At 53.7% G+C, this 55,143-nt stretch carries 42 protein-coding genes; 24 read left to right on the plus strand and 18 right to left on the minus strand.

The window, feature by feature from the left end:
• Positions 1-274: 274 nt before the first annotated feature.
• The 4 genes from K0B01_09425 to ppcB form a co-directional block, all read right to left on the minus strand.
• Positions 275-841, minus strand: a complete 567-nt coding sequence (locus tag K0B01_09425; GenBank protein MBW6486355.1) for a UbiX family flavin prenyltransferase — start codon at positions 839-841, stop codon at positions 275-277.
• Positions 838-1,215, minus strand: coding sequence for a hypothetical protein (locus K0B01_09430; GenBank protein MBW6486356.1), 378 nt, complete (start codon positions 1,213-1,215; stop codon positions 838-840). Before K0B01_09430 ends, K0B01_09425 begins: the two co-directional genes overlap by 4 nt.
• A gap of 11 nt (positions 1,216-1,226) precedes the next feature.
• Positions 1,227-2,498, minus strand: coding sequence for a Tm-1-like ATP-binding domain-containing protein (locus K0B01_09435; GenBank protein MBW6486357.1), 1,272 nt, complete (start codon positions 2,496-2,498; stop codon positions 1,227-1,229).
• A 129-nt stretch (positions 2,499-2,627) separates the two neighbouring features.
• A complete protein-coding gene (gene ppcB / locus K0B01_09440) occupies positions 2,628-4,031 on the minus strand; it encodes a phenylphosphate carboxylase subunit beta (protein ID MBW6486358.1) in 1,404 nt (467 codons plus the stop codon).
• A 424-nt stretch (positions 4,032-4,455) separates the two neighbouring features.
• Between ppcB and K0B01_09445 the strand changes: the two genes are divergently transcribed.
• Positions 4,456-5,424, plus strand: coding sequence for a LysR family transcriptional regulator (locus tag K0B01_09445; GenBank protein MBW6486359.1), 969 nt, complete (start codon positions 4,456-4,458; stop codon positions 5,422-5,424).
• An 11-nt stretch (positions 5,425-5,435) separates the two neighbouring features.
• Here K0B01_09445 and K0B01_09450 read toward each other — a convergent pair whose 3' ends face one another.
• The 3 genes from K0B01_09450 to K0B01_09460 form a co-directional block, all read right to left on the minus strand.
• The gene (locus K0B01_09450) at positions 5,436-6,650 is read right to left on the minus strand and encodes a Tm-1-like ATP-binding domain-containing protein (GenBank protein MBW6486360.1); all 1,215 of its coding nucleotides are present in this window, start codon (positions 6,648-6,650) and stop codon (positions 5,436-5,438) included.
• Positions 6,651-6,683: 33 nt separating this feature from the next.
• Complete coding sequence (locus K0B01_09455; GenBank protein ID MBW6486361.1) at positions 6,684-7,766, minus strand: PEP/pyruvate-binding domain-containing protein; 1,083 nt, start codon at positions 7,764-7,766, stop codon at positions 6,684-6,686.
• A 100-nt stretch (positions 7,767-7,866) separates the two neighbouring features.
• Positions 7,867-9,711, minus strand: a complete 1,845-nt coding sequence (locus tag K0B01_09460; GenBank protein MBW6486362.1) for a PEP-utilizing enzyme, mobile region — start codon at positions 9,709-9,711, stop codon at positions 7,867-7,869.
• An 862-nt stretch (positions 9,712-10,573) separates the two neighbouring features.
• Here K0B01_09460 and iorA point away from each other — a divergent pair.
• From iorA to K0B01_09495, 7 genes are all read left to right on the plus strand, one after another.
• On the plus strand, positions 10,574-12,424 hold the full coding sequence (gene iorA, locus K0B01_09465; GenBank protein MBW6486363.1) for an indolepyruvate ferredoxin oxidoreductase subunit alpha: 1,851 nt from the start codon (positions 10,574-10,576) through the stop codon (positions 12,422-12,424).
• A gap of 2 nt (positions 12,425-12,426) precedes the next feature.
• Complete coding sequence (locus K0B01_09470; GenBank protein MBW6486364.1) at positions 12,427-13,026, plus strand: indolepyruvate oxidoreductase subunit beta; 600 nt, start codon at positions 12,427-12,429, stop codon at positions 13,024-13,026.
• Positions 13,027-13,090: 64 nt separating this feature from the next.
• A complete protein-coding gene (locus tag K0B01_09475; protein ID MBW6486365.1) occupies positions 13,091-14,689 on the plus strand; it encodes an acyl--CoA ligase in 1,599 nt (532 codons plus the stop codon).
• 109 nt (positions 14,690-14,798) lie between these two features.
• Complete coding sequence (locus K0B01_09480) at positions 14,799-15,290, plus strand: hypothetical protein (GenBank protein ID MBW6486366.1); 492 nt, start codon at positions 14,799-14,801, stop codon at positions 15,288-15,290.
• Entirely contained in the window at positions 15,247-15,702 is a 456-nt protein-coding gene (locus K0B01_09485) for a hypothetical protein (GenBank protein ID MBW6486367.1), read from the plus strand. Before K0B01_09480 ends, K0B01_09485 begins: the two co-directional genes overlap by 44 nt.
• Before the next feature lie 73 nt (positions 15,703-15,775).
• Positions 15,776-16,237 carry a hypothetical protein gene (locus tag K0B01_09490; protein MBW6486368.1) on the plus strand — a complete coding sequence of 154 codons (462 nt, stop codon included), beginning with the start codon at positions 15,776-15,778 and terminating at the stop codon, positions 16,235-16,237.
• Between the two features lie 133 nt (positions 16,238-16,370).
• A complete protein-coding gene (locus K0B01_09495; GenBank protein ID MBW6486369.1) occupies positions 16,371-16,565 on the plus strand; it encodes a hypothetical protein in 195 nt (64 codons plus the stop codon).
• Between the two features lie 63 nt (positions 16,566-16,628).
• On the opposite strand, the gene K0B01_09500 is transcribed toward K0B01_09495, so the two are convergent.
• Positions 16,629-16,787, minus strand: a complete 159-nt coding sequence (locus K0B01_09500; GenBank protein MBW6486370.1) for a hypothetical protein — start codon at positions 16,785-16,787, stop codon at positions 16,629-16,631.
• 294 nt (positions 16,788-17,081) lie between these two features.
• On the opposite strand from K0B01_09500, the gene K0B01_09505 reads away from it, so the two are divergent.
• The 7 genes from K0B01_09505 (at position 17,082) to K0B01_09535 (ending at position 34,303) form a co-directional block, all read left to right on the plus strand.
• Positions 17,082-17,255, plus strand: a complete 174-nt coding sequence (locus tag K0B01_09505; protein MBW6486371.1) for a hypothetical protein — start codon at positions 17,082-17,084, stop codon at positions 17,253-17,255.
• A gap of 37 nt (positions 17,256-17,292) precedes the next feature.
• Positions 17,293-20,154 (plus strand): DEAD/DEAH box helicase, encoded by a 2,862-nt coding sequence (locus tag K0B01_09510; protein ID MBW6486372.1) that lies wholly within the window; start codon positions 17,293-17,295, stop codon positions 20,152-20,154.
• Positions 20,154-24,884, plus strand: a complete 4,731-nt coding sequence (locus K0B01_09515; GenBank protein MBW6486373.1) for a hypothetical protein — start codon at positions 20,154-20,156, stop codon at positions 24,882-24,884. Before K0B01_09510 ends, K0B01_09515 begins: the two co-directional genes overlap by 1 nt.
• A gap of 160 nt (positions 24,885-25,044) precedes the next feature.
• Entirely contained in the window at positions 25,045-25,344 is a 300-nt protein-coding gene (locus K0B01_09520) for a type II toxin-antitoxin system HigB family toxin (protein ID MBW6486374.1), read from the plus strand.
• Positions 25,344-25,766: a hypothetical protein gene (locus K0B01_09525; GenBank protein ID MBW6486375.1), complete on the plus strand. Its 423-nt coding sequence runs from the start codon at positions 25,344-25,346 to the stop codon at positions 25,764-25,766. Before K0B01_09520 ends, K0B01_09525 begins: the two co-directional genes overlap by 1 nt.
• Positions 25,767-25,845: 79 nt before the next feature.
• Positions 25,846-32,148, plus strand: a complete 6,303-nt coding sequence (locus K0B01_09530) for a DEAD/DEAH box helicase (GenBank protein MBW6486376.1) — start codon at positions 25,846-25,848, stop codon at positions 32,146-32,148.
• A 10-nt stretch (positions 32,149-32,158) separates the two neighbouring features.
• Positions 32,159-34,303 carry a UvrD-helicase domain-containing protein gene (locus K0B01_09535; GenBank protein ID MBW6486377.1) on the plus strand — a complete coding sequence of 715 codons (2,145 nt, stop codon included), beginning with the start codon at positions 32,159-32,161 and terminating at the stop codon, positions 34,301-34,303.
• 481 nt (positions 34,304-34,784) lie between these two features.
• Here the strand turns inward: K0B01_09535 and K0B01_09540 are convergent, their stop codons facing one another.
• From K0B01_09540 to K0B01_09585, 10 genes are all read right to left on the minus strand, one after another.
• The gene (locus tag K0B01_09540; protein MBW6486378.1) at positions 34,785-36,842 is read right to left on the minus strand and encodes a KUP/HAK/KT family potassium transporter; all 2,058 of its coding nucleotides are present in this window, start codon (positions 36,840-36,842) and stop codon (positions 34,785-34,787) included.
• An 84-nt stretch (positions 36,843-36,926) separates the two neighbouring features.
• A complete protein-coding gene (mtnA, locus tag K0B01_09545; protein ID MBW6486379.1) occupies positions 36,927-38,060 on the minus strand; it encodes an S-methyl-5-thioribose-1-phosphate isomerase in 1,134 nt (377 codons plus the stop codon).
• Between the two features lie 8 nt (positions 38,061-38,068).
• On the minus strand, positions 38,069-39,502 hold the full coding sequence (gene gatB / locus K0B01_09550) for an Asp-tRNA(Asn)/Glu-tRNA(Gln) amidotransferase subunit GatB (protein MBW6486380.1): 1,434 nt from the start codon (positions 39,500-39,502) through the stop codon (positions 38,069-38,071).
• The gene (gene gatA, locus K0B01_09555) at positions 39,502-40,959 is read right to left on the minus strand and encodes an Asp-tRNA(Asn)/Glu-tRNA(Gln) amidotransferase subunit GatA (GenBank protein ID MBW6486381.1); all 1,458 of its coding nucleotides are present in this window, start codon (positions 40,957-40,959) and stop codon (positions 39,502-39,504) included. Before gatA ends, gatB begins: the two co-directional genes overlap by 1 nt.
• Before the next feature lie 97 nt (positions 40,960-41,056).
• Positions 41,057-41,344, minus strand: a complete 288-nt coding sequence (gatC, locus tag K0B01_09560) for an Asp-tRNA(Asn)/Glu-tRNA(Gln) amidotransferase subunit GatC (GenBank protein ID MBW6486382.1) — start codon at positions 41,342-41,344, stop codon at positions 41,057-41,059.
• Positions 41,345-41,592: 248 nt separating this feature from the next.
• Positions 41,593-42,021, minus strand: a complete 429-nt coding sequence (locus K0B01_09565) for a type II toxin-antitoxin system VapC family toxin (GenBank protein ID MBW6486383.1) — start codon at positions 42,019-42,021, stop codon at positions 41,593-41,595.
• Entirely contained in the window at positions 42,018-42,290 is a 273-nt protein-coding gene (locus tag K0B01_09570) for a type II toxin-antitoxin system Phd/YefM family antitoxin (GenBank protein ID MBW6486384.1), read from the minus strand. Before K0B01_09570 ends, K0B01_09565 begins: the two co-directional genes overlap by 4 nt.
• Positions 42,291-42,520: 230 nt before the next feature.
• Positions 42,521-43,741: a cytochrome b N-terminal domain-containing protein gene (locus K0B01_09575; protein ID MBW6486385.1), complete on the minus strand. Its 1,221-nt coding sequence runs from the start codon at positions 43,739-43,741 to the stop codon at positions 42,521-42,523.
• Between the two features lie 40 nt (positions 43,742-43,781).
• Positions 43,782-44,099, minus strand: a complete 318-nt coding sequence (locus K0B01_09580) for a metalloregulator ArsR/SmtB family transcription factor (GenBank protein ID MBW6486386.1) — start codon at positions 44,097-44,099, stop codon at positions 43,782-43,784.
• Between the two features lie 181 nt (positions 44,100-44,280).
• On the minus strand, positions 44,281-45,342 hold the full coding sequence (locus K0B01_09585) for a histone deacetylase (GenBank protein ID MBW6486387.1): 1,062 nt from the start codon (positions 45,340-45,342) through the stop codon (positions 44,281-44,283).
• Between the two features lie 400 nt (positions 45,343-45,742).
• On the opposite strand from K0B01_09585, the gene tatB reads away from it, so the two are divergent.
• The 9 genes from tatB to K0B01_09630 all read left to right on the plus strand — a co-directional run.
• Positions 45,743-46,057, plus strand: a complete 315-nt coding sequence (tatB, locus tag K0B01_09590) for a Sec-independent protein translocase protein TatB (GenBank protein MBW6486388.1) — start codon at positions 45,743-45,745, stop codon at positions 46,055-46,057.
• 42 nt (positions 46,058-46,099) lie between these two features.
• A complete protein-coding gene (tatC, locus tag K0B01_09595) occupies positions 46,100-46,882 on the plus strand; it encodes a twin-arginine translocase subunit TatC (protein ID MBW6486389.1) in 783 nt (260 codons plus the stop codon).
• Positions 46,879-48,933 (plus strand): PBP1A family penicillin-binding protein, encoded by a 2,055-nt coding sequence (locus tag K0B01_09600; protein MBW6486390.1) that lies wholly within the window; start codon positions 46,879-46,881, stop codon positions 48,931-48,933. Before tatC ends, K0B01_09600 begins: the two co-directional genes overlap by 4 nt.
• A 48-nt stretch (positions 48,934-48,981) precedes the next feature.
• A complete protein-coding gene (gene dapF / locus K0B01_09605) occupies positions 48,982-49,809 on the plus strand; it encodes a diaminopimelate epimerase (GenBank protein MBW6486391.1) in 828 nt (275 codons plus the stop codon).
• A gap of 2 nt (positions 49,810-49,811) precedes the next feature.
• On the plus strand, positions 49,812-50,975 hold the full coding sequence (locus K0B01_09610) for an LL-diaminopimelate aminotransferase (protein MBW6486392.1): 1,164 nt from the start codon (positions 49,812-49,814) through the stop codon (positions 50,973-50,975).
• Positions 50,976-51,010: 35 nt separating this feature from the next.
• A complete protein-coding gene (locus K0B01_09615) occupies positions 51,011-52,042 on the plus strand; it encodes a YchF family ATPase (protein MBW6486393.1) in 1,032 nt (343 codons plus the stop codon).
• Positions 52,043-52,412: 370 nt separating this feature from the next.
• A complete protein-coding gene (locus tag K0B01_09620; GenBank protein MBW6486394.1) occupies positions 52,413-54,362 on the plus strand; it encodes an aldehyde dehydrogenase in 1,950 nt (649 codons plus the stop codon).
• Positions 54,363-54,385: 23 nt separating this feature from the next.
• The gene (locus tag K0B01_09625; GenBank protein ID MBW6486395.1) at positions 54,386-54,958 is read left to right on the plus strand and encodes a (4Fe-4S)-binding protein; all 573 of its coding nucleotides are present in this window, start codon (positions 54,386-54,388) and stop codon (positions 54,956-54,958) included.
• Between the two features lie 28 nt (positions 54,959-54,986).
• The coding region (locus tag K0B01_09630) for a 4Fe-4S dicluster domain-containing protein (protein MBW6486396.1) at positions 54,987-55,143 on the plus strand (157 nt) is incomplete at its 3' end.

Consider the following 55,143-nt stretch of genomic DNA (forward strand, 5'->3'; position numbering starts at 1 on the left):
ATTTGGAGGCATGTTCTGCGTTTGGCCAGACTCCTGACAAGGCTCTTCAAGAGGTTCAAAAAGCCAAAGAGCTTTGGTTGCAGGCTGCCCGGGCTGAGAAAAAACCGATTCCTCCTCCAAAGTACCGGCCGGTTATCTATCAAGCCGCATGCGCCTGAGAATGGTCCGGACGCTCAATATCTATGCCGAACCAGGTGCTTCACCTGACGCCGACAAACTGCTGAGCTTTCGCCGATATCCGGGCGGCGCAGGTGAGCTTCGCGTTCCGCTACCGTTATTCGTCGCGCCCCTGCCATCTCGCAAAGAGGGAGTTGTCTATTTCGAGGATATCGAGGATCTTTCCCAGCGTGTGATTGATTAAATCGTCGATTGTCTTCGGCAGGTGGTAAAATGCGGGGACTGGGGGCAGAAGGATGCCGCCGAGATCGGCGACCCGGGCCATCAGCTCGAGGTGGCCCTTATGCAGCGGGGTTTCCCGGACAACCAGGATTAATTTGCGGCGTTCCTTCAAAATGACGTCGGCGGCGCGGATCACCAAATTGTCGTTAAAGGAATTGGCGATGCCGGACAGAGTCTTGATGGTGCAGGGAACGACGACCATCCCGTCTGTCTTGAAAGAGCCGCTGGAGATCGAGGCGGCCATGTTTTTTTCATCATGAACCTTATAAGCCAGCCGCTCCACATCCTCGACGGCAAAATCCGTTTCGATCAGGATATTCTTTTTCGCCGCCTCGGAAATAACCGCATGCGTTTCAACCTGCGCATCCTTGAGAACCTGCAGGAGCCGTATCCCGTAAATCACCCCGGACGCGCCGGTAATTCCTACTATAATCCGTTTCACCGCTTGGCCGCCTCCCCAATAATCCTTTTCCCAATCGCCGCGCACATCTCAATGACAACAACAATGTCTGCTTGCGACAAGCTGTCCCAATGAATCCCTGCAACAACCGACACCACCCGGTTGAGCTTTCGGGAAAGCTCTTCCGACATGGACTTGGCAATCACATCTTCCTTATGGCCCACAAGGGTAAAAACCGAACTGGTCGAGCCTATCCTGTTGGGGTCGCTGATGCCCGGCCGCGGCTGGGCAATCGCCACGGCGCCGATATGGGCGCGGCCGCCCGTGAGGACAACCAGCACGTCCGCACCCACAAACATCGTGCGCGCAGAAACCTCAAGGGCGCCATGTTTTTCTGAAATATCAAAACTATCCATATTGCTGCCGATTATGCCTCCATATCCCGGATGGCCTGATCCAGGGCGGCAACAACTGCCCGGGCAAACTCAGGCGTATTGAAATGGGTATCTACCTCAATCACCTCTATTTGGGAAGAGAGATTCTTTTTCAGCTCGTCAATGAATGTCTGGTCGGATGCGGGGTCGAATAACGCGCCGCCTGCGACGCTCAGGGACGAAAATCCCCTCTTCGGAATCACAAATTTTACGAGTTTCGGGTTGGGGCACCGGTTGAGCTTTTCGGCAACAGCTTCGGCAATCAGCTTCATTTCTTCCGGGTTTGTTCGGGCCTGCACCCGGATGGAATCCTGAAGCAGCAGCTTTCTTTCCGCCAACTTCCGGGAGACCCAGAGCGGATCCTTTTCGTCCCTTCTTTGGATGGGTCCGCAACTGATCATGTCAAAACCGCACGGAGAGAGGATGTAGGGCTTTCCCTGACGGCAGCCCGCATCTAAGCGATCCGGTCCCGCCGCCCTGTTTCCGCCCAGCAGATATTCGCTGAATCCGCCCGGCACCAAATCGATAAAGGCCTCGAAAAGCCCCTGCCCGACCAGGTCGCCTGCCGCCTTTTCTCCCATCCCGGTTGCGTGGAAGGAGATTATATCGAAATGATCCTCGAGTAATTCACGTACATAGTGGGCGCCCTTGTCGGCAAAGCCAAATTCGGTGATGGCAATCGCCGGTCTTCCTTCCTTCAGACGAGGCTCATACGATTCCACCATGCCGCAGATCGCGCCGGCGCCGTTGATCATCAGGTTTCGCACCAGCGGGTTGAGGCCGACCGTATCAACCACGCTGTGCATGACAGTAATGTCCCGGACGCCGAAAAATTCGGCAAGTTTTTTGGCATAGGCAGGCATGGCCGCCACACTGGAGATCATCAGTTTGGGCAATCCAAATGGCAGCATTTTCATCGCCGAAAGACTAATAAATGTACCCGTCATGCCGCCCACGGCAATAACGCCTTGGAGATCGCCCGCCGCCAGCATCCCCATGAGTTTTTTCCCCAGCGCCGCGGCAACAGTGGAAGTGGCTTTATCCCGCTCCTTGGCCAGCATGCCGGCAATTGCCTCAACCGTTGTTCCACCGAGCCGGGCCAGCTCTTCATTGGCGACATCGGCTTTCAGGGCGGACTTGATGGCCCCGGTGCCGATGCTGATATCGATCAGCGCAATTTTGTGGCCCCTTTTTTCAATGGTTTTCTTGATCAGGGCCAGGCCCGCTTCCCTTTCATCCAGCATGCCGATTACTGCAATAGTCATCTTCCGCCTCCGCTGCAAGTCGTCCGGCCGGGATGGAAAGTGAGGCCGGATGCCAAAAATCAGGCCCCTCGCCGGGGGATATTAGTTCTTCCGAAGGGAGGGGGCATGCGTTTAACTTAACACCATGAACTACGCCAAACCCAACTCCGACCATCGCTCCTTTACCTTTTTGAGGACGTCGGGATCAAGCTCGACCGGGATCGGCTTTTCCTTCCATTCATACGGGATCGTCGCGTCAATGAGCAAGCGCCCCGTGATCCACCGGGCGTCAATCGGCAGCGAGGGGTCAAGCGGCGTCGAGCGGCCGCGCTTGATAACCTGCGAGCGGTTGGGCTGGAAGCGGAAAGCCAATGCATAAAGGACCCTGGGGATGTCCCAGGGATCGATATCGTCATCGACCACAATGACGGTTTTAAGACCATAGGCGCCCATTTCCGTAGAGATGGCCGCCGTGGCAACCTGATCGGCATGTCCGGGGTACATCTGCTTGACGGAGATTATAGCTATGAACCTCCCCGCGGCTTCCGGAGGGCAGTAAACGGCCTTGAGACCGGGAATCCTCATGGCTACGAGCTGCTGCCACAGAGTGGCCCCGTATGTCAAGGACAGGGTCATGTGGGTATCGGTTACAGCCTTGCCGACGGTAGTTCCCCAGAAAATGGGATTGTTCCGGTGGGTAATGCAGTTGACCTTGATAAAATTACGGGGGTCTGTTCCCACCCCGGAATAATAGCCGGTATATTCGCCGAAAGGCCCTTCTTCCATAAACGCCTCGGGATCCACCTCGCCCTCGACAACGATTTCCGCATGCGCGGGGATAGGCAAATCAACCGTTTCGCCCTTGATAACCTCCACCGGCTCCTCGCGCAAGGCGCCGGCCAAATCATATTCGGAATCGAATGCCGACAAACGGGCCCCGCCCATCAGAAAGAGCAGCGGATCGCTCCCAATGATCGAGGCAACCGGCATGGATTGTTTTCTCGCCGCATACTTTTTCAGCATGATGTCCGCATGCTTGCCTTTGATAAACTGGACGCCCAGGTGATTCTTGTTGAGAAGCTGCGCCCGGTATGTCCCGAGGTTGACCCACCCCGTATCCGGGTCTTTAGAAACAATATAGTGGGCTGTGCCGTAATAGCGGCCGCCATCCAGCGGATAAAACTTGGGAACCGGGAACTTGAACAGATCAATATCATCGCCCTTGAGGATATTCTCTTTACAGGGCGCCTTATCCACCCACCTGGGGGGGATCTTGATTCCCCCTTTTTCCACCCATTTCCGCATCAGATCGACCAAGGTCGAGCCGATAGGCATTCCCATGACCAGGGACAAGCGCTCGGTCGTGCCAAAGGCGCTCATCAGAACCGGGGTATTGTAACCTTTGACGTTTTCAAAAAGGAGCGCCGGGCCGCCCTGCTCTTCGTTGACCTTCGCGATCGTCGAAAGCTCCAGATTCCAATCAACCTCGGCTGTAATCCGCTTCAAGATTCCTTCTTTTTCGCATAACGCTATAAAATCTCTCATGTCTTTCATCGCAATCAATACCTCCTTTGAATGGGTTCAATCTGCCAATATGCGCACAAAACCTCTTGTCGCCGGGACCGACATCATTAATTCGGGTGCAAATAATCGTTACAGAAAAGCATACATTGGTGTTGATCTTTGCCGCTTATTCAGTTTTTTCCATGTGGCTGACAGATTACCGATTTAAAAAAAATTGTCAATTTCGATTTTTTTATGCTATCCATAAGCATAAATTATAAATAAGGAGCCAATTGCAAAACTATTTGTCATTCCCGAAAGCGGAGCTTAATGTACACAATGCTTCTATCGGGAATACGGTTTTTCAAGCAGTTAGAACCAGATTATGAACATTAAACTTCGTTTTCCCGCTTAAAATCATTGCGGGAATGACAGAATTGGGAGTTTTGCAATTGGCTCTAAGGACTGATCAATTATGCTTAATTTTAATCAGCTCCGGGTATTCTATCACGCTGCCAGAACTTTGAGTTTTACCCTCGCGGCCAAGGAACTTTTTATTACCCAGCCGGCCGTGACTGCCCAGGTAAAATCCCTTGAAGACTGTTGCGGCATAAAATTATTCAAGAGAAAAGGCCGGGGGCTGTGCCTGACCGATGAAGGAAAAACCCTTTATGTGTGCGCCCTCCGGGTTTTCGAGTATGAAAAGGAGATTGAAAATGTCATCCAGGACATGCGGCAATTAAAGAGGGGCGTCCTGAGGGTGGGGGCGTCAAAGGCATACACTCTATATGCCATGCCCTTTCTTATCCATGCCTTTCATCTGCAGCACCCCCTGATCAAGATCAATGTAAACGAAGGGAACTCAACCGATCTTATCCAGAGCCTGCACGACCTGCAGATCGAAGTTGGTTTGATTGCCACGCCTGAAAACAGAACTGATCTGACATTAATCCCCTTTGCCCGTGAAGAAATAATGCTCATCATGGCCCCCGACCACCATCTGGCGAAAAAAGAATGCATAACCCTGAACGACATCAGCCAGGAGCCAATAATCATGAAGCATGGCGGTTCCGGCACAAGGCGCGTGCTCGACAGGTTTTTCTCTGAACATCAATTCAGTCCCAATATTCTTATGGAGACAAGCAATGATGGGCTAATAATCGAGATGGTAAAAAGGGGCGAAGGGATTTCTTTTTTGGTAAAACCCTTGCTCGCCGCGGAACTTGAGAATGGCCAAATTGTTACAGCCCCGATAGGCGGTACCAAACTTTGGATGAATATCAGCATTGCCTATCTCCGAGACCAATCCCTTTCCAAGGCGGCTCAGGCGTTCATCGACATGCTGGTTGACATGACCCCCGCGAACACGGCATCCACTGATATCACCGATATTATGAGCAGACTCCGCGCGCAGCCAAGATATTATCCAACAACCAGGGATTAACTCACAGAAGCTCAGATGCGGACGGACTGCTGAACCATGCCGTGCATTACTTCCGCCGCCTGCCTGCCAAAGGAGGGATCGTTAATATGGCGGTCAGACTCAATCAAGCTGATATCGGAACGCAGCCCCTGCCTGATTGCGCCCACAAAGGATTGGCTGACCTCGGGATCCCATAAGGGGCAGGCTTCGCCGTCAGCTTCGGACCAGCCTCGACTGGGAATAAGCACCTTGACTAAAGACTTGCCGGCATTCAGTTTTTCGATCAGTTGGGCGGCTATCTGCCCGGTCTCCTGATAGTCCAAGCGAATTGCGGAACGAAAATCGTAAAAAAACAGCTTCCGCCCGGCAAATTCAGCGGGGATCGTCTCGCGGGTAAACTCGAAGACCGCGCAATCCAACCCCCCGGGAATCACCAGGCGCGGGATGCCTTTACCATTGTTTGACATCAGCCTGTTCGGTTTGATTCCCTTGCAGTATCCGCCCATCAGCTCGTCGGCCAGCTCGTGCGTGGCGAGATCCAGGATACCCGCAAAGCAGCCCTCGGCGGCCAGCTCTTCCATTGCCGTTCCACCTGTGCCATTGGCATGAAACGGGATAACCTCATATCCCTGCGACTCCAGATGACCCCGGATATTCTCGGCGGCACGCGTGACAAATCCAAAAAAAGACATGGCAATGCGAGGCTTTGCACAAGCGGGGCGCCACGTCCTTGCGGCCATCCCGCAGACGGCGCCGGCTGCCATATCCAGAATCATGCCCGAAATGCTGTTGACGCCCAAAATATCCACCACGCTGTGAATCATCGTGATGTCCTTGGTGCCGACAGTCTTCGCCATATCGCGGGATGCCACGGTAGAAACCATCACCTTGGGGACTCCTATGGGGAGCTGACGCATCAGGGCAGTGCTGATATACGTTCCGGTGCCTCCGCCGGCCGATATCAGTCCGCAAATGCGTCCCTGAGAGTGCAGCTTGCTGATTAGCGGCCCGGCATGGTCAATGACCAGTTCAATTGCCTCATCCCGGCTGATATTTTTTCGCGGATTCGGGGCGATAACGTCCGCGTACAGGTCATAGTCGGCCTTAAAGGACGACGGCCCCTTTGTCCCCAGGTGGACCATTGCTGTTTTAAAACCCCGCCCTTGAATGGCGTCCCTCAGAAACAGATGTTCTTCCGCCTTGGAATCAAATGTTCCGATGACGGCAATTACCCGCTCCTCTTCCATCGCCTCTCCTGATCAAATACCCTTGTTAAAGCTCTAAATGCCTACATTATTAACTTTAGTCGGGGTGACAGCCTTTTCCAGCAGCAACTCCAACCCGGTCTTTTTACCAAGCACGGAACCCCTCTTTTTCTTGCCCCACACGCTCTCCGGACGAGCCTGCACCAGAAAGATATTATCCGGGAAGGGAAGGCTTCTCGAGATAGACCACTCTGTATCCTGGGGGCAGCCGAAATGCGCTTCAACCCTTTTGGCTATCCTCGTAAGCTCGATAACTTCTCTATCTTCCAAACACTGAGCCTTCCTTTGCTCCAGAGGCAGCTCCGCATATTCCATTTCTCTGGTCTCCGGGTTATAGACAAATTCACTTCCCTTATCGGAAATTATCTTTTCTTCAATCTCCAAACTAACTTTATCAACCAGATACCTGTCAGGCGTTACATTCCCGGAAACCACAGCTTCGCCGAAACCGAAGCTCCCCTCTATCGCTACCTTCAATACATCGCCATTAACAGGGTTGATCGTAAACATAACCCCTGCCGCCTTTGCATCAACCATTGTCAATACCGCCACTCCTATCGGGTCATAATGCAACGGCAAATTGAGCCTTGCCCTTGCTATTATGGAGCGTGCATTGAACGTGCTCGACCAGACGCGCACCACATTGGCAACAACATCATCTGCCCCGCTTACATTCAAATATGTCTCATACTGACCGGGATGGCTTGCCGGCCCTGCAGAACGGGTAGCTACATATATATTTTCACATCCCGCAATTTTGCACAATTCCCCGTAGTAGCTTTTTACGGTCTCCTCCATATCAGGAGGCATTTTTATCCCTTCCACAATTTCCCTTATATCCTGGGCCGCCTTTTCGTATTTCAGGGTCTCGGCCAAATCGTTGGGATCGGCCTTAAAGTCCTCTAAATACTTCAATACAAGTTTTGAGGCGTCCGTCTCTTTCATAAACCTGCTGTACGCGTCCACGCTCAGAGCATAGCCAGGAGGGACGTTAAACCCCGCCCTCGTCAACTCTCCCAGGTTGGCGCATTTTTTACCAATAATATCGTTGTGGTCCTGGCAAACATCTTTTAGCCAGTAACTCCATTTTTCCGCCATCTTAATTCCCCCTTTATTTTGTTGAGTACAGTAGGGAAGTGCGGCCGCACGGCGACCGCACTTCCGGGTTGTTTTGATTTCAGGGCGCAAGCCCCTTTAATTATCCGCAAGCCCTTTTCACGATTGTGACAATCCCATTGCCGCCATCAACCCTTAGTATGTCGCCTGTCTTGATTATCGAGGTTGCAACTCCAGTGCCCGTGACAGAGGGCAAGCCATACTCGCGCGAGACTATGGAAGCGTGACAGGTAAGTCCGCCAATGTCGGTCACGGCAGCCTTTATCTTTGTAAAGACCGGCGCCCATGATGGATTGGTGGATGGACAAACCAGAATCTCGCCGGGTTTGAGTTCGACAATATTTTGAGAAAGTTTGATTACCCGGGCCGGTCCTTCAACAACCCCTGACGATGATGCAAATCCTTTTATTTCGTTTGCCGATAAATCAGCGCCTTTGAGCCACTCTTCCACCTTGTCGCTGGTTATGCCCCAAAGCATTACGGTAAATGGCTCCGACACCTCTTCCGGCGGCACTCCCAGTCCGGGAACAGGCGCCCATTCTCTTGCAGCGGCAAGTATCTTTTCTCTCTTTTCTGCCTTCTCCATCCAGTATTTGCTTCTCGTAGGGGCGCCCACGCCCAATGCCCAGGCGGTCACCATATCCTCCAGCAGCATTGGCACTTCAAATCTATTGAAGAGAAAGATATCGTCCGTCTTCTTCAATACATTATACTTTACCAGCAGATTTCCAAACTTCCTTACCTTATCGAACCATATCGTATGGAACCAGTTCTCTACCCAGAAGATGTGGTTTTCGGTGAACTGATATATTGTTCTGACCGCATTATAGGCATCTTCAAAGGACTTCCTGTCATCCTCAGCCATTATGAGCTTTTTGTACTCTTCAACAAGGCCTTCCCTCTCTTTTTCGATGGCCTTAAGCGACCGCTCGATCTTTTCCCCTTTCTCAAGCCTTTCAACGTAGCTCTGCATATAGCTGAACGGCACATCCGGCTTGTTTACCCAACTGCCTTCATAGTGAAACCAGCCGCTTGCACAGGATACAAAGAACCATGGATCCTTTATCTTCTCAAGCTCCTCCAGCCAGGCCCGGCCCTCCTGCGTGCCCTGCAATTCTTTCATCTTCTCGTCAGCCGATATATTCTTTTTAAGAATGTCGCCAACCGGCCGCTGCGCCACAGCCAATCTGCTCAATCTGCACAACTCTTCATCCGGACGGAACATGGCTGCATCAACGCCGGCAACCATTTTCATAACCGCGCCGTCTTTTATACCCGGGAATAATTTTTTGGCCGTATCCACAAACATCAGGTAGGCAAGGTAAGCGAGGTTCAGATACTCAAAGTGGTATTGCCACCCTAAAAATATCTGATTTACCAATGTATTGAACGCCGCCATCACTTCATACGCCGGGGTATATCCCTTTGTCACAGGGAAAATATCCTCATCCGGCACATACTTGGGCAGTTCTTCCGGCACCTTGACATTTTGCATATCCCTTCCGAGAGTCTGGAACTTCTCAAGCCATTTTTGCCATAACATATCGTAATTCTGCAGGACGTAGGGCAGCCTTTTCCCGAAAACCTCCGCCTTTTCTCCAATAACCTCGGGCGGCGGCGGTTCAACAGCCGATATATACATATAGCAGCCTAACATCCGCTGCTGCACCCCCTGGGCAGGAGGAATGCAGAAAACCCTCGTGGTATATTGGGAAAGAGAAATCTGCCATGCCTCATTGAAGATATCATCGAGCGGATACAGCGCTTCCGGATCATGGATCTTATCCTGATACCAGAAATGCCGCTTCTCCCAATCATCCCTATCCTTGCTGAATAAACGATGCGGCGGGTACATTTCCTCCCAACCTGCCATTGCCGGCGGGAACTTTACCTCTTCTGCATAAGGAAACTTTTTTTCTTCTGCCATAATAAACCCCTCCTTTTTATAAAAAATCGTTCCGGTCTCCTGAATTACACGCTACGCGGCCAGCATAATTGCCCCGTCTTCCCCCTCCTTCCCCGACTAATGGTCAGATAATTGTAATTTCCAATCATCAACATGCTGAAATGCTTATTCAACATCATCCATTGCGAAAAGGCCACGCATGCTTTATGACCCGTAAATGGCATCCGCGGAAAATCATCTTCTGTTGTTGTAAAGTGGCAGTTCTTGAGATGTGAGGATATCCCTCTATGGCCGGGCTTATATTATAGGGAAAATCCCCTTGTCAACGCTATTATTTTTATAATATCCATAAGATAAACTTATGAAATATGCACACCCGAACTGGACTTCCGGCAGGCCGTAACAGTTGCGCTGATATGCGTCTGCAAATTCCCGTCATCGGGCTCAGTGGGAGTCAACATCCTGAACGAAAAAAGCTCTTGACAAGGAGGAAAAATTTATCCATAAGTTTCGGCGTTGAGCTTATCCATGGCTATAAAATGATCATGCATTCAGCACCTACCAGGGAGAAAGCATTAGCGATTTCATCTGAGAACGCACCTCTCCACTTACCCGGAATTTACGGGAAATTGTTCACTGAATTATGCATGTTCTCATCATTCGTTGTCCAATATTGAAAATGTCATTAGTAATCAAGCGAAGCGACAGGAAAAGACAACCTATGTCAGAGCGGGGCTAAAGATGCAGGTCTAATCAATGCCATACAGTAGATAGCGGGCATGAATTTATCGTCCCCCTTGAACCTCAAATCATGGCGGCTTATGGAGCGGCCATCATAGCTGAAGAGAACGTTGCTTAAAATATAAAAAAGGAGAAAGCTAACATGAACGAGTTATTGCTGGATAGTCCAGGGGAAAAAATGCTGATGCTCGGCAATGAAGCCATTGTCCGGGGCGCAATCGAGGCGGGCGCGGCGGTTGCAACCTGCTACCCCGGAACCCCCTCTTCGGAGATCGGGGACACCTTTTTCAAAATCCAGAAGGAGTCCGGCATCTATTTCGAATACGCCATCAACGAAATGGTCGCCCTGGAGGTTGCCGCTGCGGCGGCCATCGCAGGGGTACGGGCGATGTGCAGCATGAAGCATGTCGGCGTGAATGTTGCCGCCGATTTTCTGATGTCGCTTGCCTACGAGGGGGTGAAGGGCGGCTTTGTCCTTGTCTCGGCAGACGACCCCTCCATGTTTTCCAGCCAAAACGAACAGGATAACCGCATGTACGGCAAGTTCTCCGGCCTGCCGGTTCTGGAGCCGTCCTCAATTGCCGAAGCCAAAGAGATGGCCCGCTATGCCTTTGATCTTTCCGAAATGCTTAAGGAACCGGTTATCCTGAGAACCACCACGCGCATTAACCATTCCACCGGGGTTATTTCGCTGGGGCCGATCGCCGGGAAAAATTCCCAGGGCTCTTTTCCGAAGGAACCCTTGCGAAACACTCTCATTCCGAGTGTTTCGACGAAATTGCACAAGCTCCTGCTCGCCAATTGGGAAAAGGCCGCCGGGGAATCCGACCAATCCCCGTACAACTTTGTTTCCGGCGAGGGCAAGTTGGGGATAATCACCAGCGGCGTAAGCTTCAATTATGTGAGCGACGCCCTGCAGGATCTCGCGCTGACATCACGCGTAAGCGTCCTGCGCATCGGTTTTTCCCATCCGCTGCCGGACAGGCTGATCAAGGATTTTATCGCCAAATGTGAGAAAATTCTGGTCGTTGAAGAGCTGGAACCCTATCTGGAAGAGGGGGTGAAGGTTAAAGCCCAGGAAATCGGCAGCGTCATCCCGATCAAAGGCAAGGGCGACGGTCTTTTTTCCCGGGCCTATGAATTCAGCCCCAGCATGGTGCGCAAGGTTATCGCTTCCTACTTTGGGGTAACGTGCCCGACGAAGGAGGCGGTAAACATCGACATCCCCAATATTCCCCAGCGGCCCCCCAACCTGTGCGCCGGCTGCCCCCATCGGGCAACCTATGCCGCAATGCGTCAGGCCTGCGGAGACGAACCGATTTACACAAACGATATCGGCTGTTACACGCTGGGGGTGCTTCCCCCCCTAAGCATGTCGGATTTGTCCGTCTGTATGGGGGCCAGCATCGGCATGGGCTCCGGCATGGGTACGGCAACGGGCAGAAAGGTCGTCTCCTTTATCGGGGACTCCACCTTCTTTCATGCGGGAATCCCGGGGCTGATAAACGCCCTGCATAACGGCCACAACCAGACGGTGGTCATCATGGACAACGGGACAACCTCGATGACCGGCTTTCAGCCTGATCCCGGCACAGCCATGGAAAATATGGGCTTCAACAACCTGAGCGTCTCGATCGAAGCCTTGGTGAACGGCATCGGGGTCAAGCATGTGACCGTCGTCAAACCGTTCAAGTTCAAAAAGACGGTGGAGCAAATCAAGGAGGCCATCGCCTTCCCGGGGCTTTCCGTAATCATTTCCCGCGAAATATGCCCCATGTACGAAAAGACCTTCAAAAAACAGGAAAAACGGTCATACTTTGTTGACCACAGCAAGTGCAAGAATCATCGGGTTTGCCTCAATACGCTGGCCTGCCCGGCTTTCTATCTGGAAGGGGAGCAGGTGGAAATTGATGAAGCAAGCTGCATCGGCTGTACGCTCTGCGTTCAGGTCTGCCCGGAAAATGCCATAAGACTCAAGAAGATAGGAGAATAATAATGGATATGATAAGAATTGTCATTGTTGCCGTGGGCGGCCAGGGGAACCTCCTTGCCTCTCACCTGTTGGGAGAAGCGGCCCTGGCGCACGAGGTGCCTGTGCAGATCAGCGAAATTCACGGGATGGCGCAAAGGGGCGGGGTTGTAGAATCCTCCATCCTGCTGGGCAAGGCGCAAAGCAATATAATCTCCCCGGGCGAAGCGGATATCCTCGTTGGCTTTGAACCGCTGGAAACCCTCAGAGCCATTGGAAAATGCAATAAAGATTCCATAGTCCTTTCCAACACCGCTCCTTTGCCCCCCTTCACCGTGGCAATCGGCATGGGCGTCTATCCGCCGGTTGAGGAAACGATGAACCTGATCGGGGCGCAGGTTAGGAAAAACATCGCCTTCGACGCCTCGAGTCTGGCTCGCCAGGCGGGAACCTTATTGAGTCTTAACATGGTGATGCTGGGCGCTCTGGCCGGAACCGGGCTAATCCCCATCTCGGCGGACATGCTGAAACAGACGATCAGCGAAAAAACAAAGAAGGCCTTTCTGGAAATGAACATAAAGGCCTTTGACCTGGGATATGCCGTAAGCGCCGGCGCTGTTCATTAACGACATATTATAAAATGCCGAGGCGGGCCTCACGCCCGCCTCTACTGATAAGGGAGGAACGACATTGAATCTTGCAACGTTTTCAGGATTGAACGCGAGTAAATTTCCGGAAAGAGAATTCATTATCGAGAGTTACCCTTCCCGGAATTTCCGGAGAAGCTTCACCTGGCGGCAGTACAACGGGCATGCCAACCGGATTGCCAATTACCTGCTGAAAAACTGCGGCATTAAAAAAGGCGACATCGTCCTGCACCTGATGATGAACTCGATAGAATGGCACGCAAGCTACATCGGGGTATTAAAGACAGGAACGACGGTGACCCCTTTGAACTTCCGCTTCGCGAGCGGCGATATCAAGTATGCCGCCGACGTCGCCAAATGCAAGGTCTTCATCTTCGATGAGGTTTTCCTGCCGAAAATTCAACCCATCATGAAGGAAATGGACTACTGCAAATATTTCATCTGCCTCGGCGACAACGTCCCCCCGGGGATGATCTCCTATCGGGAGATAGCGGAAAAGGGCGACAGCACGGAGATTTGCGTGGAGACGGCCGACGACGACATGGCGGAGCTGATGTTTACCTCCGGCACCACCGGGGCGCCGAAGCCGGTCTCCCATACCCATAAAAGCCTTTTCTTTACAGGGATAGGCAACGGCCTTTCCTTAAACGACGGATATTACAGCATTTATCTTACGCCTCATCCTTTCTACCACAGCGGTTCGCTCTTCCATTCCTTTCCCTCTTACATCGCCGCCGGCAAGATCCTGATGCCGATGGAGTTTAAACCGGAGTATTACATAAGAACCCTGGCTGAGGAGAAATGCACGGGGGGATTCAATACCGTTCCCACCTGGTCGGACCTGATTAATGCCATCAAGGCGGGAAAGATTGACCTCAAGGATTATGATCTTTCGGCATTGAAACATATAGAGCTGGGCGCCCAGCCGGTGCCCCACGTGCTTCTGGAAGATTCCAAGCGAATATTCCCCAAGATCAAGTTTGGCATTACCTATGGGATCACCGAAGGGGGCGGAGGGTTCACTGCCCTCTGCCAGGACGAGCATCTTTTGGAGAAGCCGGGCTCTATCGGCAAGGCTACCGCCTTTATGGAGATCAGAATCGTTGACAGCAACGACAAGGAGGTTTTGCCGGGGGTAATCGGCGAACTGCTCCTCAAGGGGCCCCGACTGATGAAGGAATACGCCTTCAACCCCGAGATGACGGCCAAGACCATTGTTGACGGCTGGCTCCATACCGGCGATCTGGCCTACAAGGACGAGGAGGGGTTCATTTTCTTTGCCGACCGGGCCAAGGATCTCATCATCCGGGGGGGGGAAAACATCTTTCCCGTCGAGATCGAGGATTTTCTGAGAAGGCATCCGAAGGTGCGGGACGTGGCAGTGATGGGCTTCCCCCATGTCCGGCTCGTGGAAATTGTCTTTGCCGTAATCGAGGCCAAGGAAGGCGAAACGCTGAACGAAGGCGAGATCCTCGATTTCTGCAAAAAGAGTGATTTTGCGAAATACAAATGGCCGGAAAAAATCATCTTTGCCCCTGTTCCCCGCAACCCCTCGGGCAAGATTGAAAAACCCAAACTACGGGATTTTTACGTAAAACCGGCAAAAGAGGCGTTGGCGGCGGAATATAAAAAAAGGACTTGAATTTCGGGAATCTGCATTTTTTGATGTAATTGCGCAATGCTCTGGGCGGACATGGCGAGCACAAGCTGTTAGCTTGAGGGGACAGCTTGGTTTTGAGGAATTTCAGCCCATGAAAAAATATTTTTTAATTGGGTTCGCTTTAATTATCGTCTCAGGGATTGCGGATGCTTCCGCACGGGTACTTCCCCGGATGATTATCTCTGTTGAAAATACGGATGACCACTTTCAAAGCGTTGCCGTCAAGAGTTTTGCCGATGAATTAAAGGAAAAACTTGCCGGACGGATTGATGTTCAATTTTTTTCCAACGCCCGTCTCTTCAGGGATAAAGATGTTGTCCAGGCCTTGGCTCAGGAAAAGCTTGAGATGGCTGTGCCCGGAACCTGGAATGTCACTCAATTCGAACCGAATGTCGGAGTTTTTTTGCTTTCGGTTTTCTATGGCAGACCGGCCGAGGCCAATTACAGGGTTCTGGAAAGCGCTGTCGGAAAAAGCATCAACCGGGAGCTGGAAAACCATCTCCCGATAAAGGTGCTGGGCCGGTGGCTTGATCTTGGCCATGCCCATATTTTCGGAATCAACAAGAAAATTTCCAAACACTGAGGATATTGAAGGTCTCCGGGTGAGGGTGGCTGGCGGCGCCGCCAATGAATTGAGGATAAAGGCATTGGGCGGAAAGCCGCTGATTGTGCCATGGCCGGATCTTCCCGAATATATGGAGCGAGGCCGGGTGGATGCGGTATTGACCAGTTATGAAACGATCCAGAGCGCCCGGCTCTGGGAACGGGGGATCAAGTTCGCGTTTGAAGACAATGAATATTTTCCCCAATATATACCCATGATCCGTTTATCTTTCTGGAACAAATTATCACCGGCTCTCCAACAAATTGTAACAGAAACATGGGAGAAGCACATCGGCGCGTCCCGCAAACAGGCAGCGGAAGCCCAAATCAGGGCTAAAGGCCTGCTTGTCCAAAATGGTGTTGAAGTTGCCATCTTTCGAAGAACACCGTGATTCCTGGGTGGATTTTTCTATCGGCGCTGTCTTTGCCGCCAATAAGGAGGCAAAAATTCTGATAAGTCAGCGGGTGGAAAATCAGGATGCCGAATTTGCCGGCGTTCTGGCGGCTTTTTTGGACCCAATTGTTTTCTATAATCAGTACGCCGACTATCTCAATATCGATGTTGATGCGATTGCGCTGTTCGACATGCAAGGAACGACCATTACAAGCTGGATCAACCACAATAATGTTTCACAAAAATTCCTCGGGACAGACATTCGCACCATCCCGCTCTTCTCGGCGTTAAGGCAAAACGTTGCAAGCGGCGGTGGGCGTAGAACCCACGAAGACGCCGAGACGATTATTTCTACGTTTCAATTATCCGGATTTCCTTTTCAAATTGCCGTTTCGTACAGCAAAAAAAAATGTCCTCCAAAAATGGCGTCGGGAAACAATCCGCTACCTTATGATAATTGGCGCAACCATTTTCATAGTGATATTCACGATCGCCTTAAGCTTTCAGCAAAGAAAACGGCGACGAAAGGCTGAGTTAGAGATTGTCCAATATCATGAGCGCCTGGAAGAAACCGTTGGAAAACGGACTCAGGAACTATCGGAAACAAATAAAGCGCTGCAGCAAACAAAAGATGAACTCAACAAAGCGCTTATTGAAGTCAAAACATTGAGCGGCATGCTGCCGATCTGCTCCTACTGCAAAAAAATCAGGGATGACAAGGGCTATTGGAACCAGCTCGAAGCTTACATTCATGATCACTCGGAGGCTCAATTCAGCCACGGCATCTGTCCGGAATGCGCCCGAAAATACTTCCCGGAGATTTACGGCAAGGACAAAGACCATTCCGGAGACAGTGCGTAGAACTCCGAGATTGCCGCTCCCTGGCGGCAATCCCCGGACAACTTGAAAATATTTAAAAGTAGCTTATTTCCTTAAATCCATGTCTGATTTCAGATCGACGGGATCGTCGTCGAGGACGATTACGTGGGCGGATTTGCGCCCGATGACAACCGGGATGATCGTTTTGTTGCGACCGGCAAACTCGCGCAGGCCAAAATAGCGGTCGGTCGGGAAAGAAAACACCGCACCAAGCTCAGCAAAGGCTGTGCCGAGCCACAGGGCAGAGGGAAGGGCCGACGCCGTCCCTAGCCGAACGCGGAAGGGAAAGATGCAGGCGGCGTGACCGGGCTGGAGCAGAGGACTTTGTCATGTTCGCCCGTCAACTCCCTGCCCTTTTGGGGTTTGGCGCTGCCGCGTGGCAGGTCGAGCTTCAAGAAAATACTGAACCATTAACGCCTACGCATAACGGGGTTAAACGAATATTTACAAAAAATATTTCAGAAGTGCTTGAATCGCCATGGGAAAAGTTGTACAAGAATGCGCGAAATTTGTGGGTGCGCCTTCAAGGAAGAGGAAGGCAGACAGCAAAAACCCGTCGAGATTCCGGGGAAACTCTTTCACAAATCCACAAGCGTAGTATATCCGGCGGTTCTGTGTCCCGCCTGCAAGAAAGATTACGGCATACTCAGCCGGATGGGTCTTGGCACATAACGTTTCTTGTCAGTTCTCAGGGGGAATAAAATCATTAATGAATATTCCTGTTCTCGCCCCCGGCGCACGGGTTCTGATCAGAGACGCCGAATGGCTTGTCCGCAAGGTGGATCGCACAGCCAACGGCAGTCAGGCTGTATCTGTGGTTGGGCTCTCCCAGATCGTCAAGGACCGGGAGGCCATTTTCCTGGAGGAGATCGACCGGATCGAACCCCTCAATCCCGCCGATACGGATCTCGTCGCCGACACCTCCAGCTATTACCGCGATTCTCTCCTCTTCATGGAAAGCCTGCTCCGGCAGACCCCTCCAACCGATGAGTATCTCTACATCGGCCATCGGGGCGCCATGGATATCGTCCCCTATCAACTCGATCCGGCCATCCAGGCCCTGAAGCAGCCCCGGCAGCGCATCCTGATCGCCGACGCCGTCGGCCTCGGCAAGACCATCGAGGCGGGCATCCTCCTGTCCGAGCTAATCCGTCGTGGAAAGGGAAAGCGCATCCTGGTCCTCACGGTAAAAAGCATGCTCACCCAGTTTCAGAAGGAACTCTGGAGCCGCTTCACCATTCCCCTTACGCGCCTCGATTCAGTCGGCCTTCAGCGGGTCCGTTCCCGCATCCCGACGAACCACAACCCCTTTTACTACTTTGATCGGGCGATCATCTCCATAGATACCCTCAAGCAGGACGCCGAATATCGAACTTACCTGGAAAAATGCTACTGGGATGTGATCGTTATCGACGAGGCCCACAACGTGGCCGCCCGGGGAACCGATTCCGCCTCCCTTTCCATGCGCTATCGCCTGGCGAACCTCCTGAAGCACCGATCGGACGCCCTGATCATGCTCTCGGCCACGCCCCATGACGGCAAGCCCCGGGCTTTCGCGAGCCTGATGAACATGCTCAACCCGACAGCTATCGCCGATCCGGAAGACTACGGCCCCGAGGATATCAAGGGACTCTTCATCCGCCGCTTCAAAAAAGACATCAAGGACCAGGTCGCCAAATCCTTCAAGGAGAGGAAGATCGCCGTGGCAAAGTGCCAGGCGTCTCCTGCGGAAGAAAAAGCCTTCGACGTTTTTACCCAGATGACCTTTACCCGTCTGGACCAGCGGCATACGGCCGGCAAGCTCTTCAAGACCACCCTGGAAAAGGCCCTCTTTTCCAGCCCGGCGGCCTGCCTCCAGACCATTGAAAACCGGATCTCGCACCTGCAAAAGGAAGACGGAGACAATGCGGTCAAGGATATCCAGGCGTTGCAAACCTTGGCCGAGGCACTTCAGCCCGTGGGGCCGAAAAACTTCAGCAAATATCAGAAGCTCCTCTCCGTCATCCGGGATCCCTTTCACGGTTTTGACTGGACCGGGAGAGATACCAAGGACCGTCTGGTGATCTTCACCGAACGGATCGATACCCTGGGTTTTCTCGCCGAACATCTGCCCGGCGATCTGGGTCTCAAAGAGGACCAAATTGCCATCCTGCATGGCAGCCTTTCCGACGTAGATCAACAGCAGATCGTCGAGGACTTCGGCCGCGAGGAGGCGCCTGTCCGGCTTCTCCTCGCTTCGGATGTGGCCTCCGAGGGGATTAACCTCCATTTTCTCTGCCATCGGATGATCCATTTCGACATCCCCTGGTCCTTCATGTGTTTTCAGCAACGCAACGGCCGGATCGACCGATACGGCCAGGAGCGGGAGCCCTGGATAGTCTATCTGATGACGGAAAGCGTCAGCGAGAAGATCAAGGGAGACAACCGCATCCTGGAACTGCTGATCACGAAAGACGAGCAGGCCGTAAAGAACATCGGCGATCCCTCGGCCCTGATGGGCGTCTATGACATGGAAGAGGAAGAGCGGATCACCGCCGCCGCAATCGAGGCGGGGGCCGGCGCAGCCGACTTCGAGAACCTCCTGCAGAAGGCGCCCAAGGACCCCCTCGGCCTGCTTATGGGAAACGAGATCATCCCAACGGGCGAAGGAGCGCCAAGTGCCCAGAAGCAAATGCCCTCGTTCTTTGCGGACGATTTTTCCTTCTTCCGCGAGGCGCTCGAATACCTGAAGAGCTTTCAGCCCCTGCAAATGGTCTTTGATGTCCCCGCCCGGACGGTCAACTTCGCCCTCCCCCTGAACCTGAAGCATGAGTTGGAGCAGCGGTTCCGCTTCCTTCCACCGGAGATCTGGCCGGAAAGCGGGGAGTTCATCCTTTCTGCCGACCGCAATCAGATCATGGATGAGATTCGCCGGACCCGCAAGAAGGAGGCGACCTGGCCGAAGATGCATCTCCTCTGGGACCTTCATCCCCTGATGCGCTGGCTCAACGACAAACTCCTGGCTGTCTTTGGCCGCCATCAGGCCCCCGTCCTGACCCTGCCGGGGAAACTGGAAGCGAGGGAAGTCCTCTTTATCCTCTCCGGGATCATCCCCAACCGGAAAAGCCAGCCCCTGATCGCCTCCTGGATCGGGGTCCGTTTTCTGGGCGGCCGGTTTGACGCCGTCGTTGATTTCCCGGCCATCCTGGTGCGGACAGGACTGGACGGTGAGAAAGTTCCCAACCAAGGCAAACTGTTCGACAAAGAGGCCCTCAAAAAGATGCTCCCCGAGGCCATTGTCAAGGCCGGGGAATGGATGCACCAGCGGCGCAAAGAGTTTGAAACCATGACGGATGCCAAGCTCAACGCTCAGATGGCCGAATTGGATCGCCTCAAACAGAAGCGGTATCGGCAATTGGAGTTTGAGTTCGCCAAGGCGGCGCCGACCACCCGCGCCCAGGAGCGCAAGGAGCGGGACCAGCGAGAGATCGACCGCATCTTTGCTGAATACCTGTCGTGGATCGAAAATTCCATCCTTACAGAGGATGTCCCCTATATCCGGGTGGTCGCCGTGCTGAAAGGAGAGGCGTGATGGCCCTCGATCTCACCGGCATCGCGAACGAAAACGAATTCTACACCCACCATTACCTGACGGTTCTGCTGGAAAACGACCTCAAGGGGCTCTTTACCGCCTGGGAGGAGCGAGAGACAAGGGAGGGTGTCAAACCGCCCCAGGATCAACTTGCCCGTCACAATAGGAATTATTTCACCCTTCGCAAGACGATGGAACGGCTCCGTACAATAGAGGAGATCCTTCCCTGTCAGCGGGAGTTCTTCCCCACCCTTCTGGAGAGCCTGGGTTATACCTACGAACCGGCCCTTAAAGAATTGGATTCGGGCGCCCTCTTCCCCGTCATTGGCGAAATCCGCAAGAAGGACGGCGCGCCGGAACTCTGGATCGTCGAGGCGGCCGCCCCCCTGTCGGATGACCCCGACCCGCTGGACCTGCCCCTGACGGCAGCCCACTACGGGGAGGCAGACGCAGCCCAGATGCTCTTGGAGATCCCCCTTTCGGACCTCATGACAAAACAGGTCTTTACCCAGACGGAGCCGCCCCGCTGGGTCCTCATCTTGAGCATTTCCCACATCATCCTTCTTGACCGGAGCAAGTGGAACGAGAGGCGCTACCTCCGCTTCGACCTGCCGGAGATTCTGGGTCGGCGGGCGCCATCCACCCTGAAGGCGACAGCGGCCCTCCTCCATCGGCAGAGTATCTGCCCGGAAGACGGCATCAGCCTCCTCGATACCCTGGATGAGAATTCCCACAAGCACGCCTTCGCCGTCTCCGAGGACCTCAAGTATTCTGCCCGGGAGGCCGTGGAACTCCTCGGCAATGAGGCCATCTTCTACATCCGGCAGAAGCGCAAGGAGGGCGTCTTCGGGGACCGAGGCGGCGAAGCCCTGGACGCGGATAAGCTGACGCGGGAGTGCCTGCGCTACCTCTACCGGCTCCTGTTTCTCTTCTACATCGAGGCCCGGCCGGAGCTGGGCTACGCCCCCATGAATAGCGAGGAGTACCGCACCGGCTACAGCCTCGATGCCCTGCGGGACCTGGAATTGAATCTCCTTTCGGAGGAATCGTCGCGGGAGGGCTATTTCATCAATGACTCACTCCAGACCCTCTTTCCCCTCATCTTCGAAGGGTTCAATTACGAACGGACGACAGCCGTTCTCACCTTCGAGGAACAGCGCCCCGTATTCCGTCTCTACCCTCTGAATTGCCATCTCTTCGATCCGGCCCGGACCCCGCTTCTCAACGGCGTAAAATTCCGCAACGGCATCCTCCAGAAGGTAATCGAGCTTCTCTCCCTCTCCCGCGCCGGGAATGGCCGACATCGTCGTGGCCGCATCAGCTACGCCCAACTCGGGATCAACCAGCTCGGAGCCGTTTACGAGGGGCTCCTCTCCTACACCGGCTTTTTTGCCGAAACGGATCTCTATGAAGTCAAAAAGGCGGGAACAGAGGTCAACGAGCTGGAGGCCGCCTTTTTCGTCAATGCCGAAGATTTCCCGCAGTATGAGGAGTCCGAGCGGGTTTACAACACCGATGGGACGCATCGGATCTATCCCCGCGGGACATTCATTTACCGCTTGGCGGGCCGGAATCGGGAGAAGACCGCCTCCTACTACACCCCTGAGGTCCTCACCCGCTGCCTTGTCAAATACGCCCTGAAGGAACTCCTCAAGGACAAGACGGCGGACGACATCCTGAAGCTGACCGTCTGCGAGCTGGCCATGGGGAGCGCCGCCTTCCTCAACGAGGCAATCAACCAGTTGGCCGATGCCTATCTGGAGAGAAAACAGAAGGAAACGGGTGAAACGATCGGCCATGACGACTACGGCCGGGAGAAGCAGAAGGTCAAGGCCTTCCTGGCCGACAACAACGTCTTCGGCGTGGACCTGAACCCCGTGGCAGTGGAACTGGCCGAGGTTTCCCTCTGGCTCAACGCCATTTATGTGGGCCAGGACGGCGAAACACCCATTATCCCCTGGTTCGGGAACCAACTCGTCTGTGGCAACTCCCTTGTCGGCGCCCGGCGCCAGGTCTTTGATGCCGAACTCCTGGAAGAAAACCGCAAGGGAAAGGAAACCTGGCTGGATGTCGTCCCGGATCGGGTCCCACTGGGCAAGCCCCGGCCGCCGAAATCGGTTTACCATTTTCTCCTGCCCGATGCGGGCATGGCCAACTACACCGACCGGGTCGTCCGTGGAATGGCCAGGAAGGAAACGGAGACGATCAAGGCCTGGCGAAAGGATTTCATCCGGCCGTTTAATGCCGGCGAGATCGAGACCTTGCAGCGGCTCTCCGACGCCGTGGACAAACTCTGGCACCGGCATGTGGCACAATCCGCCCAGATCCGTTTCCAAACCAGGTCCGCTTATAAATTCTTCGGCTATGACGATGAAAATATCTACAAGCAGTCCCTGACGACGAAACAGAAAGATGACCTCTTCAACCGGGAGCTTCTTTCGGAGAATATCGCCAACTCCAGCCCCTTCCGCCGTCTCAAGCTCGTCATGGACTACTGGTGCGCCCTCTGGTTCTGGCCGATCCAGGAAGCGGAAAAGCTCCCTTCCAGGGACGAGTTCCTCATGGATCTGACCCTGATCCTCGAAGGGTCGGTCTATGAAACCGTTCCAGCCGCGGGAGAGCAGTTGTCGCTTCTTCCCGACAACCGCCCAACGCAGCAGGACTTGGCTCTGACGAACGAATTCGGCCATGTGAACGTTGATTCCCTTTGCCAAAACATTGAGCGACTCGCTCTGGTCCGTGCCCTGGCAGATAAACATAATTTCCATCATTGGGAACTCGTCTTCGCCGACATTTTCGCCGATCACGGCGGCTTCGATCTCAATGTCGGAAACCCGCCGTGGATCAAGATCGAATGGAATGAAGGAGGGCTTCTTGGCGATTACGATCCGCTGTTCGTCATTCGGAACACCTCAGCACCCCAAATGGCCAACCTGAGGGAGAAGGCCATTGAGAAGCGGAGCATCCGCGGCGAATACCTCAATGAATATATAGGATTTCAAGGGACACAAAACTTCCTGAATGCCTATCAGAATTATCCGGTCTTGAAAGGGACGCAATCAAACCTCTACAAGTGTTTCCTTCCCCAAGCCTGGATGATCGGAACAAGTCAGGGTGTATCAGGATTTCTGCATCCTGAGGGGGTCTATGATGATCCCAATGGGGGAAAGTTGCGAGAGGAGATCTACCGTCGTCTCCAGTATCATTTCCAGTTTGTCAATGTGAAAAAACTTTTTTCAGAGATTCTTCATTGGGTTACATATTCAATCAACGTATACAGGAAGCGGGTTGACAGGATTTCTTTCTCCACCATGTCCAATTTGTTCGTCCCTCAAACCATAGATGCATCCTTTCTGAATACGGGAACAGGGAAAGCAGCTGGAATCAAGGGTGATGCTGGGAGTTGGAACACTACCGGACATAAAGATAGGATTATTTCTGTTGATGAAACGGCTCTGCAGCAATTCGCCGAATTATACGACGAACATGGCACACCTATCCTACATGCTCGCCTTCCTGCCCTGCATACCCGACAGATCGCCGACGTATTGAAAAAATTTTCGGCCCAAGAACAACGCCTTGGAGATCTGAGAAGTGAATATTTTTCAACAGTTATGTTTGATGAAACTAACGCTCCAAAGCTTGGTACGATTATAAGAGCAACCCAGTTTGCAGACACGCCGGGAAACTGGATACTCTCCGGTCCACATTTCTATGTGGCTAATCCTTTTTATAAAACGCCAAATGCGGTATGTGATAAGCATCATGAATATGAATGCATTGATCTGTCAGAACTCCCCGACGATTACCTGCCCAGGACCAATTATGTGCCCGCCTGCGATCCCGCAGCATATCGGGAGAAGACACCAAAGGTCACTTGGGATCAGTACCATTCGGCCACAGATTATTATCGGGTGGTTTATCGTAGTATGCTGTCGCAATCAGGCGAAAGAACGCTGGTCAGCGCAATCATTCCCCCAGGGACTGCGCATATAAATGGCGCACAGACTGCAGCATTCAAAGATATTTCTGCCCTTCTAACAAGCGCTTTCATAGCAACCTCTTTAGTCAGTGACTTTTACATTAAGTCCACCGGAAGGAGCAATCTGCACCATATTTGGGAGAACCTTCCACTCTTTGATATAATGCCCTCTGGTAAAATACGAATTCTCTTACTTAACTGCCTAACCAATCATTACACCGGTCTCTGGAAAGAATGCTGGAACGAGGCCTTCCGTCAGGAGTGCTGGACAAAGAGCGATCCCCGCCTCGACAAGGAGAAATTCGCCAAACTGACCCTGAAATGGCAACGCAACTGTGCCCTCCGGATGGATTATGAACGGCGGCAGGCCCTCGTGGAGATTGACGTCTTAGCGGCAATGGCCCTCGGCCTCACCCTGGACGAACTCTGCACGATCTACCGGATCCAGTTCCCCGTCCTGCGGCAGAACGAGAACGACACCTGGTACGAACAAAACGGCCGGATCGTTTTCACGTGCAGCAAGGGCCTCCCCGGTGTCGGTTTCTCACGTGCGGAGTGGAACGAGATCAAAGATGTCGCATCGGGAACCATCACCCGGACCATAGTGGACGACACCCTCCCCGGCGGTCCCCGGGAGCGCACCATCACCTATGCCGCCCCCTTCGACCGCTGCGACCGTGAAGCCGACTACGCTACCGCCTGGGCAGCCTTTGAAAAGCTGGGGATGGGAGCTAATCGGTCAAAATGAATCGTCACTGATTGATCATTCCAGGCCGGCGCCGATGCCGGAAAGATTAATACCGAGTTTGTCAAAATGAATCGTCACTGATTGATCATTCCAGGGGCTTTACGCTGGTTCCCATTTAAGGAACTTTTGCCTTGACAGTGGCCGTAAAATGAGGTAGCTAATGCACATAGTATCACGGAAGACGTTGAAATCATTTTATGAAGGATCGGATTATTGCGATGCTAAAGGTCCCCTGGAATCGTGGTTTCACGAAGTTTGTAATGAAGAATGGAAGACGCCTTCCGACGTCAAAGTAAAATACAGGTCAGCCAGTTTCTTGAAGGACAACCGCATCGTGTTCAATATCGGCGGCAATAAGTATCGTTTGGTGGTTAAAGTGAATTATTCGTTGAAAATAGTGTTCATACGCTTTGTGGGCGCCCACGCGGAATATGACAAGATTGACGCGGAGGTGGTCTGATGATTTCCAGGGTGATCAAGACAGAAGACGATTATCAAAAGGCGCTGGCCCGAATCGAAGAACTTATGGAGGCCGAAGCCGGCACGCCGGAAGGGGATGAGTTGGAACTGCTTTCCGCATTGGTTGGATTATACGAGGAAAAGCAATATCCGATTTCCTTGCCCGATCCGCTGGAGGCCATCAAGTTTCGCATGGAGCAGATGGGGCTGCGACAGAAGGATATGGTAAGCTACCTGGGCAGCAAGAGCAAGGCGTCGGAGATCCTAAACGGCAAGAAACATCTAACCCTCAGAATGATGCGGGCCTTGCACAGGGATTTGGGCATCCCGGCGGATGTTCTCCTGCATTCAAGACAACCCCAATTCCCTATTGCGGTTCCGGCAACGCCGGAAACCAATTTGGGAAGACAAGAGGTTAGATAAGCAGTTATATCCCTGAGTACCTTTGAACGAAATGGAACTTCTCAGCATTTGCTGAAAGGCAATTGAAAAACGAGGGAAGATGATCCCATCCGTCCTGTCGAGTCAGATTCAGAGAGGCATTGAGGACTTTCTCAAGACGACCTTCCCGGTTTCCACGCCTTTTTTCCATGGCGTGATGGACCGCTTTCTGAACGAGGATGGCGGCATTTTCAAGGGGCCTTATCTTTCGATCAGGCTTCCCTACCGAACAGCGGCCATCGGGCAGGACTACTTCCCCGGCATCCCCCTTCATTTTACGCCCTACCTCCATCAGGAACAGGCCTTTCGCAGGCTTTCCGGGGAACGGCCTTTATCCACCATCATCGCCACGGGAACCGGTTCGGGAAAGACGGAGTCTTTTCTCTATCCCATTCTGGATTACTGCTGGCGACACCGGGGCGAACCGGGCATTAAGGCGATCATCATCTACCCCATGAATGCCTTGGCCACGGACCAGGCCAAACGCATCGCCCGGTTGATTGATGACAACCCGAATCTGAAGAACCAGCTCAAAGCGGGTCTCTATATTGGTGGTCAGCAGGGCGAAAAGGCATCACAGGTCATGGGGCATGAGCAGCTCATCACCGATCGTGAGACCCTGCGTCTTAAGCCCCCGGACATCCTGCTTACGAACTACAAGATGCTCGATTATCTGCTGATCCGGCCGCGTGACTTGCCCCTGTGGAAGGAAAACCGGCCGGAAACCATGAAATATCTGGTGGTCGATGAGATTCATACCTTTGACGGCGCCCAGGGAACGGATCTGGCCTGCCTGATCCGGCGCTTGAAAAGCAGGCTGAAGATGGAGAAGGGCCACCTTTGCTGCGTGGGGACCTCCGCCACTTTGGGCGAAGGGAATGACAGGCGGGTGGGCCTGTATGCGGAAAAGGTGTTTGGCGAGACCTTTCCCCCTGAAGCCATCATCACGGAGTCCCTCGTCACGGCGGAGGAGTTTCTGGCAGACAGTCCAATGGAGCGCAGCCTGGTGATTCCGCCGGAACAGATGGCGGCTTTGAACCCGGACAGCTATGAGAATGACCAGGCGTACCTCAAGGCCCAGTACGAGCTTTGGTTTGGGGAAAAGCCGATTAACAATGAGACCTGGCCTGTTCAGGTGGCGGAGAAGCTGGGGAATCACGGTTTTTTCGGAAAACTCGTTCTGGCACTTAACGGCAGGATCGTACCCATCGATGAGCTGACCCTGCTGTTCGAGCGGTTCACGCCCGAATTTGCCGCTGCGCCCGCTGAGTATAAGCGTCTGGTCATGGACAGCATGATCGCCCTGATCTCGGCGGCCAGGGTCGTAATGGGAAACGGACTGTCACCCTTCCTTAACGTCCGTTTGCAGCTCTGGCTCCGGGAACTCCGCCGGATCGTCGGCAACGTCGGAGAGCCGCCGGCACTCCGCTTTTCCGATGACCTTCGAGGCGAGGACCAGTGCCGGCATCTCCCCGTCCTCCACTGTCGAGAGTGTGGCGCCATGGGATGGGGCGGAACGAAACGCGAGCAGGATCAAAATATCAATCCGGACCTGCAACATTTCTACGCCTCCTTCTTCCATTATAGTCCGACGGTGGTGGCCCTTTTCCCCGTCGAAGGAACGTCGGAGGGCGCGCAGCAAGAATTCGGCTGGGTGGTGTGCGGTGACTGTCTGCACGTGGCCCTGGGGGAAAACGTCAAAGACGCCGCCTGTCCGGCGTGCGGCGCCAGGAATCGCCTGATTCCGGTCTTCATGCCGAACCAGAGGAGAAAAGAAAGGGACGCCGTGAAAGGCAGCCATGACTGTCCCTATTGCCAGGGTTACAACAGCCTGACCATCCTTGGTTCGCGGGCGGCAAGCCTGACAAGCGTGGCCATCAGTCAGCTTTATGCCTCAAAATTCAACAATGACAAGAAACTCCTGACCTTTTCCGACTCCGTGCAAGATGCTGCTCACCGGGCCGGTTTTTTCGCTGCCCGGACGTACCGGTTCAATCTCCGGGGAGCGATTCAGAAGTTTTTAATCGAACAGGCGACCGAACAGCTTCTGACAAAAATCCCTGCTGGTTTTGTCCGGTACTGGCAAAAAAAGCTGGGAGAGGAAACTTTCATTGCCACGTTCCTGCCGCCGGACATGGCCTGGCTCACCGATTACGAAGTGCTGGTGGAGTCGGGAAAGTTGCCCCCGGAATCGACTCTCCTGGAGGAATTGGCAAAAAGGATCGATTGGGAAATCATCAGTGAGTACGGCTTCAACAGCCGGATCGGCCGGACCCTGGAAAAGACAAGTTCTTCCGTGGCCTGCGTGGAACCCGCTCGACTCCGGGATGCAGCAGATGCGCTTTGCGAAACCCTGCGCAATGAAATAGGGCTGCTGCGGGACCTCGACGGAGAGACGGTCGCACGGTTCCTGGTCGGATTTTTGACCCAGTTGCGGACAAAGGGCGCCCTGTGCCATCCGGCCCTTCAAACGTACGTCGATAATTGGGGAAGTTGCTTTTTAACCAATAAAATAAGATGGATGCCAAGCTTCGGCCGTTTTTCCCGGACGCCGGCTTTCCTGACCACCAAACGCGGTGTCCGCTTCGACACCCTCATGAGCGGAGGGAAATCCCGACCCACCTGGTACGAAGACTGGCTTCGAAAATGCTTTGGTTCCATCCATCCCCAGATCGGCGAATACGGAGAAGCCATCTTCCCGCTTGTGGTCCAGGCACTCGTGAAGAAAGGGATATGCCGGGAAAGGCAAGTCCAGGGAAGCCCCGTCTGGGGAATAGACGCGGATCATTTAAGCGTCACCCGCAGGGTGGTTCAGTTCCGGTGTCAGACGTGCAGCCATAATGTTTCCGTTGCTGCCGGCGAAGAAGCCCTGTGGCAGGATAATGCCTGCCTGCGCTACACCTGCCAGGGGCGGTACGACAGGGAGGCGCCGGCAGAGGACTATTATGGGCACCTTTATGCAACCGGCGATGTGCAGCGACTTTTTGCCGCCGAACACACCGGGCTTCTCAAGAGAGAGAAAAGGGAAACCATAGAGAAGCGGTTCATGGCCGATGATTCCCCTTCCGGTTCTCCTAACCTCCTGTCCTGTACGCCAACCCTGGAACTGGGGATCGACATCGGCGATCTTTCCTCCGTCATTCTCTGCTCCGTACCACCCGCTCAGGCCAATTACATGCAGCGTATCGGTCGTTCCGGACGGAAGAACGGAAACTCCTTCAATTTGACCGTCGCCAACGGCCGACCCCACGATCTGTATTTTTATGCCGAACCCAAGGCAATGCTTGCCGGCGGGATGGAGCCTCCGGGCTGTTTTATCGACGCGCCGGCTGTTCTGGAGCGACAGATGACGGCCTTTTGCTTTGACCGCTGGATCGAGTCTGGCATTCCCGTGACGGCCATTCCCGAAAAACTGGGCCAGGTTCTGGGGCAATTGGGGGGCCATGGGAATAACAAGAAATTTCCGTTCAACCTGATCCAGTATGTGGAACACCATCGCAGTCAACTGCTGGCCGACTTTATATCGCTGTTCGAAGACGCCTTGACAGCATCCTCAAAGGAGCATATCCGCGGGTTCATTTATGGCAACGCCGAGGGAATAAAGAGCCTGACCTATCGGATCATCGAACGGCTCACCGGCCTTGACAAGGAACGCGCCAGTCTCCGCAAAAGGGTTCAGAAGCTGAATCAATTCATCAAGGAAAAAGAAGCCAATCCGATTCGTGATCAAAACTATGCGGACCACATGGATGATCTCCTCCGGGAAAAGGCGGCCCTCAACAGCATCATTCGCCGGATGAATGAAAAGGAAATCTACAATTTCTTTACCGATGAGGGGCTCTTGCCCAACTATGCCTTTCCGGAAGCCGGCATCATGTTGCAGTCGATCATCTATAAAAAGAAGGCCAAACCCGACAAAGAGGGATCATACAAGACGACGACCTATGAATACGAACGCCCTGCCGCTTCTGCAATCCATGAACTGGCGCCGGACAACCATTTCTATGCGGAAGGGCGAAAGGTCAAGGTGGATCAGGTCAATTTGACCCTTTCCGAAAGCGAGGAATGGCGCTTTTGCGACAGTTGTTCCCATATGGAGCTGGCAGCGACGGGCGATACTACAGCCACATGCCCTTCCTGCGGCAGTGTCATGTGGAGCGATGACGGCCAGAAACGGCGGATGATCCGCATGCGACAGGTGATGGCGACCACATCCGATCGAGACAGTCGCATTCAGGATGATCATGATGAGCGTGAGCCTGAATTCTTTCACAAACAGCTCCTTCTGGACATGGATGAATCTTCCGTAGAATCGGCATTCAAAATCAGCGATGAGGATTTCCCCTTCGGGATGGAATTCGTCCGCAAGGTCACATTCCGGGAGATGAATTTCGGCAAGCGGGACAATGGGAGTGAGACCATCCTGATTGCCGGCAAAGAATACCCGAAAGACGGCTTCGCCATCTGCCGCGTGTGCGGGAAGGTTCAGGGAAACAAGGAACCAAGGCATACCCTGGCCTGTCCCCAGAAGGATGCCGACCCGAAAAAGAACATTCTCGATTTCCTCTATTTTTACCGTGAATTTTCATCCCAGGCATTACGGATTCTTCTGCCGGCAAAACCCCTTTCCTCGCAGGACAGAACCCTTTCTTCATTCACCGCGGCCCTCTATCTGGGGTTGAAAAAGAAATTCGAAGGGAATATCGATCACCTGAGAACAACCATCCATGAAGAACCCTCACCTGATCATCACTACCGGAAACGATACCTGGTCCTGTATGACATGGTCCCCGGCGGAACGGGGTATCTGAAGGAGCTCATGCAAAACGAACAGCCGCTCATGGATGTTTTTCAGATGGCTCTGGACACCTTAAAGGCCTGCGTTTGTCATCAGGATTCTGAAAAGGATGGCTGCTATCGCTGTCTCTATGCTTACAGGAATAACTTTGAGCGGAACAATACTTCCCGTGATACGGCCATCGAGCTCTTGTCTGAAATCCTCAAGCGCCGGGAACACCTGGTCAAAACCGACTCCCTGAAAAACATGTCGGGCAATCCCCTTCTGGACAGCGAATTGGAGGAGCGCTTCATCGAGGCTTTGCGATCCTATGCGGCGAAGGATATCAAAGTGACCCTTCGCCAGGAGATCGTCAACCAAAAACCCGGCTGGTACCTTAAAGTGAATGACAGGGCCTATTACATTGTTCCGCAGGTCGAACTGGGGGCTGCGGACGGCGTTGCCGTTCCATCCCGGGCGGATTTTGTCTTTTACCCGGTGCGGCATAACGAAGGCAAGCCCATCGCCGTCTTCACGGACGGCTTCATGTATCACGCCGGGAAGGGCGATCAGAATCGCATCGGCAAGGACATGTCGCAAAGAATGGCCATCGTCCGGAGCAAACGATACCGAGTTTGGTCACTGTCTTGGGACGATGTGGAAAACAGTCTCCAAAAAAAAGGCGGCCATTATGACAATTTCCTGAGCGATCGGAAAGAGAGGGTCAATGCACTGCACGCCCAATATGACGATCTCTTCCGCGTCCAGCGATTGGCGGGGCTCCGTGATCAATCAGGTTTTGATATGCTTATGGCCTGGCTTGCCGATCCGGAACCGCGGATGTGGGAGATGCATGCCCTCATCCATGGGCTGGTTCATCTGGATTGCAGTTGCCGCGCGGAGGAGGGCCGGTCAATCGCCGATGGCTTGTGGCAAGACGCCCCTTGGTCCGAAGTACGCTGTGAAATCAAGACAGACACGGCGGGCAATGCCCTGGCCGGCCTCTATCGGAAAGATCTTGGAGAGCTGCCCCTGATCAGGCTCATCGCCTGTTTGGCGAAGGAAGATTACGCGGAGAACCGGTTTCACAAGAACGCCATTATCTGCAGGTTTTTCGATGATGACGATCTTGCCGAAACGCCCCATTTCAAGGCGGCGTGGAACGGTTTCATCCGGATGTACAACATCTATCAATTCATTCCGAATGCTATCTTCATCACCTCGAAAGGGATCGCCGAGGGACAATATCTGTGGCTGGAGACGGCAAATGATGGGGCTGTAAAGAAACCCGAATCGGTCTCGACAGCCCTTTCGAAATTGATGGAGGTAACGGATCTTACGCTTCATGAACTGCTCTTGTTTTTGGCGAAGCATACTCTCCCCCTTCCCGAGGCCGGGTTTGAGCTTTGTAACGATAAGGATGAAGTCGTCGCTTCAGGAGAACTTTGCTGGCCGGAGAAAAAAATCGCGCTGCTCAGGGGTGATGAAATGTGGTTTGCAGGGGTATTTACCTCCCGGGGCTGGCGAACAGCGCCCCTTGACGATCTGGTGAGGGAACCGTTCAAATGCCTTGAATTACTCCAATAAGGAGATGAAAATGTCCAAGCCGATACAGAAGATCACCGTTGCGATATCAGACGATTTCTTGAAGTCCTTTTCCGCCATTCCCAAAAAACAGCAATCCAAGGTTCGGGAGTTCGTGGAGAAATTCCGCGTGAATCCTGCATCGCCTGCCATTAATTACGAGAAGATTCAGATGGCCAAGGATCAAAACCTTCGGTCTGTTCGCATCGATCAGGATTATCGAGGAATTGTTTTAAAACCGGCTTCCGGCAACGTGTATATGCTCCTCTGGGTTGATCATCATGACGATGCCTATGCATGGGCGTCAAATCGTGTTTATTCGGTTCACGCAGATACGGGCAGTCTCCAGGTTGTGAAAGTCGAACAACAAACCGCTTTGCAAACTGCTGACGGCCCCCAGAAATCGGAGCATGCAGAACAGATGCTCTTTGATGCCTTTGGAGATGTCGAGCTCCTGCAACTCGGCGTACCAGTTCTCTTGCTGCCTCTGGTTCGCCGGATTGGGAATCAGACGGCCTTGGATGCGCTGGAGAGTCAACTTCCCCAAGAGGCCTTCGAGGCGCTTTTCTTCCTTGCCGAGGGGTTTTCCCTGGAAGAGGTCCTCAAGGAGACGCTCAAGGAACAGCCGCCGGCCAAGGTGGATACCGCAGATTTCGTTACCGCCCTTGAGAAGCCGGACAGCAAAAGGCGTTTCCATGTGGTGGAGGGGGCGTTGGAACTGGCGGAAATACTGAATTCACCTTTGGAGCTGTGGCGAATATTCCTCCATCCTTCCCAGAGAAGCATTGTGGAAAAGGATTTCAATGGACCCGTTCGCGTTCTTGGCGGGGCAGGAACCGGCAAGACCGTGGTGGCGATGCATCGGGCGAAATGGCTTGCGGAGAAGGTCTTTATGGGGGAAAGCGAGCGAATCTTGTTTACGACCTTCACCAAGAATCTGGCGGCGGATATCCAGGGGAACCTTCGCAAGCTGTGCCCGGCGGATGTGATGAAACGAATTGACGTCGTCAATCTGGATGCCTGGGTCATCCAGTTCCTGAAAAAGCATGGCTATCATTATGGGTTGATCTTCCAGGGCGAGACGGGATCATATTGGCAAAATGCGCTCAATCTTGCACCCGCGGGTCTGAATATCGATGAATCATTTTATCTTCAGGAATGGACGCAGGTGATCCAGGCTCAGGGCATTAAGACGGTCGATGAATACCTGAAGGCTTCGAGAGTCGGGCGACAAAAGAAACTGACCCGCCCAATGAAGCAGGCCATCTGGACTGTTTTTGAGGAATATCGCGCGCAGTTGAATGCAAAGGGCTTGAAGGAAATAACCGATGCCGTCAGAGACGCCCGCATCATCCTGCAAAACAAGGGGGACATTTTGCCTTACAGGACCATCCTTGTGGATGAGGCCCAGGACATCGGTCCGGAAGCATTCAAGTTCATCCGACAGATGATTCCGGAATCCCGCGGAGAGTTGAAAAATGATCTTTTCATCGTGGGGGATGCCCATCAGAGAATCTATCGCAACAGAGTCGTTTTGAGCCGCTGCGGCATAAATATCAAGGGGCGGAGCAAAAAACTCAAAATCAATTACCGTACAACCGAGGAGACGAGAAAGTGGGCTGTCCGGTTGCTGGAGGGGAAAGCCGTTGACGATCTTGATGGAGAACTGGACTCGCAAAAAGGGTACAAATCCTTGCTCCACGGAGACTCTCCAGAGGCCCGATGCTTTCATTCCTTTGCCGAGGAAGTGCAGTTCATTGACGGTTATCTGAAGCAACTGGCAAAGGCCGGGATTGATGTGAATACGGTCTGCCTTGTGGCAAGAACCAATGGACTGTTGAAGCAATATGAAGCGGCACTGCAGGAAAAGGGCTTGAAAACCTATCTGATTAAACGAAGTGTCGCGGAAGACAGGGGAGCGCCGGGTTTGCGCTTGGCGACCATGCATCGTGTCAAAGGCTTGGAATTTGATGAGGTGATCATTGCCAGCGTCAACGAGGGTGTCGTGCCCCTGCAATTACCTTCCATGAATGATCAATCTGCGAGCCAGGCAGAAGAAAACGAAAGTTTGGAACGCGCCCTGCTTTACGTTTCCGCGACACGGGCAAAAAAAAAGGTGCTGATGACCAGTTGTGGAGTGAAGAGCCGATTCTTGTAAATTTACAGGTCCGAGATAATTGCAAAACTATTTGTCATTCCCGAATGCTTCTATCGGGAATACGGTTTTTCAAGCAGTTAGAACCAGATTCCCGCTTAAAATCATTGCGGGAATGACAGAATGTGAGAGTTTTGCAATTGGCTCGTCCTCATAAATATTGGTTGGGCAGCATAGGGTAGAAGGATGGATCGTTCAGAACAGGTTGTATTTGAATGCTTGTCGCATCGCTGGTTCCGCGATGTCGTGTACGAGCCGAACGGCAATATACCGCCTGACGTCCTCAAGACGTCCTCAAGAAAAACAAACTTGACAGGGGAACATGCCGTTGTTTTGTTTGCGGATGACCGTATCGCGTTTTCCCGGGCGAATAGGAAGCGGATATCTTCGGGATTGAGGTTAAGGCGCAACGCTAAGTATTGAAGAGTTTGCAAAATAATTGGCCTGGACGGGGAAAAAGTGCGCTGAAAGCAGCCCCGCTTCTCTAATCCGCGCCAGTTGATTTCAGATCGACGGGATCGTCGTCGAGGACGATTACGTGGGCGGATTTGCGCCCGATGACAACCGGGATGATCGTTTTGTTGCGCCCGGCAAACTCGCGCAGGCCAAAATAGCGGTCGGCGGAATTGGTAAAGCGCATGATCGTCAGGAAAAATCTCAACATCAGCCGCCGGAAAAGCCGTAAAGAGGAGTCGAGCAATATCTCCTCCTCGCCAACCTGAATGGTCCAGCGCCTCTCATTGATCCGTAAGAGCCCTTTCCTCTTGAGCGTCCGCAGCAGAACAGGAACATCCGGTTTCTGCGTGTAGCCATAGCGCGCGTTGACAGCTACGGTATTCACGCCGAGCGAAATCACGTCAAAGCGCTCCGTGTCGGGAACGACCGGCCTGCTCAACTGGGCAACGTTCAGCAGGATGATGTGTTTGGGTATTGCGCCGTTACGCCGGATATAGATGCGCAGGCCAATTGGGCAGGGGTCGTCGGGCGACAGGACGGGCCTTGAGGTCATAAAAACGATGGCCCGCTCGACCTGGGCTATGCTGCGCATGCCAAACTGGGTGCGCAGGTGCGGGCTTTCGGTCATCTGCTGCTTCAACTCCAGGTAGCGCTGGAGGGGAACATTCAGAAACTCGGAAAAGGCGAAGGCCAATTGCGCCCTCCCCCACTGCCAGGTCTTCATCAGGTAAAAGAGGAACAGGGCGATCACGATCGGAACGAAACCGCCAGCAAAAAACTTCAGCGTATTTGCGGAAAAGAAGGAAATATCCAGCAGCAGAAAAAAGAGGCATGCCGGGCCGATCAGGTACCACTTCCATCCCCAGCCCCGCGCCACGAAATAAAAGATAAACGATGTGATGGCCATCGTCCCAGTAACCGCGATACCGTAAGCTGCCGCAAGCGAACTCGAGGTCTTGAAACCTATCACCAGAAGCAGGCAGCCGGCCAAAAGAATCCAGTTCACCGCGGGGATATAAATCTGCCCTTCGATTTCTGCCGACGTGAAGACAATTTTGATGCGGGGGAAAAACCCCAGGGCAATTCCCTGCCTCGTCATGCTGAAGGCGCCCGAAATCAGCGCCTGCGAGGCGATCACCGTGGCCATTGTCGCCAACGCAACGACCAGATAGATGACCGGGTCGTACTGCGGAAAGAGGGCATAGAAGAGATTGTTGTTGAGAACAGGAGCACTGTCGAGCAGCCGCGCACCCTGACCGAAATAGTTTAAAAGCAGGCAGGGAAAAACGAACGAGTACCAGGAAAACTGGATCGCCCTACGCCCGAAATGCCCCAAATCGGCAAAGAGGGCCTCGACCCCGGTGATGGCAAGCACTACCGCCCCGAGAACGAAGACTACCCGGAGGCCGTGGGTGTGGAGAAATTGGACTGCATACAGCGGATTGACCGCCTTAAGCACGACGGGATGAGCAATAATCCAGACCAGACCGGCGACGCCGAGGGTGATGAACCAGACGATCATGATCGGGCCGAAAATCCCGCCAACGCGCGCCGTGCCGCGGCTCTGGAACAGAAAAAGCAGCAGGAGGGTGATCACCGTCAGCCAGATGACGGCGGGCTGGAAGGCGGACGTTATCACCTCCAGCCCCTCATAAGCCGAAAGCACCGAGATCGCCGGGGTAATGATGCCCTCGCCATAAAGAGAGGCTGCGCCGATCATAACGGCAGTGGTAACTGCCCACATAAACCCTTTGGATCTTACTTTTCTGGTATTTTGCTCTCTGATGATCCCCAGCAAGGCAAAAATGCCCCCTTCGCCGTGAAAATCGGCGCGCAGCACCAAAAGGACGTACTTGATACCCACAATAAGCAGCAACGTCCAGAAAACCAGCGACAGAACGCCCAGGACATTTTCCAGGTTGCGCGCCAGCGGGTGCGCCCCGAAGAAGGTTTGTTTCATTGCGTAGAGGGGGCTCGTACCGATATCGCCGTACACCACCCCCAGCGCGGCAATGCCCAGCGCCAGCAAGCTCGTCTTTTTGGAAACGCCGCACTCAACATTTTTTGCTGTGGGAGAAGAACTCAAATCAATAACCTTTCTTCATGCCTGATCTTTTTCAGGCCGGGCAGTTATAGAAAGACGACCGGGATGTGTCAAGCGAAAGTCGAATTATTCTGCGGACGGCTGATGGAGTGATTTTATGCCGGCGTCAAAGGGCGGACGGATTACGCCTTTTTCGGTGATGATCGCGGTTATGAGGTCTGCCGGGGTAACGTCGAAGGCGGGATTCCAGACGCAGACTCCTGCCGGGGCGGTCTGGACGCCGCCGCAGTGAGTTACCTCGGCGTGCTCCCGCTCCTCGATAGGAATCTGGCTGCCAGCGGCGAGGGAGGTATCGATTGTCGAGAGGGGGGCAGCGACATAGAGGGGGAGTCCGTGGGCGAAAGCAAGGACTGCAAGGCCGTAAGTACCAATCTTGTTTGCAGTATCGCCATTCGCGGCGATGCGGTCGGCCCCAACGAGCACCAGATCGACCTGCCTTTGTTTCATCAGAAAAGCCGCCATATTGTCGGTAATCAGGGTGCAGGGGATGCCTTCGCGGGTCAGTTCCCAGGCGGTAAGCCTTGCCCCCTGGAGAACGGGGCGCGTTTCGTCGGCGTAAACGTGGAGTTTTTTGCCTTTTTCCCAGGCCGCCCGAACGACGCCGAGGGCCGTTCCGTAGCCGGCGGTGGCGAGCGCCCCGGCGTTGCAGTGGGTAAGTATCCGGGCGCCGTCGGGTATGAAATCACTGCCGTTTTGACCGAGGCGGATGTTGATCGCGATATCCTCCTCGCATATCTGAATGGCCTCGGCGATCAGGATCTTCTGAATAACCGCGAGCTCCGCTGCACTGATTGACCGGGGAGGACTGGCCGGGGATAAATAATTGTGATTTTCAAAACTTTGACCGTTTTTTGACAACTGCTTCAGGGCTTCGTTAAAACGGCCGCGCATTCGCTCTATCCCCCAGAACAGGTTCCGGGCGGTCGGGCGGGAGACCGAGAATTGACTGCATATTTCGTCAAAATCATGCTCTATCTGGAGGGGTGACTCGCCAAAGAGGGTAAGGGCGCCGAGGGCAATTCCCATTGCCGCCGCGACGCCGATGGCCGGAGCGCCGCGGACCGTCAGGTTTTTGATCGCAGCGACCACCTGCCGGTAATCGGAGCAGACAAGGTAGTTTTCCTCGATCGGCAAGGCCCGTTGATCGAGCATGACCACGGCGTTATCTTTCCAGAAAAGCGTCCGGATCGGGTCCTTCATGGGATTCATTAATGTTTTGCCAGCATTTTTTGCAGCAGGTCGTTAAGCATCCGGGGGTTGGCCTTGCCGCCCGTCGCCTTCATCGCCTGGCCGACAAAGAAACCGAAGAGCTTTTCCTTTCCGGACTGATACTGGGCAACCTGGTCGGGGTTTTTTGCCAGAATTTCGGAAAGCGCAGCAGTCAGGGCATCCCCGTCGGTGATCTGGACGAGCCCCTTTTCCCTGATGATCTCCTCCGGTGTCCCGCCGGTTTTGTACATCGCCTCGCTGATATCCTTGGCCATCTTGCCGCTGATCGTCCCTGCCTGAATCAGGCTGATCATCGCGGCGAGATTGGCCGGGGCAACCGGGCACTCCCCGACGGTTTTCTTCTCGTCGTTCAAAAATCTCAGGATATCTCCCGTCACCCAGTTCGCGGCGGCCTTCGGCTGGCCGGAAAGGCGGGCAACCTCCTCAAAATAGTCGGCAAGCGCCCGGCTTTGGGTAAGCACCCCGGCGTCATAGGCGGAAAGCTGGTATTCGCTGGAAAAACGCTCCCGCTTTTCCAGGGGCAACTCCGGCAGGGCGCGGCGGATTTCGTCTTGCCATTCGTCGTCAACCACTATGGGGACAAGATCAGGTTCGGGGAAGTAGCGGTAGTCGTGGGCCTCCTCCTTGCTCCGCATCGCTTTGGTCACCCCCGCAGCATCGTCCCACAGACGGGTTTCCTGGACCACCACACCGCCGCTTTCGAGCAGGTATTGCTGACGTTTGAGCTCGTATTCGAGGGCACGCTGAACATTCCGGAAGGAATTCATGTTCTTGAGCTCGGTCCTGGTGCCGAATTCCTTCTGCCCAACCGGACGCAGGGAGATATTCGCGTCGCAGCGGAAGCTCCCCTCCTCCATGTTGCCGTCGCAGATCTCCAAATAAACAAGGATTTCGTGAATCCGCCGGAGATAAGCCGCCGCTTCCTCGGCGCTGCGCAGGTCAGGATCGCCGACAATCTCGATCAGGGGCACCCCGGTGCGGTTCAGATCGACATAGCTTACCGGGCTGTTTTCGTCGTGAATCAGCTTGCCGGCATCCTCTTCCATGTGGATCCGGGTTATCCCGATCCGCTTTTTGCCGCCCTCGGTTTCGATTTCGATCCAGCCATGTTCAACGGGCGGCTCGGCGTATTGGGATATCTGGTAGCCCTTCGGAAGATCTGGATAAAAATAGTTTTTTCGGGCGAAACTCGATTCCCGGTTGATCTGGCAATTGGTTGCCATCGCCATTTTCAGCAGAAAATCGACGACCTTTTTGTTCAGCACCGGCAGCACCCCGGGCATCCCGAGGCAAACCGGACAGGTATGGCTGTTCGGCTCCGCGCCGAATTTGGTGGAGCAGCCGCAGAAGATCTTCGTATCAGTCAAAAGCTGGGCGTGCACCTCCAGCCCGATTACAGGTTCAAAATTCATTAGAGATTCGGTCTCCTTTTCTCGATTTGGGCGTATTTTTCATAGGCCGAGGCGATCTGGAGCAAACGGCCCTCCTGGAAGTGCCCCGCCAGAAACTGCACCCCGATCGGCAGGCTGGAGGCGCTGTAGCCGCAGGGGACTGATATACCAGGAATTCCCGCAAGATTTGTCGAAATGGTAAAAAGATCGGAAAGATACATCTGCATCGGGTCATCCGTTTTTTCGCCGATGCGAAAGGCCGGGGTCGGCGTTGTCGGCGTCAGAAGCGCATCGCAGGTCTGGAATGCCAGGTCGAAATCCCGTTTGATCAGCGAGCGCACCTGAGAGGCCTTCTTGTAATAGGCGTCATAATACCCCGATGAAAGCGCATAAGTACCGATCATAATGCGCCTTTTTACCTCGTTTCCAAACCCCGCCGAACGGGTCTTTTTATACGTGTCGAGCAAGTCGCGCCCCTGCGGAAAGCGGAAACCGTATTTAACTCCGTCGTAGCGGGCCAGATTCGAGGAGGCCTCCGCCGGCGCCACGATATAGTAAACGGCGAGACAGTATTCGGTATGGGGAAGCGAAATCTCCACGCATTGGGCGCCGGCTTCCTCGATGGTTTTGATTGCCCCGCGGACCGCCTTCTCAACCTCGGGGTCGAGCCCGCCGACAAAATACTCCTTCGGAATGCCAACTTTCCAGCCAGCGATTCCCTTGCCGAGAAACTGCCGGTAATCGGGCACTTCCTGATCAGCCGACGTGGAATCGCGATTGTCGTAACCGGCAAGCACGTTCATCATGAGCGCGCAATCCTCGACGTCCTTCGTGAACGGGCCGATCTGGTCGAGAGAAGAGGCAAAGGCAATGAGCCCATACCGGGAAACCCGGCCGTAGGTGGGCTTCATTCCGACGATGCCGCAGAGAGCCGCCGGCTGACGGATCGAACCGCCCGTATCGGAGCCGATTGCGGCAATGCACTCGTCGGCCGCGACCGCCGCAGCCGAGCCGCCGCTGGAGCCACCGGGAATTCTCGAAAGATCCCAAGGGTTTCTGGATGTTCCGTAATAAGATGTCTCGGTGGAGGAACCCATTGCAAATTCATCCATGTTGGTCTTGCCGATGAATACCGCCCCCGCCGCGCGCAGTTTCTCGATGACGGCCGCGTCGTACGGCGGCACGAAATTGGCAAGCATCCGGGAGCCGCAGGTCGTAAGGGTTCCTTTTGTACAGGCGATGTCCTTCAGCGCGATCGGGATGCCGGACAAAAGCCCGCCTTCGCCTTTTTTAATCGCCGCGTCAGCCCGCTTCGCCTCGGCAAAGGCCGTTTCTTTCATCAGCGTGATATACGCATGGACATCCTTTTCCACCGCCTCAATTCGGGCAAAGGATGAGGCCGTTATCTCCTCGGCGGTGGTCGCGCCGGAACGGAGTTTTTCTTTAAGTTCGTGAATTGTCAGTTGATTCAATTCCATAAAGCATTTCTCTTTCTTCTCTTGATGGGGAACAACCTTTGATATCCCGTGAGCTCCGCTTTGCACCGGCGTGACGCTTTGTCGCGATTTCTCCTCGTTATTCGATTATCTTCGGCACCTGGAAAAAACCGCCGCGCGTCTCCGGCGCATTGGCAAGCGACTGCTCCGGGGGAAGGGACTCTCCGACGACGTCCGTCCGGAAGGCGTTCTTGCGCAGAGTCGCGTTGGCCAGCGGCGTCACCCCGGCCGTATCCACCTCGGAGAGCTTATCCATATAACTGAGGATATCGTTCATCTGGGCGGTGAATTTTTCCGTTTCCTCTTCCTTGAATTCGAGCCTTGCCAAATGGGCCACCCAGGCGACTTGATCCTTGCTAATTTTGATATTATCCAATTAAATCACCTCGTTTTTCAATTATCCAACGGCGAAACCGCGCCGCCAACTTACCCATATAATGTTCGGGAGTAATATTTCTTTCAGCCGTGAAAATCAAGCCGTTTTTACCGCATGGTGTCCAAACGGGTCAGGTTTTAAAATAATTTTTATTCGGGCGAGCTACATCAATACCTCGGCGGCAAAGATGCACACGGCAGCGTCAAGTTTTTCATTTTCTGTTAGAGATATTTAAGCAATTAAAGCCACCCCGCCGGCAGGCCTTCGGCCAGATTGTGAGAAATGGCCTCGGAGGCGATCAGGCGATGAGCACGCGCATCGAAGGTGAGCCAGATGCCTCCCAACTGGCGGGCAAGCGCCGCGTAACACGCGTCGTAACCGGTGAGCCCGTCCGCCACGAAGTTTGCCGCATCGCTGGCCAGTTGCTCGGTCATTGGCTGCCGGAGGACTCCCCCCTGAATCATCGGCAGAACGCCCTCAACGAAAACTTCACGCCCGCGGGGATGAATGCGACAAAGAACGGAAAACACCTCAAAACAGAACAGTTCCGGAATCGCAAAAAATTCCGGCTGATCGATCCAGCGCTCCAATACGGCATCGGCAGGGGAATTGCGCTCTTCTGCAAGAAACCACTTCACGGTAACGGAGGCGTCCACGATCCAGATCATACTTCATACCCTCTTAACTCTCGCAGCACATCCGTGCTGCCTTTTCCCCCGATTCGCCCGGCCCGAAGGGATTCTATCTTCTCAAGAAGCTTCCGCTTTTTTTCTTCCGTCTGAAAATCGAGAAACCGTCTTTCAAACTGTTCGGGGGTAACCAACACGGCCTGAACCTTTCGTCCCTTGCTGATAAGTACCGGCTCTCCGGTTTCGCTGAGTTCCTCCAAGATTGCGCCTAACTGATTTCTTATCTTCAACGCGTTAACATTTTTCATGATTTGTTCCCTCAGCCCTTTCTCTTATAGAGGTTTAACGATCATAAAAAGCAGACCATACACTTCATGTGTAGATGTATATATACACATTTCTGAAGACAATGCAATTGGCTATAGAGCAAAGGGTTCTGATTTTCTGATAATGCCATCAAAAAGGAATCGCTGTACTTACAACATGCAAGAGAAGGGGGGAGCCCACTTCAATCAACCGAATATTCAACGCTTAAAAACTACCTGGGTGCATCGGGCGAGGATTTATCGAGCTGGATGATTCCCAGCAGTTGCTCAAACTCTTCGGGTGCAAGCCGTACCGGCGGCATCATGGCGTTTATCCTGATATCACGAGGATTTTCCAGCCATTTCTTCAGCCTGTCGGGATTCCACGATTCCGCGTCACGATATGTCCGGGGATAAAATTCGGAAAAGAGACCGGAGAGGTTCGGGCCAATATAGCCGCTCCCCAGTCCGCCCGCTCGTTCGCTGAGGATTTTGTGGCACTTGCCGCATTGTCCGGCAAATACGTTCTTTCGGATATTTTTCACGTCCTGAAAATGAACTGCGAGGGCGGTTTCTCCCGTCGGCGGCTTTGCAAATTTTACACGCGCCAGGATGGCATTCACCAGATCGGCAATCTGGACGTCGCTTGCATGGAAGTTCGGCATAAAGAGCACCGGCGCCCTGATTGACTCGTAGATATCACGGGCCTTTCCCGTCGCTCCCGTCACATCGAGACTGCCCGCCAGCCGATTTCCCTTTTCCTCGTAACGATGACAGCGCCGACAGGAGAGTCGCTCCAGAAGTTTTTTCCCCCGGTCCTTCCGGATACGGTAAAAATGGAGGCCGGAAAGAGAGAGCACCGAAAGCGGCAGCAGCACGATGTGCAGTATGTAAAAGCGCAGCAGCGACAGCGGCTGGCCGACTCCGTCGGGCACGAGGATCCCCCGCACCGGGGGCCCCAGAAACGTTGTCCCGACCAGCTCCATCCCCGTCTGGGTCGCCCACAGGCTGAGCTGGTCCAGCGGCAGCAGATAGCCGGTGTAAGCATCGAAAATCGTAATGCAGAGGAGTGAAAACCCGATCACCCAGTTGAGCTCGCGCGGCTTGCGGTAGGCCCCGGTAAGAATGACCCGCAGGGTGTGGAGAAAAATGAGGACGAGAAAAAGGTGGGAAGAAAGCCGGTGCAGACTCCTCAGATACCGCCCCCCCAGACAGATTCTTCCAGAAACAGGATGGATTGAAACGCCCGTTCCGGCGCGGGCTGCTAATAGAAAAGGAGCAGCAACCCGGAGGCGATAAGCAGTAAAAACGAGGTAAAGGCCGGCCCGCCCAGGCAGAAGGTATAGGTTAACCGCAGATTGCCCAGCAGTACAATCCGGGGGAATATGTGTTTCAAAAAATCCTTGAACAAAAAAATCGTCTCCCCACTGAGAAATTGCCGTCAAAATTGGCAAATGTTTCCGCTTCCTGTCGCTGTCGATCCATAATTACGGTTTATCTCTTCAGCCCCTCCAATTGCTTCTCCACCTTGTTTTGAACAACGGCCGTCGCACACGAAAAGAAATTCGCCACACACGGCACTTCGAGTCTGTAGATCATTTCCCTGCCGACTTTCCGTGAAGAAATGATGCCTGATTCTTTCAGAACAAGCAGATGTTTGGAAATAGTGGATTTATCCAAATTGAATAATTTAAATATTTCGGAAAAGGAGCGTTCACCATCCAGGATAAATCCGATGACCATCATCCGCACGGGATGGCCCATCGCCTTAACAACCTTAGCCCTCAATTCCGCTTCGGAAAATGTTATCAAATACTTGCTCCTTCAAATCGCTAAGCTGCTGTTCATATGCCTTCCAACCAATCTTTTGTCAAGGTAAATTTATTGGCGATACGACAAACTGATCAAGCGATTGCGGCGCCGCTGCCGAAGGCTTCCCAATCTTCTGCTGCCCCGTGAAAACCCGGATTGCCGGGATGAGACATTGATGGCGTTATCCCTTTAAAATCGGCCAATAGGCCGCTTGCAGCTTCCGCACTTTTTCTATTGCCGGTTCGTTATCCAAATTGGCCTTGCCCGCCAGACGCGCCACCGCTTCGGGCGTGGTCCGGGTTTCTCCGAGAAACTCCAGCAAAACCGCCCGCACGCATTTTACCAAACCCTGAACATTATACCCGCCTTCCAGCGCCGCAACAATGCGACCACCGCAAACTTCTTCCGCAAGATCGAGCAGCAGGCGGGCCAGGCAGGCAAAGCCCGCGGGCGTCACCCTCATCTCCCCGAGCGGATCGCCTTCATAAGGGTCGAACCCTGCCGAAACCAGGATAAGCTCCGGGCGGAATTTATGGGCTACCGGCAGAAGAATATCTTGGAAAACTCTTATGTATGCGGCATCGCCCGCACCGGGCCGCAGGGGAACGTTGATCGTATAGCCGGCGCCCTCCCCCTGCCCGATTTCCTCCGGGCGGCCCGTCCCCGGGTAGGCGGGAGACTGATGCGTCGAAAAATACAGCACCTGTTTATCATCATAAAAGGCATTCTGCGTGCCGTTGCCATGATGGAGATCCCAATCAACGATCAAAACGCGCTTCATCCCCAGCCGGGCCATGGCGTGCATGGCCCCGATGGCTATGTTGTTGAAGATGCAAAAACCCGCCGCATCCTTTCCCTGCGCATGATGACCAGGCGGTCGCACCAGGGCGAAGGCGTTGTCCGTCTCCCCGGAAACAACGCTGTCAATGGCGGCAATAACCCCGCCTGCGGCCAGCCTTGCCGTAGCGAACGTTTCGGAAGTTGCGGCGGTGTCGGGATCGAGCATCGTCAGGGTCTTTCCCGTCGTAGCAGCGACAGCCTCGATATACGCGGGGAGGTGCACCCGCTCCAATTCGTTTTGCAGGGCGTATCTCGCCTCGATATTGCTGAATTTCCACGACATATCGGGATTTTCGAGCATCTCGTAGATCGCCGTCAACCGCTCGGGAGACTCGGGCGGGCTGAAGACGCCGCCGTGCCGCACATATTGAGCATTTTTAACAATTCCGGTATTTTTTGCCATCTCTTTCCTGTATCATTGATGAAGGGCAAACGTTCCGGGAGCCGCTGCATCCAGGGAAGCGCCTTCGCAATGTCTCCATAATCGGGAATATCACGGGAAATCAGCGATATCCTCGTTCCGCTGGTGTAGTCGCGATCACAATCGTCAAGGGAGAAAAGATCGTTTTCCCCGCTGCTTCCCCAGCGGGACTTTGGTTGTTACTAATATGTGAGGCTGGCCGCTGTCAAACTCTTTTATGCGATGCCTGTCCGGGCAGCCCCGTCCCCCGGAAAAACCGGCAACCCCGGAAAAGCTATTGACAAAATTTCCCTCATGCGGTTATAAGCGGCAAGGAAAATGCACTCGGGAATCTCCAGAAACCCGAAAGAATTGAACGTTTGATTCGTTATAGGTGTGGGTCATGTTTGGTATTGGTATGCCGGAGTTGTTGGTAATCGCGGTAGTCGCATTGCTTGTGGTGGGCCCCAAGAAGCTGCCTGATATTGCCAAAGCATTGGGCAAGGGACTTTCTGAATTCCGCAGGGCGGCCGACGGCGCCACGGAAACGATCAAGGAAACTCTGAAAACCGACGAGTTGAAAAAGGACATGGACGGCATAAAAGAGGCCCTGCTTCATGGCGGCAAGGAAGAGACAAAAAACGCCGCTTCCGATTCTACCGCGGCCGAGGATAAAAAGAATTCCCCCAAAGACGCCGAACCCAAACCTCATGAATAGCCTTCCGCAGGCGCCTCTAAACATTTTTTTACCGATAAATCTATGGAAACGGAAAATTCAGAAGAAGAAGAAAAACTGCCCCTGACCTCGCACCTTGAAGAGTTGAAGGCGCGTCTGATCAGGGTGCTGATCGTAATCGGCGTCGGCTTCGGGGTCTGCTATCTGTTTAAGGACTGGTCCTTCAGGGTAATCACCAAACCGCTGGTAGAGGCGCTGCCGGCGCAAAGTTCGATGATCTTCACGGGCCTTCCGGAGGCTTTTTTCATTCACATGAAGATTGCCTTTTTCGCTTCCATTTTGCTGACGGCCCCTTACACCCTGTTCGAGATCTGGCGCTTCGTCTCTCCCGGGCTTTACAAAAAGGAAAAACGGACAGTCGTTCCGTTTGTCTTTTTCTCCTCCCTCCTTTTTGCCGGCGGGGTGCTGTTCGGTTATTTTATCGCGCTGCCGCCGGCCTTTCGTTTTTTTGTCAGCTTTTCAACCGACTTTTTAAAGCCGATGATCTCGTTTCGTGAATATTTGAGTTTGACGCTTAAATTTCTGCTCGCCTTCGGTCTCAGTTTCGAGATGCCGGTATTCATGTTTTTTCTTGCCAAGATCGGGGTCGTCAACTCAAAGATGCTGGCAAAGCAGCGGCGCTACGCAATTCTGATTATTTTTATCGCCGCCGCCATTCTCACCCCGTCCCCGGATGCCATCAGCCAGATTCTGATGGCGGGTCCGCTCCTGGTTCTCTATGAGGTCAGCATTGTTCTGACAAAATTCGCCGGCAAGAAAAAAACATCCCCCGAAGAAGCCGAAAACGAGGAAGCCGACCAATCATGACGCTTAGACATTACACCCCGGTAAAGAAGAGGCGATCATCCCGCCGCTCCCTTCTGGGGATCGCCGTTATTGCTTTTATAGTGCTTTTTGTCGGCGCCGCCCTCGCGGGAAGCAGTCTGGTATATTTCGCGCTGCTGCAGGAGCTGCCCAGTATTGCAGCCCTGAAGGATTACCGCCCGAGCATCACGACCAGGGTCTATGCGGACAACAACGAACTGATTGACGAGTTTTTTCTCGAAAACCGCAAGGTTGTCAAGTACGAGGATATCCCGAAGATGGCCATCCAGGCCTTTATCGCCGCCGAAGACTCGCGTTTTTTCCAGCACGGCGGCTTCGACACGCAGAGCCTGTTTCGGGCCTTTTTCAAGAATGTCCGGGCGGGGCACATCGTCCAGGGGGGAAGCACTATTACCCAGCAGGTGGCAAAACTGCTTTACCTCTCCCCGGAGAAGAGCTACACGCGCAAGATCAAAGAGGCGCTCCTCGCCCTCAAGATTGAAAAATATCTGACCAAAGAGGAGATTATCACCCTCTATCTGAACCATATCTATCTCGGCCACGGAACCTACGGGATCGAGGCGGCCTCCCAGGGATATTTCGGGAAAAGCGTAAAAGAGCTGACGCTGGGCGAAATCGCGATTTTGGCCGGACTTCCAAAGGCGCCCAGCGCTTATTCCCCCTACCTGCACCCTGACAAATCCTACCAGAGGCAAAACTACGTCCTCACCAGGATGCTGGAGGATGGATACATAACGGCCAAAGAGCGGGACCGGGCGCTGGCGACAAGGGTGCGGTTGCGCTCGATAAAGCCAAAAGACAAGATCGCCGCTTATTTCATTGAAAACATTCGCCGCTACATCCTGGGAAAATACGGCGGAGACGTCCTTTACAAGGAAGGTCTGGAGGTTTACACAACGCTCGACATCAAGATGCAGCTGGCGGCGCGGGATGCCGTTGAACGCGGTGTAAGTGAAGTAGAAGAGCGGGAAGGCTACAAAAAAGGGGAGCTTCAGGGTTCCCTGTACGTGATGAATCCGAAAACAGGCGCCGTGCTGGCGATGGTGGGAGGACGTAATTTCCAACACAGCGAGTTCAACCGGGCGACTCAGTCCCGGCGCCAGCCGGGTTCGGCTTTTAAACCGCTGATCTACACCGCCGCCTTCGACAAGGGAATGACGCCCTCCACGGTTATCATTGATTCCCCGATCGTCTATCCCGATCCCCAGCAGCCGGACGGGGTGTGGACGCCTCAAAATTTTGACCGGAAATTCCTCGGACCGACGACGCTGCACAATGGCCTGATCCATTCCCGGAACATCATCTCGATCAAGATTCTGGAAGAAATAGGGGTGGATTACGCGATTTCCTATGCTAAAAACATGGGAATAACCTCGCCTTTGGTACGCAACCTCTCTTTGGCCCTCGGCACCGCCGGCGTTACCCTGCAGGAACTTGTCCAGGCTTACGGGGTGCTTGCCAACGGGGGGCAGCGGGTTCAGCCCTTCTTCATCAAAAAGATCGTCGATCGCACCGGACATATCTTTGAAGAGACCCAGCCCAGGTCTGAACAGGTGATGGACCCGCGGATCGCGTTTGTGACGACATGGGTCATGCAGGATGTCGTGGAAAGCGGCACGGCGCAGATGATAAAGAAGCTCGGAAGACCGGTGGCCGGGAAAACCGGGACAACTGACGATACCCGCGACGCCTGGTTCCTCGGTTTCACCCCGTCGCTGGTTGCGGGGGCATGGGTGGGATTCGACCAGGAAAGATCGATGGGACGACAGGAGGTGGGTGGCCGGGCGGCGGCGCCGATCTGGCTCTATTTTGCACAAAAGGCTTTGGAAGAAACGCCTGCCGAGCAATTTCCCGCCCCGGAGGGAATCGTTTTCGTCAAGGTCAGGCAAAAAACCGGTGTGCCGGATCAGGGATCGGGCAAGGATGTGATCTATGAATGTTTTCTCGAAGGAACAACCCCCGATGGCGTCGAGACGATCCTCCCGGAAAATCTGCCCACGGCAATCCCGAGAGCGGAAGTGGAGTCGGATTGATCGTTTGGGTAGGGACGGTTCACGAACCGCTCGTACAGAAAGGTTCTTATGATTGAATTTTATAAGCTAAGCGGCAGCGGCAATGATTTCATATTCATCGACAATATGGACAGAAATCTTCAAGTCGGAGACCTGGCTTCCTTTGCAAAAACCGTCTGTGCGCGGCAGGTTTCCGTTGGAGCGGACGGCCTTATTGTGATTGAACCTTCCGCCAAGGTTGATTTCCGTTGGCGTTTTTTCAACGCCGATGGTTCGGAAGCGGCGATGTGCGGCAACGGAGGGCGCTGCGCCGCGCGCTTTGCCTTCCTTAAGGGAATTGCCGGACCGCGGATGTCCTTTGAAACGATTGCAGGCGTCATCGATGCCGAGATAAAAGACGATGTCGCAAAGATCCATATGACCGCCCCGCACAGCCTTGCTCTGGACGACCAAATCAGGGTCGGGGGAAGGGACATTGCCGTTCACAGCGTGGATACCGGAGTCCCCCATGCAATTCATTTTATAGAAGATATTGATCAGTTCGACGTCTTTCATGTCGGACGGGAAATACGTCGGCATGCCCATTACCAGCCAGCCGGAACCAACGCGAATTTTGTCCTGGTTGTTGACGACCACACGCTTCGGGTACGGACTTACGAGCGGGGCGTCGAGGATGAAACCCTCGCCTGTGGAACCGGCTCCGTCGCCTCGGCCCTGCTCGCCGCCTGCAAGGGTTTCGTCCAGTCGCCGGTTGCGGTCCACGTAAAAAGCGGCGAAATACTGACAATATACTTTAAAAAGACGAACGACGGCTTTACCGATGTTTATTTAGAGGGAAAGGTCGCTGTCGTATATCAGGGAAAACTGTGGGATGAAGCATGGAGGAAGGGGGAATGAGCGTGCAGATTGCCGAGCGTTTGACAAAAATACCGCCTTATCTGTTTATGGAATTGAGGAAAAAGATCGCCGCCGCCAGGGCGGCCGGCGTTGACGTGATCAGTCTCGCGATCGGGGACCCGGTCGAGCCGACCCCGGAGGCGATCATCGCGGAGCTCTGCCTTCAGGCCCGCGACCCGGAAAACCACCGCTATCCGACGGACGAGGAGAAGGGGATGTTCGCCTTTCGCCAGGAGGTCGCCTCCTGGTACAAGAAGCGATATGAGGTCAGCCTTGACCCGGCGACTGAGATACTTGGTCTCATCGGTTCCAAGGAGGGTTGTCGCCATTTTATCACGGCCTGCATCAACCCCGGGGACATTGTGCTGATGACCGACCCCGGTTACCCGGCTTACCGGGCAAGCATCCTGCTGGGGGGCGGCATTCCCTGGAGTGTTCCGATCCGGCCGGAAAATGGATATCTGCCCGTCTTTGAGGAAATACCCAAAGATGTGCTGCAAAAGGCCCGGGGGATGTTTTTGAACTATCCGAATAACCCGACAGGGGCCTGCGCGACCCGTGACTTTTTTGATAAGCTGGTCATCTTCGCGAAGAAAAACAACATCGCCGTTTGCTACGACAACCCTTACAGCGAGGTTGTCTTCCCAGGCCAGGAGCGATTGAGCTTCATGTCCGCCGCGGGGGCGAAGGAGGTGGGCGTTGAGCTGAACTCCCTTTCCAAACCTTACAACATGACCGGCTGGCGGATCGGCATGGCCATCGGCAACAGGGAGCTGATTGCCGCGATGAGCAAGGTCAAGGAAAACACCGACTCCGGCATCTTCAACCCGATCCAGTTCGCCGGGATTCGAGCGCTGCGAAACGAAGACGGAAACATAGACCGCATGCTTCAGATTTACGCTGCCCGCCGCAAAAGGGTTTTACAGACGCTCGCCAAGATCGGGATAGACTTCAATCCGCCCAAGGGTACTTTCTACCTGTGGATTCCGACCCCGCAGGGGATGAGTTCCCTGGAATTCACCAACCACCTGTTCGAGAAGGCGGCTGTTGTCGTGGCATCAGGCACCGCCTATGGGCAGTACGGCGAAGGATTTGTCCGCATCTCGCTGACTGTGCCGGATAAACGGCTGGAAGAGGCTATGGCCCGTATTGAAAGCGCAGCGTAATCTTCATAAAAGGCCTTTGCCTGAGGAAACAATAAATGGAAATTGGAATTATCGGCCTGCCGCAAAGCGGGAAAAGCTCCCTGTTTGAGATTATGACCGGCGTCAAGAGCCGTGACCTGCACGGTGAGATCTGCGTGCGAGGGCTCGCGGCCGTGCCCGACCCCCGCTTCGAGAGGCTGGTTGAAATCTTCGCGCCGGCCAAGGTCTCGCCCGCCAGAATTCCCTTCAGCGATGTTAACGCCGCAGGGGAAAAGGCATGGAATGCCGTCCGTCAGAGCCTCTCCGGGGCTGACGGGCTTGTCCATATCGTTGACGCCTTCACCGCACTTGATCTCGCGGAGGCGCTTGGCCGCTACCGCAAGCTTGAAGACGAGCTGATCCTTTCCGACCTGCTGATCGTGGAAAACCGTCTGGAACGGCTCGCCAAAACGGCAAAAAAACCGCTGCCCCCGCAGGACGCCCTGCACGCCGCGGTTCTGCCGAGGCTTCTGGAACAGCTCGAGGGCGGCAAGCCGCTACGGGGATTGCCGCTTTCCGATGAAGAGAAGCACGGCCTGAGGAGCTTTTCCTTCTGGACAATTCGCCCGGAACTTGTGGTCGTCAATACCCCGGAGGACGATCCATCGGTCGCCAATGCCTTTTTGCAGGCATTGGGAACGGCTGTTCCCGGCATCGGCATCTGCTGTGAAATCGAGGCGGAGCTGATCGCCCTGCCCGTGGGAGAACGCAATGAATTTCTCCAGTCGCTTGGCATCGCCGAGGCCGCCTTTGGCCGGGTGATTAAAGCCGCTTTCTCCCTCCTCGGCCAGATTTCCTACTTCACCGTCGGCGAGGACGAGGTCAAGGCCTGGGTAATCCCCGCCGGAACAAAGGCCCCGAAGGCCGCCGGGGTCATCCATAACGATTTCGAACGGGGGTTCATCAAGGCCGAGGTTATTGGCTACGAGGAGTTCATCGCCTGCGGCGGCAGCTACGCCGGGGTCAGAAGCCAGGGGAAACTCCGTCTCGAGGGCAAGGAGTATATTGTTCAGGACGGCGAGATCATCAATTTCCGGTTTAATGTGTAAATAGCGATGCCGCACGGCGCCAATGAAAAATTGTCCCCCGGGCTTTGATTCCAGGTTTTGCTGCTGCACACAAAAAACTTGACATTATTTTTCAATTCTGTTTGTGAACCCCGACCAAGTTTGGAGTGCGGTAATGGCTCTTATGACATAAATCAGGTTTTTCCTTGGGTCGCTTTTCAAAGGGGCCGCCAGAGTGATCTTCGCTACTGAAACCATGGCATAAATATTAATGCAGCAAGGCTTTATAAATTTAACCGGCATTTAAGTCTTGGCCTTGTACAGGCAAAAGACCGTTTTGCATGAAATGCCTGATCCAGTTAGATAGGTATTCAATCTACAACGAGTTCAGGCAATCAAGAAGGGGGAGAAAATGAGGTACGGAGAGACAGGTTTTAATTTGGAGATTGATCTATCCCTGGGAAGCATTGACCGGGTGGAAACTGACCCGAAATTGACCGAGCTTCATCTGGGCGGTCAGGGCACTGCCGACAGGATACTGTGGGACAGGGTTCCTGCGGGAGTTGAACCCTTCTCCCCCGAAAATGTACTCATTTTCAGCTCCGGTCTTTTGGTGGGCACCCCCGTTCCCGGCGCCAATCGCACCGTTGTGAATACCTTTTCTTCCCAGACAAACTTGCATGCGCATTCACTATTGGGGGGATATTTTGGAGCGGAACTCAAGCATGCCGGTTATGACAAAATAGTCATCAGCGGCAGATCATCCGAACTGGTTTATTTGTGGATAAACAATGACAAGGTGGAAATACGCGATGCCAGTCATCTGCGGGGCATGGGCTGCCAGGAAACTGCCGAACAAATTAAAAGGGATTTGAAGAGCGAAAAAATTCAGGTGGCGGCCATCGGCCCGGCCGGCGAAAACAGGGTCAATATGGCCTCCATCGATCACAGCCACTCCAGCGCGGCCCGCGGCGTAGGCTCGATCATGGGCGATAAACGGCTGAAGGCGATCGCGATTCGCGGGACGAAGGACCTTAATATCGCCAGGCCGACAGAGCTTTTTGAGATGTGCCAGAACCTGCGGAAATCAATTGCGGAAAACCCGTCTGTCGGAGACTGGATGGCAACCGACGAGGATGACAGCTTCCATCATAACAATTTTTCCTGGGGCAATGCGCGGGTGCGCAGAAGGGATTTCTGGAGCAAAGAGCTCGAGGAAAGATGGCGCAATCTCAAATATAAGTACATGAACCGGCAGACCAGTTGCTATAACTGTTCCAAGGTCTGCCACAATGTGATCTCCTTTCCAGGGAAACCAACATTCTCCTACAAATGCTACGGGAAAGACACCTATCATATGGCGGCCTTTCAAGAGTTGGACTTCAGTTATGAGATACTCGGCATTTCTCAGGAGTACGGTTTGGACTCATACTCGACGCCGCAGGTCATCGCCTTTGCCCTTGAACTGTACGAAGCCGGCATTTTGAAAGACCAGGATTTCCCGGGAATGCCGGTAAACGTCAGGGAACGATTCTTCTATCTGCTGGAAAAGATCGTCCGCCGGGAAGGGATCGGGGATATCCTGGCCAATGGCGTTTCTTTGGCGGCGCGTCAGATCGGCAACGGCGCCGAGGCGTATGATCATAATACCATCAAAAGATTTGAGCAGTTGCCGATCAAGCTGGGAAGGCTGAATCCCGTTTATTTTCTCATGTTGGCCACGGGTGAGAAGATGGCGATCACCCAGATTGAAGGCTCTTTCCCCCAGGATCCCCTTCCCACCATAGAGCAGCGAAAAGAGTTTGTAGATGGGTGGGTTTCGGTGCCTAATGAAAAGTTTAAAAAATACTTCATGGAATGGGAAAAGCGCGACACAATCTCCAATGAGGCGTCTTGCGCCATTTGCGATTGGAACGAGGCGATGCATTACCTCGATGATGCCACCGGGATCTGCGGATTTCTGTCGTCATTCCGGGGAGGGCAGTTTGGCGGAAGGTCCGCATATCATATCCACAATATGCCGCCCTTAATCTCGCTTTCGACCGGAATAAAAATGGATGAAACCCTGCTGTGGGAGGTGTTTCAAAGAAACCGGACCTTAGTCAGAGCCCTCAATGTCCGGAGGGGTATGAGACGAATTGATGAAAAGCCTCCGGAAGACCATTGGGCAATCAGAGACCATGATTATGAGCAAAAGCTGCTTGACGATTATTATGACTTCAAGGGATGGAATAAAGACGGTATTCCTACCAAAGAGACGTTGGACAAACTGGGCTTGGACTACGTCAGCGAAGACTTCCTCCAGAAGGGAATCCTGAAGGATAACGAAGCTGCTTCGACCGAAAAAGAGAAAGAAGCGTAGTTTCATGTTCATCAATAAAGTCGATGGGGGTGCTAACCGTGAATGGCGGGGTAAAAAAGAGAACAGTTAAAGAAATAAAAGTTAATGTTGATAAGTGCACTGGCTGTCGGGCTTGTGAGCTTTCCTGCGCCGCTTTCCACGCGTCGCCAAGATATAGCAGCATTAATCCGGCGAGGGCCCGGATTCGGGTTCTCATTTATGAACGGACTGATTTGTACGTTCCGGTGCGCGCCACCAATTATACGCCCGCCGAATGCAGCGGCCGGCAATCTTATATTATCGATAAAAAAGAATACAGCCAGTGCAGCTTCTGCGGCGCTTCCTGCCCCTCCCGGGAGCACTTCAAGGAACCCGATTCCGGCCTTCCTCTAAAATGCGACATGTGTGAAGACGAACCGCCCCTGTCGGAGCCGATGTGCGTGCAGGCGTGCACTTTCGGCGCCCTGACTTATGAAGAAACTCTTGAGGAACAGGGGAAGGAAAAAGAGGCAAAGCCGGAAGATTTAAAAATAGGATTGGAATCATTGGTGAACAAATATGGCCCGCAGAAGGTAACGGATGCCGTTACCCGGATGTCCCTGTCCCGGAAGGGCTGAAATTATTAAGAAAAATTAAGGAAAGCAAATGGAGACAGTGGCTCCTTACAGGGAGATGATAGACGTCATCAAGGAAAACGGCGGGGAGGTTTTCAAGTTCTGCTACCAATGCGGGATGTGCGACTCTGTCTGTCCGTGGAATCGGGTGATCAAGTTCAGCATGCGCAAGCTCATCCGTCAGGCCA

The organism is Syntrophobacterales bacterium, from assembly GCA_019429105.1.
In the GTDB taxonomy this organism is placed as follows: Bacteria; Desulfobacterota; Syntrophia; order Syntrophales; family UBA5619; genus DYTH01.

Coding starts and splice junctions, on each gene's coding strand:
- K0B01_09520 (MBW6486374.1), top strand. CDS start 25,045: ATGCACATAGTATCACGGAAGACGTTGAAATCATTTTATGAAGGATCG.
- K0B01_09600 (MBW6486390.1), top strand. CDS start 46,879: ATGACGCTTAGACATTACACCCCGGTAAAGAAGAGGCGATCATCCCGC.
- gatB (MBW6486380.1), bottom strand. CDS start 39,502: ATGAATTTTGAACCTGTAATCGGGCTGGAGGTGCACGCCCAGCTTTTG.
- tatC (MBW6486389.1), top strand. CDS start 46,100: ATGGAAACGGAAAATTCAGAAGAAGAAGAAAAACTGCCCCTGACCTCG.
- K0B01_09445 (MBW6486359.1), top strand. CDS start 4,456: ATGCTTAATTTTAATCAGCTCCGGGTATTCTATCACGCTGCCAGAACT.
- dapF (MBW6486391.1), top strand. CDS start 48,982: ATGATTGAATTTTATAAGCTAAGCGGCAGCGGCAATGATTTCATATTC.
- K0B01_09535 (MBW6486377.1), top strand. CDS start 32,159: ATGTCCAAGCCGATACAGAAGATCACCGTTGCGATATCAGACGATTTC.
- K0B01_09510 (MBW6486372.1), top strand. CDS start 17,293: ATGAATATTCCTGTTCTCGCCCCCGGCGCACGGGTTCTGATCAGAGAC.
- K0B01_09485 (MBW6486367.1), top strand. CDS start 15,247: ATGCCCATATTTTCGGAATCAACAAGAAAATTTCCAAACACTGAGGAT.
- K0B01_09615 (MBW6486393.1), top strand. CDS start 51,011: ATGGAAATTGGAATTATCGGCCTGCCGCAAAGCGGGAAAAGCTCCCTG.
- K0B01_09450 (MBW6486360.1), bottom strand. CDS start 6,650: ATGGAAGAGGAGCGGGTAATTGCCGTCATCGGAACATTTGATTCCAAG.
- K0B01_09430 (MBW6486356.1), bottom strand. CDS start 1,215: ATGGATAGTTTTGATATTTCAGAAAAACATGGCGCCCTTGAGGTTTCT.
- K0B01_09515 (MBW6486373.1), top strand. CDS start 20,154: ATGGCCCTCGATCTCACCGGCATCGCGAACGAAAACGAATTCTACACC.
- K0B01_09625 (MBW6486395.1), top strand. CDS start 54,386: ATGGGGGTGCTAACCGTGAATGGCGGGGTAAAAAAGAGAACAGTTAAA.
- ppcB (MBW6486358.1), bottom strand. CDS start 4,031: ATGAAAGACATGAGAGATTTTATAGCGTTATGCGAAAAAGAAGGAATC.
- K0B01_09525 (MBW6486375.1), top strand. CDS start 25,344: ATGATTTCCAGGGTGATCAAGACAGAAGACGATTATCAAAAGGCGCTG.
- K0B01_09620 (MBW6486394.1), top strand. CDS start 52,413: ATGAGGTACGGAGAGACAGGTTTTAATTTGGAGATTGATCTATCCCTG.
- K0B01_09480 (MBW6486366.1), top strand. CDS start 14,799: ATGAAAAAATATTTTTTAATTGGGTTCGCTTTAATTATCGTCTCAGGG.
- K0B01_09455 (MBW6486361.1), bottom strand. CDS start 7,766: ATGGCGGAAAAATGGAGTTACTGGCTAAAAGATGTTTGCCAGGACCAC.
- tatB (MBW6486388.1), top strand. CDS start 45,743: ATGTTTGGTATTGGTATGCCGGAGTTGTTGGTAATCGCGGTAGTCGCA.
- K0B01_09470 (MBW6486364.1), top strand. CDS start 12,427: ATGGATATGATAAGAATTGTCATTGTTGCCGTGGGCGGCCAGGGGAAC.
- K0B01_09585 (MBW6486387.1), bottom strand. CDS start 45,342: ATGGCAAAAAATACCGGAATTGTTAAAAATGCTCAATATGTGCGGCAC.
- gatA (MBW6486381.1), bottom strand. CDS start 40,959: ATGGAATTGAATCAACTGACAATTCACGAACTTAAAGAAAAACTCCGT.
- mtnA (MBW6486379.1), bottom strand. CDS start 38,060: ATGAAGGACCCGATCCGGACGCTTTTCTGGAAAGATAACGCCGTGGTC.
- K0B01_09570 (MBW6486384.1), bottom strand. CDS start 42,290: ATGAAAAATGTTAACGCGTTGAAGATAAGAAATCAGTTAGGCGCAATC.
- K0B01_09505 (MBW6486371.1), top strand. CDS start 17,082: ATGCGCGAAATTTGTGGGTGCGCCTTCAAGGAAGAGGAAGGCAGACAG.
- K0B01_09460 (MBW6486362.1), bottom strand. CDS start 9,711: ATGGCAGAAGAAAAAAAGTTTCCTTATGCAGAAGAGGTAAAGTTCCCG.
- K0B01_09530 (MBW6486376.1), top strand. CDS start 25,846: ATGATCCCATCCGTCCTGTCGAGTCAGATTCAGAGAGGCATTGAGGAC.
- K0B01_09565 (MBW6486383.1), bottom strand. CDS start 42,021: ATGATCTGGATCGTGGACGCCTCCGTTACCGTGAAGTGGTTTCTTGCA.
- K0B01_09435 (MBW6486357.1), bottom strand. CDS start 2,498: ATGACTATTGCAGTAATCGGCATGCTGGATGAAAGGGAAGCGGGCCTG.
- iorA (MBW6486363.1), top strand. CDS start 10,574: ATGAACGAGTTATTGCTGGATAGTCCAGGGGAAAAAATGCTGATGCTC.